Below are 41,395 nucleotides of genomic sequence, written 5' to 3' on the forward strand. Positions count from 1 at the left end.
CGATGTGGACGCCGTGGTCCGGGAGTGCCGGGAGGAGCTGGGGGTCGAGGTGGCGCCCGGCGCGCCGATCGGCCCGGATGTGGCGCTGCCGAAGGGAAAGTTGCTGCGGATCTACCGGGCGTCGCTGGTGGACCCGGCTGCCGAGCCGCACCCGCACGACCATGCGGCGCTGCGGTGGCTGCGGGCCGGACAGCTGGGGTCGGTCGAGTGGCTGCCGGCGGACCGGGTGCTGTTGCCGGCACTGCGGCAGGCACTGCGGGCGTGACCAGGCTGGATCCCGGGCGGCCGCCGGCCCCCGGAATCCAGCGTAGTCACGAGTACCGACGAAACCGGCGGTTGTGGACAGCTGCCTGTGGACAGCCCGGGAATGTCGGTGCCTCGTGAGAGCGTGGAACCGGGGGCCGGAGGCCACACCGCTCAGCCGACGCCGGACAGGCGGAGGACCGTCGTCAGGCGGTGGGCTCCCCGTTCCATGGCGCGGGCGCCGCCCTGTGCGCGGACGCGGTCCAGCTCCGCGGGGTCGGACAGCAGGTCGTGGGTGCGTTCCCGCAACGGCCGGAACTCCTCGACCACCGCCTCGGCAACCGCGTCCTTCACCTCGCCGTACGACGAGTAGCCCGCCGCCACCTCGCGGGGCGACTTGCCCTGGCAGGTGGCCAGGATCTCCAGCAGGTTCGCCAGCCCCGGCTGCTCGACAGGCCGGTACTCCAGCCTCCCCAGGCTGTCGGTCACCGCGCGTTTGATCTTGCGGCGCAACAGGTCCGGGTCGTCCAGCACCAGCAGCGTGCCGGCGGCGTCGCTGCTGGACTTGGCCATCTTGCGGGTCGGGTCGGCCAGGTCCCTGATCCGGGCGGCGGCCCGCGGCATCACCGCGCGCGGCACGACGAACGCCTCGCCGTAGGTGCTGTTGAACCTTCTGGCCAGCACCCTCGCCAGCTCCACGTGCTGCGCCTGGTCGTCGCCGACCGGGATCTCGTCCGCGCCCTGCAGGAGGATGTCGGCGGCCATGAGGACCGGGTAGGTGAACAGGCCGACCCGCACCGGCGTGCCCTCGTGCGTGCGGTCGGCGCTCTTCTCCTTGAACTGCGTCATCCGTGCCGCCTCGCCGAACGCGCACGCGCACTCCAGCACCCACGTCAGCGGTCCCAGCTGCGGCATCAGGTCGGACTGCACGAACACGGTGTCCGGCTCGATCCCGGCCGCGATGAGGACGGCGAGCAGCTCACGCGTCCTGGCCCGCAGCTTCTGCGGGTGGTACGGCGTGGTCATGGCGTGCAGGTCGCTCACGAAGTACAGGTCGCCCGCGCCGCCCTCACGAGCCCACTGCCGGATGGCGCCGAGGTAGTTGCCGGCGTGCGCGGGTCCGGACGGGGTGATGCCGGAAAGGCGGGTCATCTCGAACTCTCCTCGAGGTCTGGGCCACCCGCCGGAAGCCCCCCGAGAAACACGAAGGCCGCCCGATCGGGCGGCCTGTGGTCAACGCAACAGGAGTACGGCCGCCGTCAGACGGCCCACCACATGTTTGTGACGTTGCGCATGCGCGCAGTATACGGCCCGCACCAACCAACCCGCGAGTCCCGCGTTCGCACATACCGAGTCGCGGTCTCGTGCGGACCCAACCTGCACGAAACCGCGGTTCAGGGTGTCTGAACGCGGGACTCGCGAGGTCAGGCGGCCTTGGCGGCTACCTTGACCTTGGCGCGTTTGAGGGCCAGGACCGGGCACTTCTTGCAGCGGGACCGCGACCGGCAGCACTTCTTCTTGACCTTGCCGGCCTTGGTCCATTTCCGCACGTAGTCCGCGGGTGTCTTCTTGCCCAAGCCTCGACTCCAACCAGACGGGATCCGACTAAGGTTAAGCTAACCTTTGCGAACTGGGCGAGCCGGGACGGCTATCCTGGGAGATGACGCGCATCTCGCGCGCAGCCAGCGCCGGCCGATCCTCCGAGATCGCCGGCACGGGCCGCCAGACCACCAGCCAGACCAAGAAGCACAGGAGCACGCGCGTGCCCACCGACACGATCACGCCCGCGATCGCCAGGACCGACCTCCGCAACGTCGCGATCGTCGCGCACGTCGACCACGGTAAGACCACCCTGGTCGACGCGATGCTCCGTCAGACCGGCGCCTTCTCGGCCCGTGCCGAGCCCGTCGACCGGATCATGGACTCCGGCGACCTCGAACGCGAGAAGGGCATCACGATCCTCGCCAAGAACACCGCCGTGCACCGGGAGACCCCGGACGGGCCGGTCACGATCAACGTGATCGACACCCCGGGTCACGCGGACTTCGGCGGTGAGGTCGAGCGCGGCCTGTCCATGGTGGACGGCGTGGTGCTGCTCGTCGACGCGAGCGAGGGCCCGCTGCCCCAGACCCGCTTCGTCCTGCGCAAGACGCTGGCCGCCGGCCTCCCGGTCGTCCTGGTCGTCAACAAGGTCGACCGGCCGGACGCGCGCATCGCCGAGGTCGTCGAGGAGACGCACGACCTGCTGCTCGACCTGGCCACCGAGCTGGACGAGTCGAACGCCAACATCCTCGACCTGCCGGTGGTCTACGCGTCGGCCCGCGCCGGCCGCGCCAGCCTGAACCAGCCCGCGGACGGCGGCCTGCCGGACAGCGACAACCTCGACCCGCTCTTCGACGTGCTGCTCGCGCACGTGCCGCCGCCCGCAGGCGACACCGAAGCGCCGCTGCAGGCACTCGTCACCAACCTCGACGCGTCCAGCTTCCTCGGCCGCATCGCCCTGTGCCGGATCCACTCCGGCACCATCCGCAAGGGCCAGCAGGTCGCCTGGTGCCGCGCGGACGGCACCATCACGAACGTCAAGATCACCGAGCTGCTGCTCACCCAGGCCCTCGACCGGGTGCCCGCCGCCAGCGCGGAGGCCGGGGACATCGTGGCCATCGCGGGCATCCCGGAGATCACCATCGGCGACACGCTCGCCGACCCGGCCAACCCGGAGCCGCTGGAGCGCATCCACGTCGACGAGCCGGCGATCTCCGTCACCATCGGCGTCAACACCTCGCCGCTCGCCGGCCGGGGCGGCGGCTCGAAGGTGACCGCGCGGCTGGTCAAGGCCCGCCTGGACAGCGAGCTGGTCGGCAACGTCTCCGTGCGCGTCCTGCCCACCGAGCGCCCGGACACCTGGGAGGTCCAGGGCCGCGGCGAGCTGGCGCTGGCGATCCTCGTGGAGACCATGCGCCGCGAGGGCTTCGAGCTGACCGTCGGCCGCCCCGAGGTGGTCACCCGCACGGTCGACGGGCACCTGTGCGAGCCGTTCGAGCGGCTGACCGTGGACGCGCCGGAGGAGTTCCTCGGCGCTGTCACCCAGCTGCTGGCGGGCCGCAAGGGCCGGCTGGAGCACATGAGCGGGCACGGCAGCGGCCGCGTGAAGGTCGAGTACGTGGTCCCGTCGCGTGGCCTGATCGGCTTCCGCACCGACTTCCTCACCGAGACCCGCGGCACCGGCATCGCCAACGCCATCTTCGAGGGGTACTTCCCCTGGGCCGGCCAGATCCGCGGCCGCCACTCCGGCTCGCTGGTCGCCGACCGGTCCGGCTCGGTCACCAGCTACGCGATGATCCAGCTGGCCGACCGGGGCACGTTCTTCGTCGAACCCGGCGCGGAGGTCTACCAGGGCATGGTCGTCGGGGAGAACCCCCGCGCCGAGGACCTCGACGTCAACGTCACCCGCGAGAAGAAGCTCACCAACATGCGCTCCTCGACCGGTGACGAGCTGGAGCGGCTCGCCAGGCCGCGCAGGCTGGTGCTGGAGGAGGCACTGGAGTTCTGCGCCACCGACGAGTGCGTCGAGGTGGCACCGGACGTGGTGCGGATCCGCAAGGTCATCCTCGACAGCACGCAGCGTGGCCGGGCCCGCGCGAGGGAAAAGTCACGCGACGCGTGACGAGCCGGGCTCATAAGCTCGGCTCAGGCCGGAACCTGGTGACCCCTCGGCGCGTCGTTCCCAGAGAGGACTAGGTTTTCTGGCAAAAGGGGGTGAGGTTGTTGCGGAAGGCGCTACTCGCGATCGGGACGCTGCTCGCGCTCGCCGCCTGCACACCCGCCCCGCCGCTGGTCGAGACCTCCCTCACCTCCCCGCCGAGCACCCCGGTGGACACCGGTGAGGTCGTCGTCGGCGTCGACACGATCGCGGGCGGCTTCAACCCGCACGTCTTCGCCGACCAGTCGGCCATCACGACCGGGCTGTCGGCGGTGCTGCTGCCGTCGGTGTTCCGTCCCGGCCCGGACGGCACGCCCCAGCTGGACCGCACGCTCATGGCCTCCGCGACCGTCACCAGCGCCAAGCCCTACACGGTCACCTACCAGATCCGTGGCGACGCGTCCTGGTCCGACGCGGCGCCGGTGGCCGCCGAGGACTTCGTCTACCTGCGCGAGCAGCTGACCAGCCAGCCGGGTGTCGTCGACGGCGCCGGCTACCGGCTGATCAGCGACATCCGGGCCCGCGACTCCGGCAAGACCGTCGAGGTCGTCTTCTCGAAGCCCTACCCGGGCTGGCGCGAGCTGTTCTCGAACCTCCTGCCCGCGCACCTGCTCAAGGACGCGCCGGGCGGCTGGTCCGGCGCCCTGCAGAACAACTTCCCCGCGACGGCCGGCCCGTACACGGTCAAGACGCTCGACGACGACCGCGGCGAGGTCGTGCTCGAGCGCAACGACCGGTACTGGGACGAGCCGGCCGAGCTCGACCGGATCGTGCTGCGCCGCGCCGAGCAGGACACCGTGATCGACGCGCTGGACCAGGGGCACGACCAGATGGCGCTGGTGGGCACCGACGCGGTCGGCGCCAAGACCATCGGCGAACTCGCGCCGGCCGTCACCAGCTCGACGGTGGCCCGGCCGTCCGTGACCACCGTGTACCTGCGGCCCGTGCGCCAGCTGACCGACCTGCCCGTGCGCCAGGCCGTGATCGCCATGCTCGACCGCGCGCAGCTGATCACCGTCGGCACCGGCAACGGGCCGTCCGCGCAGTACCGGGCCGACGCGCAGGTGCTCGCGCCGACCGAGCCCGGCTACGCGGTGACCATGCCGGCCGACATCGTCTACAACCCGGCCGGCGCGGAGACCCTGCTCACCGGGGCCGGCTACGCGCGCACCGCCGCGGGCTGGGCCCGGGACGGTCGCCCGCTGGCGCTGACCATCGGTGTCGACAAGGCCCGGCCGGCGGACGTGCGGATAGCGGCCGACATCAGGCGGCAGCTGGCCGCGGGCGGGGTGGCCGCCGAGGTCGCCGAGCTGTCCGGCGCCCAGCTCTACCAGCGGCTCTACGAGACCGGCGGCGGCACGCAGAGCAGCTCGGGCGCGGTGGACATCGCGGTGACCGCCCGCACCGCGGGCGGCGACCCGGCGACCATGCTGGCCAGCGACTTCGGCTGCGTCACCGGCTCGACGGGGCTGGTGCCGACCAATCCGATCGGATACTGCGACGCGGGGGTCCAGCCGACCATCGACGCGACCCTCACCGGCTCACTTTCCGTCACCGAGGCCCTGACGTCCGTCGAGCCGGCGCTGTGGCGCGCCGCGATCGCGCTCCCCCTGTACCAGGACGCCGACGTGCTCGCGGTCCGGCACGAGGTCACGGGCGTCTCCGACGGCACGGGCTTCGCGGGCCCGTTCGCCGACGCGGCATTCTGGAATCGAACGTCCGGGTAAGAAAGCGCGCCGGTTACAGGCCAGTCACATTTGTCGCACACAGTTTTCCCGGATTTACCACTTCCCATTCCCGGTTCACCCCCGTCCGGACCATGGACTTAACCGGCCATCGGACAACGGCGATGGATGGCGCCATTCGCGGCACAAGCCCCATTAGTCGGCCGTTCGCGACCACTATTCAGCACGCGGTAACCACTAGATCGCTCATTGAGGCCGGCGTGTCACCCTTTGGTCACGATCAAGCCCATCCCCGTGACGGGAGTTGGTGAAGTTCCTACCGTCCTGCAACGGCGTGTCGGCGTTTGTGCGCCGATGCGTCACAAGATCGACATGACACTCGTCGCGCACCTAGAGAGTTGACCCTGCGGTGTACCAGGCTTCCCCGACCAGCCCCCGCCGCGCGGTACCCACCGGCTCCGTGCACGATGTGTCACGACAACACCGGGCGCACGCTCGTCGAGTGCGTGCTCGCTCATGGAGGAACTAACTTGATGAGGAAACAAGCGTGGCTCCGGGCCGCGGCCGGCCTCACGGCTGCTGCGCTGGTGCTCACGGCGTGCTCTCAGAAGTCGAACGAGGGCACGAGCGGCAGCAACGACTCCAATGCGAACCAGCCGTCCGCCGGTTGGCCGGAGACGGCTGTCCCCGACCTGAAGCCGGGCAAGAAGGGCGGCACCTTCAAGCTCGCCATCGTGGAGCCCACCGCGATCGACCCGTTCAACGCCCAGGAGTCCGAGGGCATCCTGGTCGCTTCTCATCTGTTCACGGGCCTCACCACCACGACCTACGACGGCAAGGTCGAGCCTGGTGTTGCGACCAAGTGGGAGACCGACGACAAGTGCACCGAGTGGACCTTCGACCTGATGAAGGGCACGAAGTTCCACAACGGTGAAGAGGTCACCTCGGAAGCCTTCAAGCGCGGCTGGGAGCGTGTGGCCGCCAAGGACTCGGCCTCCGAGGTCGCCTACCACATGAACGAGGTCGAGGGCTTCGACGAGATGCAGGCCGGCACGGCCACCTCGCTCTCCGGCGTGGACGCGTCCGACCCGGCCAAGCTCGTGGTCAAGCTGTCGACGCCGGACTGCGAGTTCTACGTCCGCACGTCGCACACGGTCTTCAGCCCGGTGCCGTCGACGGCCGGCAGCCCGACGTCGAACCCGGCGTTCGTGGACCAGCCGATCGGCAACGGCCCGTTCATGATGGACGGCCCGTGGCAGCACAACGTGGGCATCAAGCTCAAGCGCTTCGATGACTACAAGGTCCAGGACCCGGCGTACCTCGACACGGTCGAGATCAGCATCACGCCGAACGGCGCCGCTGACGAGTACGCGGGTTACCAGAACGGCCAGTTCGACTGGGCCCGCATGCCGACGCCGGTGCTCTCGCAGGCCCGCGCGACCTACGAGCCGAAGGACCAGTGGATCACCCGGAACACCAGCGGCATGAACTACCTGCTGGTGATGGTGACCGCCAAGCCGCTCGACTCCGCCAAGGCCCGCAAGGCCATCTCGATGGCGATCGACCGCAACGCGATCATCAACGGTGTGTTCAAGGGTTCGCAGACACCGTCGACCTCGATCGTCCCGCCGTCGTTCGCGGACGCGTACCAGAAGGGCGTCTGCGGCGAGTGCCAGTTCAACCTCGACGAGGCCAAGAAGCTGGCCAAGGAGGCCGGCCTCACCTCCGGCACGAAGCTGAACTTCCAGTTCAACACGGGCGGTGGCCACGAGGAGTGGACCGCGGCGGTCGCGGACCAGCTCAAGAAGAACCTCGGCCTGGACGTCGACCTGCAGGGCCTGCAGTTCAAGGACCTGCTGGACAACGAGCAGCAGCCGGGCGCGAGCGGCATCTTCCGTTCCGCGTGGGGCGCCGACTACGCGACCCCGGGCAACTTCCTCGAGCCGCTGCTGGCGACCAGCTCCATCGGCGCCAAGTCCGCCGACGAGCCGACCACCGGTGACAACAAGGGTCGTTACAGCAACAAGAAGTTCGACGACCTGCTCAAGAAGGCCAAGCAGGAGAAGGACGATGCCAAGCGCATCGACTACTACCAGCAGGCCGAGAAGATCGCGATCGGTGACGACCTGGCGCTGATCCCGCTGTGGAACCGCACCCAGCACCGTCTCGCGAACTCCGACAAGTTCATCAACCTTCGGATGGACTTCCACGAGGACCCGGACCTGAGGGTCATCAGCATCAAGTAACTGAATAACCTGGGTGGCCGTGGTTCGCAGCTTGCGGGCCACGGCCACCATCAGGTTGAAACCCGACTGACGCGAAAGCCGGCGCAATACTCATGGGGAAGTTCGTCATCCGCAGGCTCGCCCAGGCCGTCATGGTCGTGATCGCGGCGACGATCCTGCTGTTCATCGGCCTGTTCGTGCTCGGAGACCCGTTCAGCTCGAGTGGCGACAAGGTCGTGCCGCCGGCGACGCAGGCGATCCTCCGGGCGAAGTTCGGCATGGACCAGTCCCTGCCGATGCAGTACCTCACCTACCTGGGCAACCTGTTCACCGGTGACCTGGGTGTCGACTTCGAGCAACGCCGCCCGGTCGCCGACATGCTCTCGACGGCGGTGCCCGCCACCGCACGGCTGGCGCTGATCGCGATCGTCCTCGACGTGATCATCGGCGTGGCCGCCGGCATCATCGCCGCGGTCTGGCGCTACTCCATCTGGGATGTCCTGGTCACCATCCTCACCACCCTGGCCATCGGCGTGCCGACGTTCGTGATCGGCATCTGGCTGCGGCAGGCGGTCTCCGGAGTCTGGTTCTTCCCTCAGGTGCCGAGAACCTTCACCGACCTGGCGCCGTGGTACACGGAAGTGCTCCTACCCGCGATAACGCTCGCCATCATCGACGCGGCGTTCATCGCGCGGCTCATGCGCGGGTCCATGCTCGAGGTGCTTCGTGCGGACTACATCCGCACCGCCCGGGCGAAGGGGCTCAGCGAACGTACCGTGATCATGAAACACGCCTTCCGGAACTCGATCATCCCGGTGGTCACCTACGTCGGCATCAGCATCGGCGTCCTGCTGGGTGGCGCGATCATCACCGAGACGATCTTCCAGTACAACGGGGTCGGCTACCTGCTCTACAAGTCGATCCTGCAGAACAACAACCCGGTGATCATGGCGATCGTGACGTTCGGCGTGCTGGTATACGTGGGCCTCAGCATGCTCGTCGACATCTTGTACGCGTATCTCGATCCACGGATCAGGCTGAGCTGAGCGGAGGAAATAGGGAAATGACTACTTCCGATCCGGCCGACATGGCCACCGCCGCCCAGTCGGTGATCGTCCAGTCGGCCCATGAGGTCGGCGAGCCGACACCGGATGCCGACGGCAGGACCAAGCAGCGCTCGCGCAGCCAGTTCGCCGACATGTGGCGCCGTTTCCGGCGCAACAAGCTCGCGATGGTCGGGCTTGTCGTCGTGGGCATCCTGGTCCTGCTCTCGCTGATCCAGCCGATCATCTCGCCGTACGACCCGTGGGAGCAGAACCTGCTCAACACGCTGGCCACCCCGGACAGCGACCACCTCATGGGCACGGACTCGCTCGGCCGCGACCTGTACTCGGAGCTGCTCTACGGCCTGAAGCTCGCGCTGATCGTCGGCATCTGCACGATGCTTGGCTCGCTGATCGTCGGTGTCGCGCTCGGCGCCATCGCCGGCTTCCGCGGCCGCGCCTCCGACGCGATCATCATGCGCGTCACCGACATCTTCCTGGCGTTCCCGTACCTGATCGGCGCGATCCTGATCGTCCGCACGTTCGGTTCCGGCGTCGCGCAGGTGATCATCGCGCTGGTGGTGCTCGGCTGGGCGACCGGCGCCCGGCTGATGCGCGGCCAGATGCTGGCGCTGCGCGAGGCGGAGTACGTGGAGGCGGCGCGCTCCATCGGCGCGTCCGACTGGCGGATCGTGGTCCGGCACATCCTGCCGAACGCGATCCAGCCGGTGTTCATCTACTCGTTCACCAGCATCGGCGTCGCGGTCGTCGCGATGGCCTCGCTGGCCTACCTCGGTGTCGGTGTGCCGCCGGACACCCCGGAGTGGGGCCGGCTGATCAACCAGGGCATCGAGCAGGTGCAGGTGACGGGCAAGGACTACCTCTGGATCTTCCCGAGTGCCGCGATCTGCCTCACCACCCTGGCCTTCGCGTTCGTGGCCGACGGCCTGCGCGACTCGCTGGACCCGAAGCTGCGGTAGCACGCACCCACCACCTAGAAGGAAGTCCCCCAGATGACCGGCCCAGCCGACATCGACCTCGACGGCGCACCAGCGCCCCTGCTCGAGGTACGCGACCTGCGGGTCCACTTCAAGACCGACTACGGCACGGTGAAGGCCGTCGACGGCGTCTCCTGGCACGTCAACGAGGGCGAGACGCTCGCGATCGTCGGCGAGTCCGGCTCCGGCAAGTCGGTGTCGGCCATGACCATCCTCGGCCTCGTGCCGTCGCCGCCGGCGATCTTCCCGTCCGGCGACGTGTTTCTGCGTGGCCGCTCATTGCTGAAGATGCCGGAGAAGCAGCAGCGCAAGCTGCGCGGCAGCCAGATCTCGATGATCTTCCAGGACCCGTTGACCGCGCTGAACCCGGTGTTCAAGGTCGGCGACCAGATCGCCGAGATGGTCCGCGTGCACCAGGACGTGTCCAAGCACACGGCGAAGAAGCGGGCGCTGGACCTGCTCGGCGAGGTCGGCATCCCCAACCCGGCGGTCCGGATCAACCAGTACCCGCACGAGTTCTCCGGCGGCATGCGCCAGCGCGCGATGATCGCGATGGCGCTCGCCAACGACCCGAACGTGCTGCTGGCCGACGAGCCGACCACCGCGCTGGACGTGACCGTGCAGGCGCAGATCATGGCGCTGCTGGAGAAGCTCCAGGAGGACCGCAACACCGCGATCGTGCTGATCACGCACGACCTCGGCGTGGTGGCGTCCTACGCGAACCGGATCAACGTGATGTACGCGGGCCGGATCGTGGAGACCGGCACCGCGGACGAGATCTTCTACTCGCCGCGGCACGCCTACACGTTCGGCCTGCTGTCCAGCCTCCCGAGGATGGACCAGAGCCGGCAGGCCAGGCTGCAGCCGATCAAGGGCATCCCGCCGTCACTGGCCAACGTGCCTCCGGGCTGCCCGTTCAACCCGCGCTGCGTGTTCGCGACCGAGGCGTGCCTGCCCGAGATCCCGCCGCTGGTGTCGGTGGACGGCACGGACCACCGCGCGGCGTGCGTGCACAGCGACCGGGTGGCGATGGCTTACGAGGAGAGGGTTGCCCAGTGAACGGAGCTTGCGGAGTGAACAGGCAGGCTGACGGAGCTTGCGGAGTGACCCGGCAGCCCGACGCAGCCTGCGGAGTGAACCGGCAGGCGCACGACCGGCGCTCGGTCGCTCGGAGCCCGCGGGCAGAGAGCGAGGCGTGGTCGTGACGCAGGCGGCTGAACAGGGCGGCGCCGGGACCGCGGAGGCGGACCGCCAGCCCATGCTCCAGGTGCGGAACCTGGTCAAGCACTTCCCCATCCGCTCCGGCGTGTTCTTCAAGCGCACGATCGGCCAGGTCAAGGCCGTCGACGGGATCACCCTCGACGTGCACCGCGGGCAGACGGTCGCGCTGGTCGGCGAGTCCGGCTGCGGCAAGTCGACCACCGCGCGGGCGATCCTGCGGCTCGTCGAGCCGACGGCGGGCCAGGTGACGCTGGACGGCGTCAACGTCACCGGGCTCGGCAAGGAGGCCCTGCGCAAGGCGCGGCGGGACATGCAGATCGTGTTCCAGGACCCGTACGCGTCGCTGAACCCGCGCATGACGATCCGCCAGATCCTGTCGGAGAAGTACCGCCTGCTCGGTGCCCCGGTCACCCGCAAGACCATCAGCGACCTGCTGGACACCGTGGGGCTCGCCGAGGAGTACGCGGACCGCTACCCGCACGAGTTCTCCGGCGGCCAGCGCCAGCGTGTCGGCATCGCCCGCGCGATCGCCATGAACCCGAAGTTCATCGTGCTGGACGAGCCGGTGTCCGCGTTGGACGTGTCGATCCAGGCCCAGATCGTGAACCTGCTCGAGGACCTGCAGGACGAGCTGGAGCTGACGTACCTGTTCATCGCGCACGACCTGTCCGTGGTCCGGCACATCGCCGACCGCGTGGCGGTCATGTACCTGGGCAGCGTGGTGGAGATCGCCGACCGGGACGACCTGTTCGACCGGCCGCACCACCCGTACACGCAGGCGCTGATCTCGGCGGTGCCGATCCCGGACCCGAAGCTGGAGCGGCGGCGCGAGCGCATCGTGCTGCGTGGCGACGTGCCGAACCCGGCCAACCCGCCGTCGGGCTGCCGGTTCCGCACCCGCTGCTGGAAGTTCGAGCAGCTGTCGGAGTCCGACCAGAAGCGCTGCATCGAGGAACCGCCGCCGCTGTACGACATCACCGGTCCGGCGGGCCACCAGGCCGCCTGCCACTTCGCTTCGCTTCGCGAGGTGGTGCGCGCCTAGTGGCGCCCCGCCCGGGGACTGGGGAGGTCCCTCTTGGGCAAGTTCGTGCTCCGCAGCGTGGCCCGAGCGGTGTTCGTCATCCTGGTGACATCGCTCGGGGCGCTGGTCGCGGTGAGCGAGCTGGGCGACCCGTTCGAGACGATCGGGCCGCGCATGCAGGACCCGCGGACCCGGCGGAACCTGAACGAGATCTTCGGGCTCGACCAGCCGCTGGCCGTCCGGTACGTGCACTTCCTGTCGAACCTCGTGACGGGCAACCTGGGGGTCGACCTGCGCAACCGGCGACCGGTCATCGACCTGCTCGCCGAGGCGGCGCCGAACACGCTGCGGCTGGCGCTGGCGGCGATGCTGGTCCAGGTCGTGTTCGGCATCACGCTCGGGGTCCTGGCCGCGTGGTTCCGCCACTCGTTCGCGGACGTCGTGATCACGAGCGCGGTGGTCGTGCTCGTGTCGATCCCGACGGTCGTGGTCGGCGTCACGCTGCGCGACACGCTGTCCGGCGTCAAGGTGTTCGGCTGGGCGGCCTTCCCGCTGTTGCCCAGGACGATCGGCGTCCAGTCGTCGTGGCTGCAGAACATGATCCTGCCGGCGACCGTGCTCGGCGTCCACGCGCTCGCGTTCGTCGTCATCATGACCCGCGGCTCGATGATCGAGGTCCTGGACGCGGACTACATCCGGTCCGCGCGTGCCAAGGGGCTGTCCGAGCGCAAGGTGGTGTTCAAGCACGCCGCCCGCAACGCACTGATCCCGGTGACCGAGCTGATGGGCATGCAGCTGGGCGCCCTGATGGGCGGCACGGTCGTGGTCGAGACGATCTTCCAGTACCCGGGCCTCGGCTACCTTTTCGTCCGCTCGATGAACGAGAACAACCATCCGGTCATGATCGTCGTCGCGGTGTACTCGGTCGTCCTGTTCGTGGTGGTCCTGATGATCGTGGACATCGTCACGGCCTGGCTGGACCCACGAATCAGGGCGTTGGACTGAATGGCCGAACAGCCGGTCGATATCCTTGACCGCCTGCCTGGACCCACGGATACGGACCACTGACTGATGACGCTTACCGCCGCGCCGCGACTGCTGCTCGTGCACGCGCACCCCGACGACGAGAGCCTCTGGACGGGCGGCACGATCGCCCGGTACGCGGCCGCCGGCGTGCACGTCACGCTGGTCACGTGCACGCTCGGCGAGGAGGGCGAGATCATCCCGCCGAGCCTGCGGGAGCTGGCCGCGGACGCCGCCGACCAGCTCGGCGGGTACCGGATCGGCGAGCTGCGGGCCGCCTGCGCCGCGCTGGGGATCTCCGACCACCGCTGGCTCGGCGGGGTCGGCCGCTGGCGGGACTCGGGCATGGCCGGGGTCGCGGCCAACCAGCACCCGCGCGCGTTCGCCTTCGGCGACCTCGGCACGCAGGCCGGCGCGCTGGCCGAGGTCATCGCGGACGTGCGGCCCCAGGTCGTGGTCACCTACGGGCCCGACGGCGGCTACGGCCACCCCGACCACGTCCGCGCCCACGAGGTCACCATGGCCGCCTGCGACGCCGTCGACCGCGTCTTCTTCGCCGTAACCTCGCGGAGGGCCACCGAGGACGGCGTCGCGGAGCTGGCGAGGATCGCCGACCTGCCCTTCCGGCTGCCCGAGCCGGCCGAGCTGCCCGTGACGGACGACGACCGGATCACCACCGTCATCGACACGTCCGAGGTCGTGAGCGTCAAGATGCGGGCCATGGCGGCACACCCGACGCAGGTCACCGTGTGGCACGGCGGCGAGGGCGAGCGGGCCTACGCGCTGTCCAACGGCGTCGCGCAGCCCATCCCGCCCGCCGAGTTCTACCTGTTGGGACGCGGACCCGGCGAGGGCGCGGAGTCGGATCTCTTCGGCGGCCTCGCGTGAGCGGAGCGAACCCGCGAGGGACCGGCGGGACGGTCGCGAACGGGTTGACGCTCGCCGTGCTCGTGGTCGACGCGGTGGTGCTCGCGGTCGTGGAGCTGCTGTTCCTGCCGCTGCGGCTCGACGGCTACCTGCTGCCCTACGCGCTGGGCGGCATCCCCGTCCCGGTGAGCGCGCTGGTGGCGGCGCTGACCACGCCGTGGCTGGTGAGCGTCGCCGGCCGGCTGTCGACGAGGCTGCTGGTCGCGGCGGCTCCACTGATCGGCTGGATCCTGGCCGTGGCCGTGTTCGGCATGTTCGGTCCGGGCAACGACCTCGTGCTGGTCGCGGACTGGCGGTCCCTGCTGCTGTTCGCGTGCGGTGCACTACCGTCCGCGATCGTGCTTGGCAAGGTGCTTGCCACCACACTGGGCCCAGCTCGGTGAGCCGGGAGCCGAGGGGGATACTAGCGGCGGCCGGTAACCTCAGCCTTGCTGGACATGCTGGACGTACACAGGAGAAGCAGCAGTGACCTACGTGATCGCCGAGCCATGCATCGACCTGCTCGACAAGGCGTGCATCGAAGAGTGCCCGGTCGACTGCATCTACGAAGGGGACCGGATGCTCTACATCCACCCCGACGAGTGCGTGGACTGCGGTGCCTGTGAGCCGGTGTGCCCCGTGGAAGCCATCTACTACGAGGACGACGTCCCCGACCAGTGGAAGGAATACACGAAGGCCAACGCCGACTTCTTCGATGAGCTCGGCTCGCCGGGCGGCGCGGCCAAGGTGGGCAAGACGTCCGCGGATCCGCAGTGGATCAAGGACCTGCCACCCGTCCAGCACGACGAGTGAGCGTCCGGACCTCCGGACCGACCCTCGCGGTGCGGGCTCCCCACCTTCGCCGGGTGGCGGCACCGGCACGTGACCGGCGCGGCTCAGGTCCGCGATGAGTCTCGCCCAGCTCCCCGACTTTCCCTGGGACACCCTGGCGGAGGCCGGTGCCCGTGCTCGCGCGCACCCGGACGGGATCGTCGACCTGTCGATCGGCACGCCCATCGACCCCGTCCCGGCCGTCATCCAGGAGGCGCTGACCGGCGCCGCGTGGATCCCGGGATACCCGGCCACGCACGGCACCCCGGCCCTTCGCGAGGCGGCCGCCGAGGCACAGCGGCGGCGGCACGGCGTGACCGTCGACCCCGACGCCGTCCTGCCCACGATCGGGTCGAAGGAGCTGGTCGCCTGGCTGCCGACGCTGCTCGGGGCCGGCCCGGGCGACCTGGTGGTCATCCCGCCGCTGGGCTACCCGACCTACGAGGTGGGCGTCCGGCTGTCCGGCGCGTCGACCCTGCGCACGGACAGCACGGTCGCGGTGGGCCCGGCGCGGCCCGTGCTGGTGTGGCTCAACTCGCCGTCGAACCCGACCGGGCGCGTGCTGCCCGCCGAGCACCTGCGCAAGGTGGTCGAGTGGGGCCGCTCGTGCGGCGCGGTCGTGGTGTCCGACGAGTGCTACCTGACGCTCGGCTGGGAGTCGGAGCCCGTCTCGATACTTCACCCGTCCGTCTCCGGTGGTTCGCTCGACGGGCTGCTGGCCGTGCACTCGCTGTCGAAATCGTCGTGCCTGGCCGGGTATCGGGCGGGCTATGTGACGGGTGATCCCTCGTTGGTGTCGCGGCTGCTGGCGGTCCGCAAGCACGCCGGCATGATCGTTCCGCACCCGGTACAGGCCGCCATCACCGCCGCGCTGTCCGACGACACGCACGTCGCCGAGCAGAAGGCCAGGTACGCGGCCCGCCGCGCGGTCCTGCGGACGGCGCTGGAGGACGCGGGCTTCACCGTCGACCACTCCGAGGCTGGCCTGTACCTGTGGGCCACCCGCGGCGAGGACGCCTGGGCCACGGTCGACCGGCTCGCGGCCCGCGGCATCCTCGTGGCGCCGGGCACGTTCTACGGCCCCACCGGCGACAGGCACGTCCGCGTCGCCCTCACCGCGACCGACGAACGCGTCGAGGCGGCGGCGAAGCGGCTAGCCGAGTAGCTCCACCGCGCGGCGCTCGACCTCCTGGTAGGCCGGGTACCACTGCGCACGGGCGGCGGCCTGCCGGTTGCGTTCCCGCTCGACCAGCCGTCCGGCCACGAACGCCTCCGCCGGGCCGATCTCCCGCACTCCGCTCGACGTTCCGCCGCCGGTCACCAGCGACCGCACCCGGTCCTCCGCGACACACGCGTCCTGGTGCTCGCCGAGCACGTCCTGCAGCCGCTTGGCGGCCTTCACCAGCCGCTTCACCGGCTTGCCGCCCCCAGGGCCCGCCAGCTCCGCGGCGTACCGCAGCTTCTTGCCGCGGATCCGCAGCGCGTGCAGCACCTCGTCCTCGGGATCCTGGCCGGCCGCCCTGACCGCCTTGCGCAGCTTGCGGAACGGCTGCACGATCTCCGCGAGCAGGCCGGTCGCGGCCCGCGGCGCGACGTCGGTCTCCGCGAGAGCCGCCAGCAGCCGCTGGTACCGCTCACCGCGCAGTGTCCGGATCGCCCGCCGGCGCGCACGGCCGCGTTCGGCACGCAGCCCCTTGAGCAGGCGCTCGAACGCGATCATCTCCTCGCGCGCGAAGCCGTCGGTGTCGCCGCGGAACCGGTCGAGCAGCACGTCCAGATCCCGCAGCGGGCCGAGCTCGCCGAAGAACCAGCGCAGCTCCGCCAGGAGCGTGCCGCCGTCGTCGAACCGTGCGGCCTTCAGCACCGCGCGGATCCGCCGCACCGCCACCCGCAGCTGGTGCACGCCTTCCGGGTCGGCGCCCTCCAGGGCCACGGCTCCGTGGACGTGCAGCTCGTCAAGCTGTTCGGTGATCCATAGTCGCTGGGGCGTCTCGACGGCGGTCATCCGTCGACGTTAGTTCGCGTGCAAGGCCGCGTTCAACTCGACGCCGGCGCCGGATCGCTCGACGACCTCCACCACCCCGGTCGCGGAGTTCCGCCGGAACAGGAGGTTGTCCTGTCCGGACAGTTCACGGGCCTTGACCAGGCGCCCGTCCGGGAGGGTGAGCTTGGTGCCCGCCGTGACGTACAGGCCGGCCTCGACGACGCAGTTGTCGCCGAGCGAGATGCCGATGCCCGCGTTGGCCCCGATCAGGCAACCCTCGCCGAGGGAGATCGTCTCCTTGCCGCCGCCGGAGAGCGTGCCCATGATCGACGCGCCGCCGCCGACGTCCGACCCGTCGCCGACGGTCACGCCCGCGGAGATGCGGCCCTCGACCATCGACGCGCCGAGCGTGCCGGCGTTGTAGTTGACGAAGCCCTCGTGCATGACGGTGGTGCCGGTCGCGAGGTGCGCCCCGAGCCGCACCCGGTCCGCGTCGGCCACGCGAACCCCGGACGGCACCACGTAGTCGACCATGCGCGGGAACTTGTCGACGCCGAACACGGTGACCGCCCCACGCGCACGCAGGCGCAGCTGGGTGGCCGCGAAACCCTCGACCCGGCACGGCCCGTGGTTGGTCCACACGACGTTGGACAGCAGGCCGAAGATCCCGTCGAGGTTGGCGCCGTGCGGCGGGACGAGGCGGTTCGACAGCAGGTGCAGGCGCAGGTAGACGTCGTAGGCGTCCCGGGGCGGCTCGTCGAGGTCGGTGATGCCGACCCGCACGGCCACGACCTCGACGGCACGGTCGTCGTCGGGGCCGAGCAGCGCGGACACCCCCGCGCCGAGCTCGTCGGCGGCCGCCTGCTCGGACAGCCGTTGCGTGCCCGGCACGGCGTTGCCGTCCAGCTTGGGGTGCGGGAACCAGGTGTCGAGAACGGTGCCGTCGTCGGTGATCGTCGCGAGGCCGACGCCGGAAGCACCAGTGGTGTCTGCGCTTGTCACGGTCGCAACGGTAGCTTCCTTGGTGTGACCGTGAACCTGGACCTTGCCGGTGACCCGATCGAGCTGACCGCGACCCTTGTGGACATCCCGAGTGTGTCCGGCGACGAGGCCGAGATCGCCTCCGCCGTGGAGAACGCGCTCCACGCACAGGCGTCCCATCTGGAGGTTGCCCGTTCCGGCAACGCGGTGCTGGCCCGCTCGACGCTGGGCCGCCCGTCCCGGGTGATCATGGCCGGCCACCTCGACACGGTCCCGGTGAACGACAACCTGCCCCTAGGCCGCACCGAGGGGGTCCTCCACGGCCTCGGCACGGTCGACATGAAGAGCGGCGACGCGGTGATGCTGCACCTGGCCGCGACCCTGCCGGCACCCCGCCACGACGTGACGTTCGTGTTCTACGACTGCGAGGAGGTCGAGGCGTCCCGCAACGGCCTCGGCCGCATCGAGCGTGAGCTGCCGGAGTGGCTGCGCGGCGACCTGGCGATCGTGTGCGAGCCGTCGAACGCGGTGGTCGAGGCGGGCTGCCAGGGCACGATGCGGATCGAGGTACGCACGACGGGTCGGCGCGCCCACACGGCACGGGCGTGGATGGGCGAGAACGCGATCCACGCACTGGGCGACGCCCTGTCGGTGCTGGCCGGCTACGAGCCCCGCACGGTCGACATCGACGGTTGCCAGTACCGCGAGGGCCTGCAGGCGGTGCGGATCGCGGGCGGGGTGAGCGGCAACGTGGTGCCGGACGAGGCCGTGCTGACGGTCAACCACCGTTTCGCCCCGGACCGGTCGCCCTCGGACGCCGAGGCCCACCTGCGCGAGGTGTTCGAGGGCTACGACGTGACCGTCACCGACTCCGCGGCGGGCGCGCTCCCCGGCCTGACGGCCCCCGCGGCGGCCGAGCTGGTGACGGCGGCGGGCGGCACCCCGGTCGCCAAGCTGGGCTGGACGGACGTGGCCCGCTTCGCCGCCCTCGGCCTCCCGGCGGTGAACTTCGGCCCCGGCGACCCGACCCTGTGCCACACCCAGGAGGAGAACGTGCCGACCGCGGACATCGCCCGCTGCGTGGCGGTGCTGACCAACTTCCTCGGCTAGCCGCACACCGGCGACGGCGGCGGGGTGCCGGTCGCCGACGACGCCGTGTCGCCGTCGTCCTCCGGGTAGCCGAAGTGCGAGGAGTCGCGGTCGGCGCCGACCGTGAGGTACAGGTACGCCGAGTTCCCGGGGAGCGGGACGTCCGCGGCCACGGCTTCGGCGAACCCACCCAGCTCGGCGGGTCCCGCCTTCGTCGCGACGACGGTGCCCACCAGCTCCACCGGCGTCAGCGCGGAGAGGCCCCACTCACCGGCCGCGGTCTGCTCACAGCCGCCATAGGGTGCCGGTCGGCTGGTCACCGTCGTGCCATCCGGCGGCGTCCGCCACTCGAACCCGTCCCGCAGGCGGACGGACACGACCGACCGCGCCGCCTCCTTCGCGCAGACCCCCACGGTCAGCGTCGCCGTCTCGCCGACCGCCGGCGGGTGGGACAGCGTCGCGACCACCGCGTAGTTGGACCCGAACTCCCCTTGAGCGAACGGCGCCTCGCAGGCGGAGGCCGGGGGATTCGCCGGCCTCCCGCCACACGCAGAGACCATGACCAACATCACAACCACCCACAGCGCCCGCATGCCACCTACACGGAACCTCCCACGGCAGTGGTTGCACGCCAGGGACTGTCGGTGGGGTGGGGCACCCTGTCCGCCATGACGCCACCACGTACGAAAGCCGCCCTGGTCGCCGCCGTCGAGCGGGGCGAGACCTTCACCTACCTGCCGTTCCACGGGCACGCGCCCGAGCGGGACGGGTCGGCCGGGCCGGGTTGCCTGAGCCAGTGGTGGCCGGCGCCGTTCACCGTGGACGGCAACGCGTTCGCCACCGCCGAGCACTACATGATGTGGCGCAAGGCCACCATGTTCGGCGACCCCGAGACGGCGGGCGAGATCCTCGCCGCCGGCACGCCCAGGGCGGCCAAGGCGCTGGGCCGGCGGGCACGGAACTTCGACCAGGCCGCCTGGGCGGCCGCCCGCTACGAGATCGTCGTCGCCGCCGGCACGCACAAGTTCGGCCAGCACGAGGACCTACGCGCGTTCCTGCACGGCACCGGTGAACACGTGCTGGTCGAGGCCAGCCCGCGCGACCGGATCTGGGGTGTCGGGCTGGGCAGGAACAACCCGGCGGCGCACGACCCCGCCCAGTGGCGCGGACTTAACCTTCTGGGCTTCGCCCTGTGCGACGTTCGTGACGTTCTGGCCAGGGCAACCGCATAAACTCGCGCCAATGACGACTCAGCAGGAGGACAACGAGCACCCGGCGGAGAAGCAGCGCGGCCCGGTCGTGCTGCGCAGGTCGCGGCGCGTCGAGTCCACCACCACCGACGAGCGGCTGCTCGACTCCCGCGGCCCCGCGGACTGGGTGCACACCGACCCGTGGCGCGTGCTGCGCATCCAGGCCGAGTTCGTCGAGGGGTTCGGGGCGCTGGCCGAGGTGCCGCGTGCCGTCACCGTGTTCGGGTCCGCCCGCACGCCACGTGACCACCCGGAGTACAAGCTGGGCATCGAGATCGGCGCGGCGCTCGCCAAGGCCGGTTACGCGGCCATCACCGGCGGGGGTCCCGGCTCGATGGAGGCCGTCAACCGCGGGTGCTCCGAGGCCGGCGGGCTGTCGGTCGGCCTGGGCATCGAGCTGCCGTTCGAGCAGGGCATCAACCCGTGGGTCGACCTCGGCGTCAACTTCCGGTACTTCTTCGCCCGCAAGACGATGTTCATCAAGTACGCGCAGGCGTTCATCTGCCTGCCCGGCGGCTTCGGCACGCTCGACGAGCTGTTCGAGGCGCTGACCCTCGTGCAGACCAAGAAGGTCACGAAGTTCCCGGTCGTCCTGTTCGGACGCTCCTACTGGGACGGTCTGTACCAGTGGCTGCGGGACACCGTCCGCGCGGAGGGCAAGATCGGGGACAAGGACGTCGCGTTGCTGCACCTCACCGACGACATCGACGACGCGGTCCGCGTGGTCGAGGAGGCGTATCAGGCCTGGGAGGAAACGCACTAGCCGCCGCCGCTCCGGAGTCTTCCGTCCCAGCTCAGAGCGGGTCCCAGGTTTCCTCGACATCACCAATTGTGACCTCGGTGTATCGGAGCGCAGTTTCCCCCGGTGCCCGTGGCACGCTGGGTCGGTGAGCACACTTCGCTTCGGCGGCCGTGAGGTCCCCCAGGACCGCGCACTGGTGATGGCGATCGTCAACCGCACCAGGGACTCCTTCTATGACCGTGGCGCGACCTTCGAGGAGCGGGAGGCCCTCGCCGCGGTCGACCGGATGGTCGCCGAGGGCGCCGACATGGTCGACATCGGCGGCGTGCGCGCCGGCGCGCACGGTGAACGGGTCGACACGAGCGAGGAGATCCGGCGCGTCGTCCCGTTCGTCGCGAAGGTCCGGGAACGGCACCCGGACGTCGTGATCAGCGTGGACACCTGGCGGCACGAGGTGGGCCGCGAGGCCTGCCTCGCCGGCGCGGACCTGATCAACGACACCTGGGCCGGCGCGGACTCCCGCCTGGCCGAGGTCGCCGCGGAGTTCGGCGTCGGCATGGTGTGCTCACACACCGGGGGCGCCACGCCCCGAACCGATCCGCACCGCGTCCGGTACCTGGACGTGGTCGCCGAGGTCGTTGCCGAGCTGGTCGCCCACGCGGAGCGCATGGTCGCACTGGGCGTGCCGGCGGACGGGATCCTGATCGACCCGACGCACGACTTCGGCAAGAACACCTGGCACGGCCTCGAGCTGCTGCGGCGGCTCGACGAGCTCGTGGGCACCGGCTGGCCGGTGCTGATGGCGTTGTCCAACAAGGACTTCATCGGTGAGACGCTCGGCGCGGCGGTGACCGACCGAGTGGACGGCACCCTCGCGGCGACGTCCGTCGCGGCGATGACAGGCGCGCGGGTGTTCCGCGCGCACGAGGTGGCCAGAACCAGGAAGGTGGTCGAGATGGTGGCGAGTATCCGGGGCACCCGCCCGCCAGCCCGATGCCTGAGGGCGTTGGCGTGATGCAGGCGGACGCGCGCACGTGGTTCGCGGAGCGGACCTGGCAGAGTCCGAAATGGACAGTGGGCGACCTGCTGCGGGCGAAGGGTTCCCGCACGGTCAGTGTCGTGCTGCCGGCACTGAACGAGGAGGCCACGGTCGGCGACGTGATCGCGTCGGTCCGGCCGCTCCTCGGTGACCTCGTCGACGAGCTGGTGGTCCTCGACTCCGGTTCGACGGACCGGACGGTCGAGGTGTCACTCGCGGCCGGTGCGAAGGTGGTGCGGCGCGACGAGGTGCTGCCCGACCTGGAACCCGTGCCCGGCAAGGGCGAGGTGCTGTGGCGGTCGCTGGCCGCGACGACCGGCGACCTGCTGGTGTTCCTCGACTCCGACCTCATCGACCCGGACCCGCAGTTCGTGCCGCGGCTCCTGGGGCCGATGCTGCTGGAGCCGGACGTGCACCTGGTCAAGGGCTTCTACCGGCGCCCGCTGACGTCCGAGGGCGCCTCGGGCGCGGGCGGCGGACGGGTGACCGAGCTGATGGCCCGGCCGCTGCTGTCGACGTTGCGGCCGGAGCTGACCGGCGTGATCCAGCCGCTGGGCGGCGAGTACGCGGGGACCCGGGAACTGCTGGAGGCCGTGCCGTTCGCGTCCGGTTACGGGGTGGAGATCGGGCTCCTGCTCGACGCGCACTCGATCGTGGGGCTGAACGGGATCGCGCAGGTCAACCTGGGCGTGCGGCGGCACCGCAACCAGCAGTTGCTGGCGCTGGGGCTGATGGCGCGGCAGATCCTGGGAACGGCGCTGTCGCGGTGCGGGATGCTGCCGTCGCACGCGGGTGAGCTGACGCAGTTCGTGCAGGTGGCCGGCGAGTGGCTGCCGGACACCGCCGGAGTGCACGTCGCGGACCGGCCACCCATGCGTGAGCTGCTCGTGCGGTAGTGCACTGGGTGTCGGTGGGTTGTGCCATCCTGCTGACGTGACCACAGCGCTGATCTATCTGGTCGTCATGATGCTCGTGGCGGCCGTGATCTTCCTGTTGGCCTCGGTCGTGTTCGGGCGGGGCGAGGAGCTGCCGGCATTGCCGCCGGGGGCCTCGCCCACCCGCCTGCCCTCGGCCGGGGTCACGGGGGAAGACGTCCGCAACGTCCGGTTCCAGCTGGTCGTGCGCGGCTACAAGATGTCCGAGGTCGACTGGGTCCTGCGCCGGGTGGGCGGGGAGCTGGAGGACCTGCGGGCCGAGGTGGACGAGCTACGCGAGCGCCTGGCGTCGGCTCCTTCGGCCTCGGCGTCGTCGTCATCTTCTGCCTCGTCGTCGTCCTCGTCGTCGTCCGAGCAGACATGACGGCCGCACTGCCCGGTGCGGACGGCGTGCCACGGTGCCCGTGGGGCAACTCGACCGAGGACTACGCCGCGTACCACGACGAGGAGTGGGGCGTCCCGCTGCGCGGCGAGTCGGCGCTCTACGAGCGGCTGTCGCTGGAGGCGTTCCAGTCGGGGCTGTCGTGGCTGACGATCCTGCGCAAACGGGAGGCGTTCCGCCGCGCGTTCGTGGGCTTCGAGCCGAAGAAGGTGGCGGAGTTCGACGAGCACGACGTCGAACGGCTGATGAACGACGTCTCGATCGTCCGCAACAGGGCCAAGGTCGAGGCCACGATCCGCAACGCCCGTGCGATCGCCGAGCTGGACGTGCCACTGGACGACCTGCTGTGGTCCTTCGCCCCGGCCCCGTCGAGGCGCAAGCGCCCGAACCTGACCTCGGAGATCCCCGCCATCACCCCGGAGTCCAAGGCGATGGCGAAGGAGCTGAAGAAGAAGGGCTTCGCGTTCGTCGGCCCCACCACCGCCTACGCACTGATGCAGGCGACAGGCATGGTGGACGACCACCTGGCCACCTGCTGGCGCGCGAAGGGCTGAGCTAACGAGCCAGTGGCGTCGCCTGCTGGGTCGCGGCGGCCAGCTGGCGGAACTCCGCCTTCGAGGCGCTGCCCGTGATCAGCACGACGGTCCCGTCCAGTGACCGCACCCAGGCCGGCTCGTCGCGGCGGCCCGGGTAGCTGGTCCAGGTCACGCCGTCTACCTCGACCGAGCCGTTCGGCGCCGGCGCCTCGGCCTGCCCGAGCTCCGTCACGAGCACGTCCGGCGCCTTCCCACCCGACTGGCTGAGCTGCACGAACGCCCCGGACGAGGTGATCCACCCCACCCGCACCACGACGTTGCCCGACGCGCCGGAACCCACCGCCGACGTGCTGGCCGAGTTCGCGCGCCACCCCTTCGGCACCGCCGGCTCCCGCACGGGAAACGCCACCGACCGCGCCGCCCGTGTCAGCTGGCCCGCCGCGTCGGCGGACGGGACCGACGACGGGTCGACCGCGGGCCCGCCGGGGCTGAACGAGCAGCCGCCGTAGAACGCCATGACCACGCCGATGATCGCCACGAGCACGACCACGGCACCGACCATGTCACGCATCCGCAGGCCGGCTCGCCCGGGACGTCCTCCCTCAGTCACGCGAGCCATGGTCGCAAACCGGTCGAGACCACTCTCACTCCGCTCGACATGCCGCGATCTGCGAGGATCGGAGTGTCCGTTTGGCAGGCGAACACACCCGGGAGGCGACATGACGACGACCCAGGACCGCCGGCCGGAAGAGCCGGACCGCAACCTCGCTCTGGAGCTGGTCAGGGTCACGGAGGCCGCCGCCATGGCCGCGGGCCGGTGGGTCGGCCGCGGCGACAAGAACGGCGGCGACGGCGCGGCGGTCGACGCCATGCGCAAGCTCATCGGCACCGTCTCGATGCGTGGCGTCGTGGTCATCGGCGAGGGCGAGAAGGACCAGGCGCCCATGCTGTACAACGGCGAGCACGTCGGCAACGGCGAGGGTCCCGAGTGCGACGTCGCCGTCGACCCGATCGACGGCACGACCCTGATGGCCAAGGGCATGCCCAACGCGATCGCGGTCCTCGCGGCCACCGAGCGCGGCGCCATGTTCGACCCGTCCGCCGTGTTCTACATGGAGAAGCTCGCGGTCGGCCCCGAGGCGGCCGACGTCATCGACATCACCGCGCCGGTCGCCGAGAACATCCGGCGCGTCGCGAAGGCCAAGCAGACCGACGTGTCCGACGTGACCGTCTGCATCCTCGACCGTGCCCGGCATTCCGACCTGGTCAAGAACGTCCGCGGGGCCGGCGCGCGCATCCACTTCATCTCCGACGGCGACGTCGCCGGGGCCATCTCCGCGGCCCGTCCGAACACCGGCGTGGACATGCTGATCGGCATCGGCGGCACCCCTGAGGGCATCATCGCGGCGTGCGCGCTCAAGTGCATGGGCGGCGCGATCCAGGGGCGTCTGTGGCCCCGCGACGAGCAGGAACGCGAGAAGGCCATCGACGCGGGCCACGACCTGGAACGCGTGCTGACCACCAACGACCTGGTGAGCGGCGACAACGCGTTCTTCTGCGCGACCGGCGTCACCGACGGCGACCTGCTGCGTGGCGTGCACTACCGCAGCGGCGGCTGCACCACCCAGTCCATCGTGATGCGCTCCAAGTCCGGCACGGTCCGCATGATCGACGGCTTCCACCGCCTGGAGAAGCTGCGCCGGTACTCCACGGTGGACTTCGACCGGCTGTCGGAGGCCCAGGCACAGGACCAGATCCCGCCGCTGCCGTAATCCGACAATCCAGTAACGGTTGGATCAACGGCACAACGTCGACGGGGGTGATGGCGTCTTCACCGGTATGCGCCCCAGACTTCTGGTGGGACTCACCCTGCTCAGCATCGGGCTGCTCGCCGCGTGCGGCAGCGAGGACTCTGCCGCACCGGGTCCGGCACGACCGGACCCGACCGCCACGTCCACCTCGACGTCGGCGCCCACCACGCCGCCCTCGGAAGAGGTGAAGCTGCCGCCGCTCCCCGAGGTGGCGGCCGCCAACGAGACGATCGTGAAGACCACGCCCCCGCCACCCCCACCGCCGACCGGCGTGCCGTGCGGGGCCGGGGTCGACGCGTGTGTGGACCTGTCGGCCAACCAGTCGTGGCTGCTCAGGGACGGGGCCGTCGTGCTCGGCCCGGTCCCGATCACGTCCGGCCGCGCAGGCTACCGGACCCCGCCCGGAATGTTCTCGGTGCAGTGGAAGGACATCGACCACAAGTCGCACGAGTTCAACGAGGCACCGATGCCGTTCTCGGTGTTCTTCAACGGGGGCATCGCGTTCCACCAGGGCAGCCTGAGCGCGGAGTCACACGGCTGCATCCACCTGTCCCGGTCCGCGGCCGAGACCTTCTTCAACGGCCTGTCCGTGGGCGACAAGGTGCAGGTCGTCCAGTAGGCATGCAACCCCCGCCGCGGTGACGTCGTGGGTAGGGGGCATGAGACGCGAACTTGCCGGCCTGGCTCTGCTGGCGGTGGCGGCGTTGTCGGGCTGCGCGGCACAAGCCGTCGCCGGCCCGGCCCCCACCTCGCACGAAAGTCCCATTGGCGCGCCCGGGGGCCCCCCGGTTTCCACGTTACCGGGGAGCACCGACAATTCCGTGCCGGAGACGTCCGAGCCGCCACCGCCGCCACCACCGTGCGGGCCGGAGATCCGGGCGTGCGTGAGCCTGTCGACGAAGCAGGCGTGGCTGATGACGAACGGCGTCGTCGACCTCGGCCCGGTCCCGATCACCCACGGCGGCACGACGAACCCGACCCCGACCGGCACCTGGCCGGTCGCGTGGAAGGACCAGGAGCACACCAGCAGCATCTACGGCGACCCGATGCCGTTCTCGGTCTTCTTCGCCCCCGGCGGCATCGCCTTCCACGAGGGCCGCCTGGACGAGGACTCCCACGGCTGCATCCGCCTCGACATGGCCGACGCGCAGACGTTCTTCAACACCCTGCAGCTCGGCCAACTCGTCCAGATCGTGCCCTGAGGAGGACCCGGCCGGCTTCGGGTTCGTCGCCGGGAGGCGAACTAGTGTCCCGCGCCGGAAGTCAGGCAACTAATTCGGCGGCCCAGCTTCCTGCTGGCGGCGTTGCCGGTTCGCCCAAGTACGACCCAGTACGACCCAGTACGAGGGCGAACCGGCGTCTTGCCAGCAGAAACCTGGATCCACCGACTTAATCACCGCATTCCCGGCGCGGGACACTAGCTGACGTCGCTGGAGTGTCCCGGGAACAGGTGCGCCTCCGGGTTCAGCGCCACGGCGATGTTGTTCACGGCCGTCGCCGCCTCGCCGAAGCCGGTCGCGATCAGCTTCACCTTGCCCGGGTACGCCGCGATGTCACCGGCCGCGTAGATCCGGTCCCGAGCGGTCCTCATCGTCGTGTCCACCGCGACGGCCCGGCGCACGATCTCCAGCCCCCACGACTCGATCGGCCCGAGGTCCGCGGTGAAGCCCAGGGCGGCCACGACCGTCTGCGCCGGCAGCACCACCGGCGACGGGTCCGACGCGACGGCCAGCTCGACCTCGGCGACGCGCTCCTCCCCACGCACCGACACCACCTGCGCGTCGGTGATGATCGGCACGCCCAGCTCCCGCACCTGCCGCACGGTCGCGGCGAACGCCCGGAACTTGTTGCGCCGGTGGACGAGCGTCACCGACCGCGCGATCGGGTGCAGCGACAGCGCCCAGTCGAACGCCGAGTCGCCGCCGCCTACGACCACCACGTCCTGGTCCCGGTGCTCCTCGAGCGACGGCACGAAGTTCACGACGCCGCGCCCGAACCACCCCTCACCGGCCGGCAGGGGCCGCGGCGTGAACTCACCCATGCCCGCGGTGATCAGGATGGCGCTGGCCCGGATGACCGCACCGTCGTCGAGGCCGACGTCGAAACCGCCGTCGGCCGAGGAGGTCACGGTGCGGGCCTTGCGTCCCAGCAGGTACGTCGGCTTGAACTGGTCCGCCTGCTCGACCAGCCGGGCGACCAGGTCGCGGCCGATGATCGACGGGAAGCCGGCCACGTCGAAGATCTGCTTCTCCGGGTACATGGCCGTCACCTGCCCGCCGGCCTCCGGCAGCGAGTCGACGATCGCGATCGACATCTCGCGGAAGCCCGCGTAGTACGCGGCGAACAGCCCGGTCGGACCGGCGCCCACGATCAGCAGGTCGACTTCGGACGGGGTCTCGACGCTCATAGACGCACCTGCCGTGGTGGAGGGAACGTGTCCGGCAACACCACAAGCTACCGGGGCGAGCGGCGCGATGGGCGACCAAACTGGTTACATGACCGAGAATCAGTTCAGGATCGAGCACGACACGATGGGAGAGGTGAAAGTCCCGGCCGAGGCGCTCTGGCGGGCCCAGACGCAGCGCGCCGTCGAGAACTTCCCCATCTCCGGCCGCGGCCTCGAACGCGCCCAGATCCGTGCGCTCGGCCTGCTCAAGAGCGCCGCCGCGCGGGTCAACGAGCGGCTCGGGGTGCTCGACGCCGACCTCGCGAAGGCCATCGCGGGCGCCGCCGACGAGGTCGCCGAGGGCAAGCACGACGAGCACTTCCCCATCGACGTGTTCCAGACGGGCTCGGGCACGTCGTCGAACATGAACGCCAACGAGGTCATCGCGACCCTGGCGAGCAAGGCCCTCGGCCGGGACGTGCACCCGAACGACCACGTCAACGCGTCACAGTCGTCCAACGACACGTTCCCGACGACCATCCACGTCGCCGCGACCGAGGCCGTGGTCCGCGATGTCATCCCGGCGCTGGAGCACCTTGCCACCACCATCGAGGGCCGCGCCGCCGAGTGGGCGGACCTGGTGAAGTCCGGCCGCACGCACCTGATGGACGCGGTCCCGGTGACGCTGGGTCAGGAGGCCGGCGCGTGGGCCGCGCAGGTCCGCTACGGCGTCGAGCGCCTTGCCGGCACCCTGCCGAGGCTGGGTGAGCTGCCGATCGGCGGCACCGCGGTGGGCAGCGGCCTGAACGCGCCGGACGGCTTCGGCGCGGCCGTGTCCGCCGAGCTGGCGTCGCTGACCGGCCTGCCGCTGACCGAGGCCCGCGACCACTTCGAGGCGCAGGCGTCCCAGGACGGGGTCGTGGAGGTGTCGGGCCAGCTCAGGGCGGTCGCGGTGAGCCTTTTCAAGATCGCGAACGACGTCCGCTGGCTGGGCTCGGGACCACGCACCGGCCTGGGCGAGCTGGCGCTGCCGGACCTGCAGCCCGGGTCGTCGATCATGCCCGGCAAGGTGAACCCGGTGATCCCCGAGGCCACGATGATGGTCGTCGCGCAGGTCATCGGCAACGACGCGGCGGTCGCGTTCGCCGGCTCGCAGGGCAACTTCCAGCTGAACGTGATGCTGCCGGTCATGGCACGCAACGTGCTGGAGTCCGCGCGGCTGCTGTCCGCGGTCGCGAAGCTGTTGGCGGACAAGGTGTTCGCCGGCGTCGTGGCCGACGCGGACCGGATGCGGGAGCTGGCGGAGTCGTCGCCGTCGATCGTCACGCCGCTCAACCGGTACCTCGGCTACGAGGAGGCGGCGTCGATCGCCAAGCAGTCGCTCAAGGAACGCAGGACCATCCGCGAGGTGGTCCTCGAACGCGGCCACGTGACGGACGGCAAGCTCACCGAGGCACAGCTGGACGAGGCACTGGACGTCCTGCGCATGGCCCGCGGCGGCTGACCTGCTCGAATGACCACCTGTGGTCAAGAAGAGGGATCCTGCCCCACGGCTGTTCTCCGCAGGCCCAGCGCGCAGCCGGCCGCGACGACGGCCGTGCCGGCGGTGGCCAGGAACGTCAGCGGTTGGCGACCCAGCAGCACCGCGGCGACCAGGCCGGCGACCGGCATGAGCCCCGCCAGCACGCCGGCACGGTCCGCGCCCAGGACCGAGACCCCGGTGTACCAGAACGCGAACCCGACGGTCGTGACCAGCACGCCGAGCACCACGATCGCCGCCCATTCGGTGGGTGTCGGCGCCGGCCAGGCCGCGGCACCGTCCCACGCGGTCGCCAGCGCCGCCCCGCCCACCGCCGCGAACACGCACGACCACATCGACGCCGCCACCGCGCCCAGCCGTGCGACGACCCCCACTCCACCGAGCGTGAACGCCGACTCGCAGACCAGGACCACCAACCCCAGCGCCAGCCCCGGCCCGTGCCACGACCCGCCGCCGCTCAGCACCACCACCCCCAGTCCCACGAGCACCGCCCCGGCCACGGCGAACGCCGACGGGCGGTGACCCCGCAGCACCGGCGCGACGATCGCCAGCACCAGCGGTGACGCGCCGAGCATGGCCGCGACGAACCCCGGCGTGGCATACCGCTGGCCGACGAGGATCGCCGCGTTGAAGCCGAGCATGCCGAGTCCGACCATGAAGCCCAGCCCGACCAGGTCCTTCGCCGCCGGTACCGGCACGGGGCGGCCACCGGCCAGCAGCCAGACCAGCAGGCACACCGCGCCGATGGCGTACCTGACGGCCTGCGCGCCGAGCACCGGATAGCCGTCCAGCATGCCGGTCACCGGCACCGAGAGCCCGACCAGCGTCGTCGCGGTCGCGGCCATCGCCATGGCGTGGGTCGTCTTCTGGGTCGCGATCAGTTGCACCGGAACACCCTCGCCGGTCAAGTGGTCCATACGTAAGCTCCACCTTGATGCCTGACAACTGGACCACTTTGCGTGAGCTGCTCCTTCCCGCCGTCTCCGCGGGCGGCCGTGGCCGGACCGTCGAGTCCGCCCTCCGCACCGCGATCCGCGACGGTCAGCTGACGCCTGGCCTGCGGTTGCCGTCCAGCCGGGACCTGGCCGCGCAGCTTGGCGTGGCCCGCGGCACGGTGACCGCCGCGTACGGCCAGCTCACGGCCGAGGGCTACCTGACGGCACGGCGCGGCTCCGGCACGTCAGTGGCGGCCACGCTCGCCGGCCCGGCGGGCACCGCCGGGCCGCTCCCGGCGGCCACGCGGTGGCGGTACGACCTACGCCCCGGGCTGCCGGCGCTGAGCGAGTTCCCGCGCGCCGAGTGGCTGTCGATGACGCGAGCGGCGCTGGCCGAGTTGCCCGACGAGACGCTCGGCTACCCGGACCCCGCCGGCCTGCCCGAGCTGCGGACCGAGCTGACCGCGTACCTGGGCCGCGTCCGCGCGGTGACGGCCGAGAACATGGTGATCACCCACGGCACGGCCGAAGGGCTGGCGCTGCTGGCGGCGGTGTTGCGCGCACACGGCCACACGACGCTCGGCGTGGAGGACCCCGGCCATCCGGGCCAGCTGGACCTGTTGCGGGAGCACGGTCTGACGCCGGTCCCGGTACCGGTGGACCACGACGGTCTCGTGCCGTCCGCGCTACCCGCGTCGGTGCGGGCGGTGCTGGTGACGGCCGCACACCAGTTCCCGCTCGGCACGGTCCTGCACCCCTCCCGCCGGCACGCTCTGCTGGCGTGGGCACGTTCCCGTGACGGCCTGATCATCGAGGACGACTACGACGCCGAGCACCGGTACGACCGTCCCGCGCTGCGTGCCATGCAGGGGATGGACCCGCGGCGGGTGGTGTACCTGGGGAGCGTGAGCAAGACCCTCGCGCCGGCGCTGCGACTGGGATGGCTGGTGCAGCCGCCGTTCCTGTTCGACAGCACGGTGCGACGGAAGCGCCTGACGGATCTGGGGTGCTCCCCCTTGCCGCAGGCGGCGTTCGCGAGGTTGTTGCGTGGCGGTGGCTACGACCGGCACCTGCGCCGCACCCGCGCCTCCTACCGTCGCCGCCGGGACGCGCTGCTGTCCGCGGCGGCGGAGCTTCTGCCGTCCTGGCAACCGATCGGGGTGGCGGCCGGCCTGCACGTGGTGCTGCGCCTGCCTGACTCGCTGGACGACTCCGTTGTGTCCCAACGACTGGCGGAGCACGGCATCCACGTGCCGGCCCTGTCCGAGTACTCCCGGCTGGGCACCTACCCGGGCCTGGTGATCGGCTACGCGGCCACCACCCCCGACCGGTTACGTGACGCGGTAAGGGAAATCGCCGCTATCGCGGGATGAGGTGCGCGACGGCGCAGCTGATGTTGTCCGGCCCGCCCGCCGCGTTGGCGAGGGCGACGAGCCGGTCGACGGCTTGCTGGGGTTCCTCCGTCGCGAGCACCTCCTTGACCGTGTCGATGTCGACCACCGTGTGCAACCCGTCGGAGGAAAGCAGGTAACGGTCGCCGATCCGCCCGTCCCGCACCTCGACCCCCGGGCTCGCCTCACCGGTGAGGGCCCTGGAGAGCAGGGCCCGGTCGGGGTGCGAGGCGGCCTCCGCGGTCGTCAGCTTTCCCTCGTCCACCATGGACTGGACGAGCGTGTCGTCGTGGGTGATCTGGAAGAGCTCCTCGTCCCTGAGCAGATAGGCCCGCGAGTCCCCGATGTGCACGAGGCCGAGCCGCGACCCGGACCACAGGAGCGCGGTCAGGGTGGTGCCGCTGCCTGCCATGTCCCGCACGGCGTTCCCGGCGAGCTGGGCGGCATCGTCCATGGCGTCGTCCATGGCGTTGAGAAGGTCGCCCACACCCACCTGCTGGAGCGCGGAGACGGCGGCCTGGCTGGCGGCGTCCCCCCGCTCCCCGAACCCGTCGGCGACGGCGAGCAGCTGCTCTCCCGCGTAGGCGAAGTCCTGGTTGGCGGGACGCACGAGACCCCGGTCGGTGCGCACGGCGTACTTGACGGCGAGTACAGCGGACATGACAGTGTCCTTTCCGGACAGATACTCGACGAGGTCGGCCGCGAGCCGCCGCTTGGCATCGGTGTCGGCCTCGACACGTCGCCAGTGGTCCCGAACCGCGTCGGCGGCCTCGGCGGCCGGTAGCTCGACGACGGACCGGATCTCGGCGAGCGGCATTCCCACGCGCCGCAACCAGGCGACCAACCGGGCGCGTTCGAGCTGGCCGGGCGCGTACCGTCGGTACCCGTTGCCCGGGTCGACCACGACCGGCCGGAGCAGCCCCAGCTCGTCGTAGAGCCGCAGTGCCTTGGCCGACAGGCGGGACGCCCTCGAGAACTCCCCGATGGTGAGCAGCTCCACGACCCCTCCCTCGTTCTGACGACACCCACGTTGGCCCTTGCCCCTTGGTGAAGGTCAACACCTCGCTCCGGCACGTGTCGCGAGGGCGTCGGTCGTCCGGTCTCCAGCGATTGTCGGTGGTCGGGTGCATGATGGCTGACGTGCTGATGAACGACGTGGTCACCACCTCCTCGGTGGTCTCCGCGACCCGCTCGAGGTTGGCCAAGGTGGACGCCCTGGCCGACCTGCTCCGCCGTGCGGGCGATCAGGTGCGGACCGTCGTGGCGTTCCTGGCCGGCACGCCGCTCCAGGGTCGCATCGGCGCCGGCTGGCGCACGCTGGTCAACCTGCGGACCGCGCCGGCCGACGAGCCGTCGCTCACCGTCGCGGAGGTCGACCGTACCTTCGACGAGGTGGCCGTGACCAGCGGAAAGGGGTCTGCCGGCCGCCGCAACGAGCTGCTCAGCGCCCTGTTCGCGCGGGCAACGAAGGCCGAGCAGGACTTCGTCCTCCGCCTGCTCACGGGCGAGCTCCGGCAGGGCGCCCTGGAGGGCGTCATGCTCGACGCGATCGCGAAGGCGAGCGACGTCGACAAGGAGACGGTCCGGCGCGCGTTCATGCTCTCCGGCCGATTACCGGACACCGCGGCGACCGCCATGGCCGGCGGCGCGGCGGCCCTGAACACGTTCGGACTACAGCTCGGCCGTCCCATCCGGCCGATGCTGGCCTCGCCGGCGGACGACCTCGAAGAGGCGCTCGCGGGCGGACCGAGCGTGGTCGAGTACAAACTCGACGGCGCCCGCATCCAGGTGCACAAGGACGGCGACGACGTCCACGTCTACACGCGCACCCTGCGGGAGATCACCGGCTCGGTGCCCGAGCTGGTCGAACTCGTGCGAGGCCTGCCCGCCGACAAGGTGGTGCTCGACGGCGAGACCCTGGCACTGAACGACGACGGCCGGCCGCGGCCGTTCCAGGAGACCATGAGCCGCTTCGGCGCGACGAGCGAACGCGAGCTGCTGCTGTCGCCGTACTTCTTCGACTGCATGCACCTCGACGGCACGGACCTGATCGACGCGCCCCTGCGGGAACGCAACGCCGCGCTCCACAGGGCGGTGGGCGACCTGGTGATCCCCGGGGCGCTGGAACCGTCCCAGGAGGACGCCGACCGGATACTGGCCGACGCGCTGCGCCACGGACACGAGGGCGTGGTGGTGAAGTCGCTCGACTCGACCTACCAGGCGGGTCGGCGCGGCAAGTCGTGGCGCAAGGTCAAGCCGGTGCACACGCTCGACCTGGTGGTGCTGGCCGCGGAGTGGGGCCACGGCCGGCGCACGGGCTACCTGTCGAACCTGCACCTGGGCGCCCGCGACCCGGACGGCGGCCCCCCGGTGATGGTGGGCAAGACGTTCAAGGGCCTGACCGACGAGCTACTGGCGTGGCAGACCACCGAGTTCCCGAGACACGAGGACCACCGCGACGACTGGACCGTCCACCTGAAACCCCACCTGGTGGTGGAGATCGCCCTGGACGGCGTGCAGGTCAGCACCCGCTACGCCGGCGGCGTGGCGCTCCGCTTCGCCCGCGTGGTCCGGTACCGCCCGGACAAGGAACCGCCGGAAGCCGACACGATCGACACCGTCCGCGCCATGCTCCCCGGCGGGTCGCCGCCCGCGTGAAAGTGCTCGGACACGGCTGCGGCCCGGGCTCGTCGCCGCCGCTCCCGGGGAGAACGGCGGCGACAACCGGGACTTCCTCCGCGCCGTCGCGAGGCACACCTCGTCGCGTCCGAGCTGGACATGACGCCGGCGTCGTCCGGGATCCGTAGTCTGTGACAACGTGCGCTTCTACTCCGACACGCTGCCCGGCCACGACCTGACCTACGACGACGTCTTCCTGATGCCCAACCGCTCGGCGGTGACGTCCCGGTTCGATGTCGACCTGGCCACCTCGGACGGTACCGGCGCGACCATTCCGGTGGTCGTCGCGAACATGACGGCCGTCGCGGGCCGCCGGATGGCCGAGACCATGGCCCGGCGCGGCGGGCTCGTCGTGCTGCCCCAGGACGTCGACCCGGCCGCGGTGCGGGACATCGTCGCCTGGGTCAAGTCACGGCACCCCGTCTGGGACACCCCGCTGACCCTCACCGCAGGCGACGCGGTGGCCGACGCCATCAACCTGCTGCCGAAACGCGCGCACGGCGCGGTCGTCCTCGTCGACGCGAACGCCCGCCCGGTGGGTGTCGTCGGCGAGGCCGCATGCGCCGGCGTCGACCGGTTCACCAGGCTGGGCGAGGTCGCCGACCCGGACGTGCTCACCATGCCGCTCACCGCCGCGCCCCGCGAGGTGTTCGACCAGCTGCACGGCCGCAGCGCCCGCATCGCTCTCGGCGTCGACGAGGACGGCAGGCTGGCCGGCGTCCTCACCGAGGTCGCCGCCCTGCGTGCCGAGCTGTACCGCCCGGCCCTCGACGACAAGGCCCGCCTCCGGGTGGCGGCCGCGATCGGCGTGAACGGCGACGTCGCCGCCAAGGCCGCCGCCCTGCTCGACGCCGAGGTGGACACCCTCGTGGTCGACACCGCCCACGGCCACCAGGAGAAGATGATCACGGCCCTGAAGGCCGTCCGCGCGGCCGCCGACTCCGTGGACCGGCCCGTCACCGTCGTGGCGGGGAACGTCGTCACCGCCGAGGGCACCCGTGACCTGGTCGAGGCCGGCGCGGACGTGGTCAAGGTCGGCGTGGGCCCCGGCGCCATGTGCACCACCCGCATGATGACCGGCGTTGGGCGGCCGCAGTTCTCGGCCTTGGTGGAGTGCGCGCAGGCGGCCCGCGAGCTGGGCGCCCGCGTCTGGGCCGACGGCGGCGTCCGCCACCCCCGCGACGTGGCGCTGGCACTGGCGGCCGGCGCGTCGAGCGTCATGGTCGGCTCCTGGTTCGCCGGCACGTACGAGTCCCCCGGTGACCTGCTCCGCGACGAGCAGGGCCACGCGTACAAGGAGTCGTTCGGCATGGCGTCGAAGCGTGCCGTCACGGCCCGCACCCGTGCGGACAGCGCGTTCGACCGCGCACGCAAGGCCCTGTTCGAGGAGGGCATCTCGACGTCCCGCATGCGCCTGAACCCGGCCGCCCCCAGCGTGGAGGACCTGCTGGACGCCATCTGCTCCGGCGTCCGCTCGGCCTGCACCTACACGGGCGCGACCACCCTGGAGGAGTTCCACGAGAAGGCGGTCGTCGGCGTCCAGTCCGCCTCCGGCTTCGCGGAGGGTGCCCCGCTGCCCCGTGGCTGGTGACCCGTGTGACTAGGCAGCCAGCGCGTACTCGTGGACCGGCCGCTGGACCACCCGCACGAGCTGGGCCAGCACGACGAGCTGTGAGCAGAAAAGCAGCCGCTGCAGCAACCCGGAGACCCCGCCGAACACGCCTTCCATCGGACCGAGGTGGCAGGTCAGGAACACCAGCAGCAGCACCGACGTGACCGCCACGCCGACGTAGAGGGACCGCCGCTCGACCAGCCGCCGGGCCACGAGGAAAGCCGTGATCGGCACGCAGAAGAACACGACGCCGGCCGCGTAGCGGTGGATCTGCGCGGACATCGTCACCGACGCGTCGCCCAGGTCGGTCTCGAAGGTCGCCGCCAGCACCAGCCCCAGCAACGCCAGGCCCAGTGACAGCTTCGGCAGCACCCCGTCCAACAGCCCCCGTGCCCACAGCCCCACGCCAACCCCCGCGCCGGCCACGCACATCGCGAGCAGCGACGCGGGGAACATCCACCCGGCGCCCGGCACGAACACGTAGTCGGACATCGTCGTGTTCAACAGGTTCATCCGGTTGACGGCGACCAGGTTGAGCCCGCCCATGAGCAACGCGGCGAACACCAGTCCGACCGCGCCGAGGAACACGCCGACCGGCGCCGGCCGTGGCGCGGGGAGAGCCACACCGCGGACCGGCGCCGAACGGTAGGTCAGGACCAGGTTTGCCATGGTTCAACGGTCTCGTCAGCGAGACCGCCGAACCATCAGGGAAGCTCCCGAAAACGCTCGGGGGTTTTCCCTACCGAATCCCTCAGGACCCGTGGTCCTCCAACATCTCCGTCACCAGCGCGGCGATCGGCGAACGCTCCGACCGCATCAGCGTGACGTGCGCGAACAGCGGGTGTCCCTTCAGCTTCTCGATCACCGCGGCCACGCCGTCGTACCGGCCCACCCGCAGGTTGTCCCGCTGCGCGACGTCGTGCGTCAGCACCACCCGCGATCCGGCGCCGAGCCGGGACAGGACGGTCAGCAGCACGTTCCGCTCCAGCGACTGCGCCTCGTCCACGATCACGAACGAGTCATGCAGCGACCGTCCGCGAATGTGGGTCAGTGGCAGCACTTCGAGCATCCCTCGGTCGAGGACCTCGTCGATCACCGGCTGGCTGACCAGGGCACCGAGCGTGTCGAAGACCGCCTGCGCCCACGGCGCCATCTTCTCGCTCTCGGAACCGGGCAGGTAGCCGAGATCCTGGCCACCGACCGCGTAGACCGGCCGGAACACGACGACCTTGCGGTGCAGGTTGCGCTCCATCACCGCCTCGAGCCCGGCGCACAGGGCGAGCGCCGACTTGCCGGTGCCGGCCCGCCCGCCGAGCGACACGATGCCGACGTCCGGGTCGAGCAGCAGGTCGAGTGCGACCCGCTGCTCCGCGGACCGCCCGTGCAACCCGAACGCCTCGCGGTCGCCGCGCACGAGCCGTACCTGCTTGTCGCCGGTCACCCGGCCCAGCGCGCTCTGCGACGCCGCCAGCAGCCGCAGGCCCGTGTTGGTCGGGAAGTCGCCGGGCGAGGTCACGCCGAAGTCGGCCAGGTCGGCGGTGCCGTCCCGGTACAGCGCGTCCATGACCTCGGCGCTGACCTCGAGGTCGACCATGCCGGTCCAGCCGGACGGGGTGACCTCGTGGGCGCGGTACTCGTCCACCTCCAGGCCGACCGACGCGGCCTTGATCCGTAACGGCATGTCCTTGGTGATCAGGGTGACGTTCGGGGTGTGCGCGGCCATGTTGAGCGCACACGCGAGGATCCTGGCGTCGTTCGTGTCGGTGCGGAAACCGGACGGCAGCACCGCGGGGTCGGAGTGGTTCAGCTCGACGTGCAACGTGCCGCCTGCCGTCCCCAACGGGATCGGCGCATCGAGCCGCCCGTGACGTTTCCTCAGGTCATCGAGTATCCGAAGCGCCTCCCTGGCGAACCAGCCAAGCTCGGGGTGATGCCGCTTGCCTTCCAGCTCGTTGATGACGACCAGCGGCAGGACGACCGAGTGCTCGGCGAACCGGGACATGGCCCAGGGGTCGGAAAGCAGCACGGACGTGTCGAGCACGTAGGTCCGGCGGTCGTCGCCAGAGTCAAGGGAAGAGGAATGCGAAGCAGTCACGGCAACTCCTCGGCGAACGCGCACCGACGTCCGCGTGTTCCTCGAAGGGCCGGGCACCTCCCTGACCAGGCGTGACAGTCGCGCTAAGCGCTACCGCCCCGCCCATGAGGGCCGGGTGCCGGCCCCCTCGCGATCGTTGCCGTCACGACCAGGGCCTCCCGCGACGGGCAGCGTGGACACGACCCGTCACTTTGGACGCTACCCGCGCGCGGGCCCGAGCGGCAGGCAGCCACGCAGGTGATTTTCGTTTCGTAACCGAAGCGCAAGATCCACGCGAATGCACCTTGCGGCGACCGAACTGACTACTCGGCGTGTTCGACACCCCCGAATGGATCAACACCCACAGGGGCGACACAAGCCGGCCCGCGAGCCCACGACCTGGGACTAAGCCCTCAGCAGGGAAATGACACACCGCCATCGAAATTCCAAGAAAAACCCGTTCAAGTGAATATTGCGAACTCAAATGCTCGAAAGAGTAACTCACGGCGCGAATCCGGAAAAATGTCGGTAACTTTGCGCCGACGGAGTGCGTGCATGGACCCCGTGAAGTTCTGGAGATTTCCACCAACAGTTGAGGAGATGAGAAAGTGCTGAAGAAGGTTGCCGTTGCCGTCGCCGCCGCTGTCGGCCTCTCGATGCTCACCCCGGCGATGGCGAGCGCGAGCCCGGTCGACGAGTGCGACGTGTCGTGCGCGCCGGTCGTGAGCCCGGCGGTCGTAAATCTTTCCGGCATCCTCGTTCTCGGTGGCGCCCTGGGTGCCGCCGCCATCGGCAATGGCGCTGCCATCATCGGCGGCGGTGCCGCTGTCCTGGCGGTAGGCGCCGATCTCGGCATCGTGCTCGCCGGGTCGCTGATCGACGCCCCGTTCTGTGGGTGTTGACGCACAATCACCGACGACAACGCGGGCCCGGCTTTCCGGCGCCCGCGTTGTTCGTCACTGGTACTACGAGCCGAATCTCCGGTGGCGGATGGCATAGTCGCGCAACGCGCGCAGGAAGTCGGTGCGCCGGAAGTCGGGCCAGTAGGCCTCGCAGAACCAGAACTCCGAGTGCGCCGACTGCCAGAGCATGAACCCGGACAACCGCTGTTCCCCCGACGTCCTGATCAGTAGGTCCGGGTCGGGCTGGCCCGAGGTGTACAGGTGCTCGGCGATGTGGTCGACGTCGAGGACCTCGACCAGCTCCTCGATGGTCTTACCGGCCTCCGCCTGCGACTGGAGCAACTTGCGCACGGCGTCGGCGATCTCACGACGGCCGCCGTAGCCGACCGCGATGTTGACCTCCATGCCGGTATGACCCTCGGTCCGCTTCGCGGCGGCGACCAACCGGTTCGCGGTGTCCTTCGGCAGGACGTCCAGCGCGCCGATGATCCGCAGCCGCCACGGCTGCTCCGGCTCGGCCAACTCGTCGACCACACCCTCGATGACCTGCAGCAACGGCTTCAGCTCGGCATCCGGCCGCAGAACGTTGTCGGTGGAGAGCAGCCAGAGGGTGACGACCTCGACCTCGGCCTCCTGACACCAGCTGAGCAGCTCGGCGATGCGCTGTGCGCCGGCGATGTGGCCGTGCTTGACGTCGGTGAACCCGGCCTCGCGTGCCCACCGCCGGTTCCCGTCGAGAACGACGCCGACGTGGCGCGGATGGCGGCCGGCGGCCTGCTGGGCGAGCCGCTTGTCGTAGAGGCCGTAGACGAGCTTCGCGGCTTTCTTGCGGAATCTCCGCCAGGCTGGTGTCACGTCCCTGCAGGGTACGCCGCCTCCCTGAGCGAGGAGCACACTGGAACCATGCAGCGAACCGAGATCGACCCGCGGTGGCAGAACCTCGCCGTGATCGAGCGGCTGGTACGCGAGTCACGGACGGTAGCCGTCGTGGGGCTCAGTGACAGGGCCGACCGGCCCAGCTTCGGCGTGGCGAGGTACCTGGTTCGCGCCGGCCTCACTGTATTTCCGGTGAACCCTCGGTTGACGACCTGGCAGGGCCTGACCGCGTACAAGTCTCTGGCGCACGTCCCCGCGCCGATCGACGTGGTGGACGTGTTCCGGCGCCCGGAGCACGCACGCGGCGTGGCGGAGGAGGCGGTGGCGGCGGGCGCCGGGGCGCTGTGGCTGCAACTGGGCGTGATCTCCCTGGAGGCCGCCGCGCTGGCCGCGGAAGCAGGTCTCGATGTGGTGATGGACAGATGTATGGCCGTCGAACACCGCGAAGTCGTCGGCTGGTCGTGACCCGACTCACATCGTGTGCGCCAACCTACGGTCCCGTAACCTGGGGTACGTGCCTGTTGCGACGCTGAACCCAACCCGACCGGTCAAACCGCGTATGCGCGGTGTCATCCACTACTGGTCGTTCTGGGTCTCCCTGGTCCTGGGCGCCGTGCTGATCTCACTGGCGGCGTCCACAGTGTCCTCGACGGCGGCACTGGCGACGTCGATCTACGGCGCGACGGTGCTGGGGCTGTTCGGCGTGAGCGCCCTGTACCACCGCCGCTGGTGGCACAGCCTCAATGTCCGGGCGTGGATGAAACGCCTGGACCACTCGATGATCTTCCTGTTCATCGCCGGCACCTACACCCCGTTCTCGCTCCTGGCGATGCCCCGATCGACCGGGTACGTCGTCCTGGCCGTGGTGTGGGGCGGCGCGGTGTGCGGGGTGGGGCTGAAGCTGCTCTGGCCGAACGCGCCAAGATGGCTCGGCACACCGATCTACATCGCCCTTGGCTGGGTGGCGGTGTTCGTCCTACCGGACCTGCTCCACCACGCGGGCATGGCGGCGTTCGTACTCCTGCTGATAGGCGGCGCGTTCTACACCCTGGGCGCGGTCTTCTACGCCACCCGCTGGCCCAACCCCTGGCCCACGATCTTCGGCCACCACGAGTTCTTCCACGCGGCGACCGTGCTGGCCGCAATCTCCCACTACATCGCGATCTGGCTGGCCATGTACCCCTAGCTGGGGTTTTGTTGGTTTGATCATGGCCCAGGCCGTCTCCAGGCCGTCAGGCCGCCTTAAGTTGCTTCTCGGCGAGGAACGCATCGACCGCCCGCCGAGTCCGCTCGTGGCTGGTCGGCATCAGGTGCGTGTACACGCGGAGCGTGAAGCCGGGGTCGGTGTGCCCGAG

The 41,395-nt window shown here is 70.5% G+C and carries 42 protein-coding genes; 30 read left to right on the forward strand and 12 right to left on the reverse strand.

Going from position 1 to position 41,395, the window contains the following annotated elements; all coding sequences use genetic code 11:
- The coding region (locus VET29_RS06790) for an NUDIX domain-containing protein (protein ID WP_324916103.1) at window positions 1–265 on the forward strand (265 nt) is incomplete at its 5' end.
- Between the two features lie 152 nt (window positions 266–417).
- Here VET29_RS06790 and trpS read toward each other — a convergent pair.
- Both trpS and VET29_RS06800 read right to left on the reverse strand, forming a co-directional pair.
- Window positions 418–1,395, reverse strand: a complete 978-nt coding sequence (gene trpS, locus VET29_RS06795) for a tryptophan--tRNA ligase (protein ID WP_324916105.1) — start codon at window positions 1,393–1,395, stop codon at window positions 418–420.
- A 272-nt stretch (window positions 1,396–1,667) separates the two neighbouring features.
- Window positions 1,668–1,820 (reverse strand): hypothetical protein, encoded by a 153-nt coding sequence (locus VET29_RS06800; RefSeq protein ID WP_324916107.1) that lies wholly within the window; start codon window positions 1,818–1,820, stop codon window positions 1,668–1,670.
- Between the two features lie 185 nt (window positions 1,821–2,005).
- Between VET29_RS06800 and typA the strand changes: the two genes are divergently transcribed.
- From typA to dapC, 12 genes are all read left to right on the forward strand, one after another.
- Entirely contained in the window at window positions 2,006–3,907 is a 1,902-nt protein-coding gene (typA, locus tag VET29_RS06805) for a translational GTPase TypA (RefSeq protein WP_324916109.1), read from the forward strand.
- 92 nt (window positions 3,908–3,999) lie between these two features.
- Window positions 4,000–5,670: an ABC transporter family substrate-binding protein gene (locus tag VET29_RS06810; RefSeq protein ID WP_324916111.1), complete on the forward strand. Its 1,671-nt coding sequence runs from the start codon at window positions 4,000–4,002 to the stop codon at window positions 5,668–5,670.
- Window positions 5,671–6,161: 491 nt separating this feature from the next.
- Window positions 6,162–7,874 (forward strand): ABC transporter substrate-binding protein, encoded by a 1,713-nt coding sequence (locus tag VET29_RS06815; RefSeq protein WP_324916113.1) that lies wholly within the window; start codon window positions 6,162–6,164, stop codon window positions 7,872–7,874.
- 92 nt (window positions 7,875–7,966) lie between these two features.
- A complete protein-coding gene (locus VET29_RS06820) occupies window positions 7,967–8,899 on the forward strand; it encodes an ABC transporter permease (protein ID WP_324916115.1) in 933 nt (310 codons plus the stop codon).
- A gap of 17 nt (window positions 8,900–8,916) precedes the next feature.
- Window positions 8,917–9,876 carry an ABC transporter permease gene (locus VET29_RS06825; protein WP_324916117.1) on the forward strand — a complete coding sequence of 320 codons (960 nt, stop codon included), beginning with the start codon at window positions 8,917–8,919 and terminating at the stop codon, window positions 9,874–9,876.
- A gap of 33 nt (window positions 9,877–9,909) precedes the next feature.
- Window positions 9,910–10,953, forward strand: a complete 1,044-nt coding sequence (locus tag VET29_RS06830; protein ID WP_324916119.1) for an ABC transporter ATP-binding protein — start codon at window positions 9,910–9,912, stop codon at window positions 10,951–10,953.
- A 199-nt stretch (window positions 10,954–11,152) separates the two neighbouring features.
- A complete protein-coding gene (locus VET29_RS06835; protein ID WP_324916205.1) occupies window positions 11,153–12,157 on the forward strand; it encodes an oligopeptide/dipeptide ABC transporter ATP-binding protein in 1,005 nt (334 codons plus the stop codon).
- 33 nt (window positions 12,158–12,190) lie between these two features.
- Window positions 12,191–13,141, forward strand: a complete 951-nt coding sequence (locus tag VET29_RS06840; RefSeq protein ID WP_324916120.1) for an ABC transporter permease — start codon at window positions 12,191–12,193, stop codon at window positions 13,139–13,141.
- 66 nt (window positions 13,142–13,207) lie between these two features.
- Entirely contained in the window at window positions 13,208–14,047 is an 840-nt protein-coding gene (gene mshB, locus VET29_RS06845) for an N-acetyl-1-D-myo-inositol-2-amino-2-deoxy-alpha-D-glucopyranoside deacetylase (protein ID WP_324916122.1), read from the forward strand.
- Window positions 14,044–14,469: a hypothetical protein gene (locus VET29_RS06850; protein ID WP_324916124.1), complete on the forward strand. Its 426-nt coding sequence runs from the start codon at window positions 14,044–14,046 to the stop codon at window positions 14,467–14,469. The genes mshB and VET29_RS06850 overlap by 4 nt, the downstream gene beginning before the upstream one ends.
- A gap of 82 nt (window positions 14,470–14,551) precedes the next feature.
- A complete protein-coding gene (fdxA, locus tag VET29_RS06855) occupies window positions 14,552–14,878 on the forward strand; it encodes a ferredoxin (RefSeq protein WP_324916126.1) in 327 nt (108 codons plus the stop codon).
- Between the two features lie 94 nt (window positions 14,879–14,972).
- Window positions 14,973–16,061: a succinyldiaminopimelate transaminase gene (dapC, locus tag VET29_RS06860; protein ID WP_324916128.1), complete on the forward strand. Its 1,089-nt coding sequence runs from the start codon at window positions 14,973–14,975 to the stop codon at window positions 16,059–16,061.
- On the opposite strand, the gene VET29_RS06865 is transcribed toward dapC, so the two are convergent.
- Together VET29_RS06865 and dapD are read right to left on the reverse strand one after the other, a co-directional pair.
- On the reverse strand, window positions 16,050–16,901 hold the full coding sequence (locus tag VET29_RS06865) for a CHAD domain-containing protein (protein ID WP_324916130.1): 852 nt from the start codon (window positions 16,899–16,901) through the stop codon (window positions 16,050–16,052). The two genes, dapC and VET29_RS06865, sit on opposite strands and share 12 nt — an antisense overlap.
- A gap of 9 nt (window positions 16,902–16,910) precedes the next feature.
- On the reverse strand, window positions 16,911–17,882 hold the full coding sequence (dapD, locus tag VET29_RS06870) for a 2,3,4,5-tetrahydropyridine-2,6-dicarboxylate N-succinyltransferase (protein WP_324916133.1): 972 nt from the start codon (window positions 17,880–17,882) through the stop codon (window positions 16,911–16,913).
- A 24-nt stretch (window positions 17,883–17,906) separates the two neighbouring features.
- On the opposite strand from dapD, the gene dapE reads away from it, so the two are divergent.
- Window positions 17,907–18,971 carry a succinyl-diaminopimelate desuccinylase gene (dapE, locus tag VET29_RS06875; RefSeq protein ID WP_324916136.1) on the forward strand — a complete coding sequence of 355 codons (1,065 nt, stop codon included), beginning with the start codon at window positions 17,907–17,909 and terminating at the stop codon, window positions 18,969–18,971.
- Here dapE and VET29_RS06880 read toward each other — a convergent pair.
- Window positions 18,968–19,510: a hypothetical protein gene (locus tag VET29_RS06880; RefSeq protein WP_324916138.1), complete on the reverse strand. Its 543-nt coding sequence runs from the start codon at window positions 19,508–19,510 to the stop codon at window positions 18,968–18,970. The two genes, dapE and VET29_RS06880, sit on opposite strands and share 4 nt — an antisense overlap.
- Before the next feature lie 108 nt (window positions 19,511–19,618).
- Between VET29_RS06880 and VET29_RS06885 the strand changes: the two genes are divergently transcribed.
- From VET29_RS06885 to VET29_RS06910, 6 genes are all read left to right on the forward strand, one after another.
- On the forward strand, window positions 19,619–20,182 hold the full coding sequence (locus VET29_RS06885; RefSeq protein ID WP_324916141.1) for an NADAR family protein: 564 nt from the start codon (window positions 19,619–19,621) through the stop codon (window positions 20,180–20,182).
- 10 nt (window positions 20,183–20,192) lie between these two features.
- Window positions 20,193–20,963, forward strand: coding sequence for a TIGR00730 family Rossman fold protein (locus VET29_RS06890; RefSeq protein ID WP_324916142.1), 771 nt, complete (start codon window positions 20,193–20,195; stop codon window positions 20,961–20,963).
- Window positions 20,964–21,087: 124 nt separating this feature from the next.
- Window positions 21,088–21,957: a dihydropteroate synthase gene (gene folP / locus VET29_RS06895; RefSeq protein WP_324916145.1), complete on the forward strand. Its 870-nt coding sequence runs from the start codon at window positions 21,088–21,090 to the stop codon at window positions 21,955–21,957.
- Window positions 21,957–22,877, forward strand: a complete 921-nt coding sequence (locus tag VET29_RS06900) for a glucosyl-3-phosphoglycerate synthase (RefSeq protein WP_324916208.1) — start codon at window positions 21,957–21,959, stop codon at window positions 22,875–22,877. The genes folP and VET29_RS06900 overlap by 1 nt, the downstream gene beginning before the upstream one ends.
- Before the next feature lie 37 nt (window positions 22,878–22,914).
- Window positions 22,915–23,280, forward strand: a complete 366-nt coding sequence (locus VET29_RS06905) for a DivIVA domain-containing protein (protein WP_324916148.1) — start codon at window positions 22,915–22,917, stop codon at window positions 23,278–23,280.
- Complete coding sequence (locus tag VET29_RS06910) at window positions 23,277–23,852, forward strand: DNA-3-methyladenine glycosylase I (protein WP_324916151.1); 576 nt, start codon at window positions 23,277–23,279, stop codon at window positions 23,850–23,852. Before VET29_RS06905 ends, VET29_RS06910 begins: the two co-directional genes overlap by 4 nt.
- Before the next feature lies 1 nt (window position 23,853).
- On the opposite strand, the gene VET29_RS06915 is transcribed toward VET29_RS06910, so the two are convergent.
- The gene (locus VET29_RS06915) at window positions 23,854–24,444 is read right to left on the reverse strand and encodes a DUF4245 domain-containing protein (RefSeq protein WP_324916154.1); all 591 of its coding nucleotides are present in this window, start codon (window positions 24,442–24,444) and stop codon (window positions 23,854–23,856) included.
- Window positions 24,445–24,553: 109 nt separating this feature from the next.
- Between VET29_RS06915 and glpX the strand changes: the two genes are divergently transcribed.
- The 3 genes from glpX (at window position 24,554) to VET29_RS06930 (ending at window position 26,847) form a co-directional block, all read left to right on the forward strand.
- The gene (gene glpX, locus VET29_RS06920) at window positions 24,554–25,606 is read left to right on the forward strand and encodes a class II fructose-bisphosphatase (RefSeq protein WP_324916158.1); all 1,053 of its coding nucleotides are present in this window, start codon (window positions 24,554–24,556) and stop codon (window positions 25,604–25,606) included.
- 67 nt (window positions 25,607–25,673) lie between these two features.
- Complete coding sequence (locus tag VET29_RS06925) at window positions 25,674–26,264, forward strand: L,D-transpeptidase (RefSeq protein ID WP_324916162.1); 591 nt, start codon at window positions 25,674–25,676, stop codon at window positions 26,262–26,264.
- Window positions 26,265–26,466: 202 nt separating this feature from the next.
- Window positions 26,467–26,847, forward strand: coding sequence for a L,D-transpeptidase (locus tag VET29_RS06930; RefSeq protein WP_324916165.1), 381 nt, complete (start codon window positions 26,467–26,469; stop codon window positions 26,845–26,847).
- A 215-nt stretch (window positions 26,848–27,062) separates the two neighbouring features.
- Here VET29_RS06930 and VET29_RS06935 read toward each other — a convergent pair whose 3' ends face one another.
- Complete coding sequence (locus tag VET29_RS06935; protein WP_324916168.1) at window positions 27,063–28,052, reverse strand: NAD(P)/FAD-dependent oxidoreductase; 990 nt, start codon at window positions 28,050–28,052, stop codon at window positions 27,063–27,065.
- Between the two features lie 88 nt (window positions 28,053–28,140).
- On the opposite strand from VET29_RS06935, the gene VET29_RS06940 reads away from it, so the two are divergent.
- Window positions 28,141–29,535 (forward strand): class II fumarate hydratase, encoded by a 1,395-nt coding sequence (locus VET29_RS06940; protein ID WP_324916171.1) that lies wholly within the window; start codon window positions 28,141–28,143, stop codon window positions 29,533–29,535.
- A gap of 23 nt (window positions 29,536–29,558) precedes the next feature.
- On the opposite strand, the gene VET29_RS06945 is transcribed toward VET29_RS06940, so the two are convergent.
- Window positions 29,559–30,458: a DMT family transporter gene (locus tag VET29_RS06945; protein WP_324916174.1), complete on the reverse strand. Its 900-nt coding sequence runs from the start codon at window positions 30,456–30,458 to the stop codon at window positions 29,559–29,561.
- Between the two features lie 47 nt (window positions 30,459–30,505).
- On the opposite strand from VET29_RS06945, the gene VET29_RS06950 reads away from it, so the two are divergent.
- The gene (locus VET29_RS06950; RefSeq protein WP_324916177.1) at window positions 30,506–31,879 is read left to right on the forward strand and encodes a PLP-dependent aminotransferase family protein; all 1,374 of its coding nucleotides are present in this window, start codon (window positions 30,506–30,508) and stop codon (window positions 31,877–31,879) included.
- Here VET29_RS06950 and VET29_RS06955 read toward each other — a convergent pair.
- Complete coding sequence (locus VET29_RS06955; RefSeq protein WP_324916180.1) at window positions 31,866–32,897, reverse strand: MerR family transcriptional regulator; 1,032 nt, start codon at window positions 32,895–32,897, stop codon at window positions 31,866–31,868. The two genes, VET29_RS06950 and VET29_RS06955, sit on opposite strands and share 14 nt — an antisense overlap.
- A gap of 128 nt (window positions 32,898–33,025) precedes the next feature.
- Here VET29_RS06955 and VET29_RS06960 point away from each other — a divergent pair, with 128 nt between their 5' ends.
- Both VET29_RS06960 and VET29_RS06965 read left to right on the forward strand, forming a co-directional pair.
- Window positions 33,026–34,555 carry an ATP-dependent DNA ligase gene (locus tag VET29_RS06960; RefSeq protein ID WP_324916183.1) on the forward strand — a complete coding sequence of 510 codons (1,530 nt, stop codon included), beginning with the start codon at window positions 33,026–33,028 and terminating at the stop codon, window positions 34,553–34,555.
- 160 nt (window positions 34,556–34,715) lie between these two features.
- Window positions 34,716–36,167 (forward strand): GuaB1 family IMP dehydrogenase-related protein, encoded by a 1,452-nt coding sequence (locus VET29_RS06965; protein ID WP_324916185.1) that lies wholly within the window; start codon window positions 34,716–34,718, stop codon window positions 36,165–36,167.
- Between the two features lie 9 nt (window positions 36,168–36,176).
- Here the strand turns inward: VET29_RS06965 and VET29_RS06970 are convergent, their stop codons facing one another.
- Together VET29_RS06970 and VET29_RS06975 are read right to left on the reverse strand one after the other, a co-directional pair.
- Window positions 36,177–36,857: a DUF998 domain-containing protein gene (locus VET29_RS06970; protein WP_324916188.1), complete on the reverse strand. Its 681-nt coding sequence runs from the start codon at window positions 36,855–36,857 to the stop codon at window positions 36,177–36,179.
- 82 nt (window positions 36,858–36,939) lie between these two features.
- Window positions 36,940–38,283: a PhoH family protein gene (locus VET29_RS06975; protein ID WP_324916191.1), complete on the reverse strand. Its 1,344-nt coding sequence runs from the start codon at window positions 38,281–38,283 to the stop codon at window positions 36,940–36,942.
- A gap of 587 nt (window positions 38,284–38,870) precedes the next feature.
- Between VET29_RS06975 and VET29_RS06980 the strand changes: the two genes are divergently transcribed.
- Window positions 38,871–39,164 (forward strand): hypothetical protein, encoded by a 294-nt coding sequence (locus VET29_RS06980; protein WP_324916193.1) that lies wholly within the window; start codon window positions 38,871–38,873, stop codon window positions 39,162–39,164.
- A 63-nt stretch (window positions 39,165–39,227) separates the two neighbouring features.
- Here the strand turns inward: VET29_RS06980 and VET29_RS06985 are convergent, their stop codons facing one another.
- Window positions 39,228–40,019, reverse strand: a complete 792-nt coding sequence (locus tag VET29_RS06985) for an isoprenyl transferase (protein WP_324916196.1) — start codon at window positions 40,017–40,019, stop codon at window positions 39,228–39,230.
- Between the two features lie 48 nt (window positions 40,020–40,067).
- On the opposite strand from VET29_RS06985, the gene VET29_RS06990 reads away from it, so the two are divergent.
- Complete coding sequence (locus VET29_RS06990) at window positions 40,068–40,505, forward strand: CoA-binding protein (RefSeq protein ID WP_324916199.1); 438 nt, start codon at window positions 40,068–40,070, stop codon at window positions 40,503–40,505.
- 94 nt (window positions 40,506–40,599) lie between these two features.
- Window positions 40,600–41,226 carry a PAQR family membrane homeostasis protein TrhA gene (trhA, locus tag VET29_RS06995; RefSeq protein WP_324916202.1) on the forward strand — a complete coding sequence of 209 codons (627 nt, stop codon included), beginning with the start codon at window positions 40,600–40,602 and terminating at the stop codon, window positions 41,224–41,226.
- The last annotated feature ends 169 nt before the right edge of the window (window positions 41,227–41,395 follow it).

The sequence above is a fragment of the Actinophytocola sp. genome (assembly GCF_035634895.1).
Lineage (GTDB): Bacteria > Actinomycetota > Actinomycetes > Mycobacteriales > Pseudonocardiaceae > Actinophytocola.

Coding starts and splice junctions, on each gene's coding strand:
- trpS (WP_324916105.1), bottom strand. CDS start 1,395: ATGACCCGCCTTTCCGGCATCACCCCGTCCGGACCCGCGCACGCCGGC.
- VET29_RS06815 (WP_324916113.1), top strand. CDS start 6,162: ATGAGGAAACAAGCGTGGCTCCGGGCCGCGGCCGGCCTCACGGCTGCT.
- VET29_RS06820 (WP_324916115.1), top strand. CDS start 7,967: ATGGGGAAGTTCGTCATCCGCAGGCTCGCCCAGGCCGTCATGGTCGTG.
- VET29_RS06825 (WP_324916117.1), top strand. CDS start 8,917: ATGACTACTTCCGATCCGGCCGACATGGCCACCGCCGCCCAGTCGGTG.
- VET29_RS06830 (WP_324916119.1), top strand. CDS start 9,910: ATGACCGGCCCAGCCGACATCGACCTCGACGGCGCACCAGCGCCCCTG.
- VET29_RS06835 (WP_324916205.1), top strand. CDS start 11,153: ATGCTCCAGGTGCGGAACCTGGTCAAGCACTTCCCCATCCGCTCCGGC.
- mshB (WP_324916122.1), top strand. CDS start 13,208: ATGACGCTTACCGCCGCGCCGCGACTGCTGCTCGTGCACGCGCACCCC.
- dapC (WP_324916128.1), top strand. CDS start 14,973: ATGAGTCTCGCCCAGCTCCCCGACTTTCCCTGGGACACCCTGGCGGAG.
- VET29_RS06865 (WP_324916130.1), bottom strand. CDS start 16,901: ATGACCGCCGTCGAGACGCCCCAGCGACTATGGATCACCGAACAGCTT.
- VET29_RS06880 (WP_324916138.1), bottom strand. CDS start 19,510: ATGGTCTCTGCGTGTGGCGGGAGGCCGGCGAATCCCCCGGCCTCCGCC.
- VET29_RS06885 (WP_324916141.1), top strand. CDS start 19,619: ATGACGCCACCACGTACGAAAGCCGCCCTGGTCGCCGCCGTCGAGCGG.
- VET29_RS06890 (WP_324916142.1), top strand. CDS start 20,193: ATGACGACTCAGCAGGAGGACAACGAGCACCCGGCGGAGAAGCAGCGC.
- VET29_RS06900 (WP_324916208.1), top strand. CDS start 21,957: ATGCAGGCGGACGCGCGCACGTGGTTCGCGGAGCGGACCTGGCAGAGT.
- VET29_RS06910 (WP_324916151.1), top strand. CDS start 23,277: ATGACGGCCGCACTGCCCGGTGCGGACGGCGTGCCACGGTGCCCGTGG.
- glpX (WP_324916158.1), top strand. CDS start 24,554: ATGACGACGACCCAGGACCGCCGGCCGGAAGAGCCGGACCGCAACCTC.
- VET29_RS06925 (WP_324916162.1), top strand. CDS start 25,674: ATGCGCCCCAGACTTCTGGTGGGACTCACCCTGCTCAGCATCGGGCTG.
- VET29_RS06935 (WP_324916168.1), bottom strand. CDS start 28,052: ATGAGCGTCGAGACCCCGTCCGAAGTCGACCTGCTGATCGTGGGCGCC.
- VET29_RS06940 (WP_324916171.1), top strand. CDS start 28,141: ATGACCGAGAATCAGTTCAGGATCGAGCACGACACGATGGGAGAGGTG.
- VET29_RS06950 (WP_324916177.1), top strand. CDS start 30,506: ATGCCTGACAACTGGACCACTTTGCGTGAGCTGCTCCTTCCCGCCGTC.
- VET29_RS06960 (WP_324916183.1), top strand. CDS start 33,026: ATGATGGCTGACGTGCTGATGAACGACGTGGTCACCACCTCCTCGGTG.
- VET29_RS06970 (WP_324916188.1), bottom strand. CDS start 36,857: ATGGCAAACCTGGTCCTGACCTACCGTTCGGCGCCGGTCCGCGGTGTG.
- VET29_RS06990 (WP_324916199.1), top strand. CDS start 40,068: ATGCAGCGAACCGAGATCGACCCGCGGTGGCAGAACCTCGCCGTGATC.
- trhA (WP_324916202.1), top strand. CDS start 40,600: ATGCGCGGTGTCATCCACTACTGGTCGTTCTGGGTCTCCCTGGTCCTG.